Origin of the sequence: uncultured Chryseobacterium sp., from assembly GCF_936933875.1 — a bacterium.
Classification (GTDB): Bacteria; Bacteroidota; Bacteroidia; order Flavobacteriales; family Weeksellaceae; genus CAKZIK01.
The window spans coordinates 1-43,896 of sequence record NZ_CAKZIK010000079.1 but is presented as its reverse complement, the minus strand read 5'-3'; the positions used below and the strand labels follow the sequence as shown (position 1 = coordinate 43,896).

Annotated in this window: 48 protein-coding genes; 23 read left to right on the top strand and 25 right to left on the bottom strand. The window is 36.2% G+C overall.

All coding sequences use genetic code 11. The features are described 5' to 3' along the window. Window positions 1–597 (top strand): alpha/beta hydrolase-fold protein (locus Q0252_RS11250; protein WP_297986344.1); only part of this gene is annotated, 597 nt, incomplete at its 5' end. A gap of 49 nt (window positions 598–646) precedes the next feature. Further along, a complete protein-coding gene (locus Q0252_RS11245; protein WP_297986342.1) occupies window positions 647–1,786 on the top strand; it encodes an alpha/beta hydrolase-fold protein in 1,140 nt (379 codons plus the stop codon). Here the strand turns inward: Q0252_RS11245 and Q0252_RS11240 are convergent. Then, on the bottom strand, window positions 1,775–2,251 hold the full coding sequence (locus tag Q0252_RS11240) for a Dps family protein (protein WP_297986340.1): 477 nt from the start codon (window positions 2,249–2,251) through the stop codon (window positions 1,775–1,777). The genes Q0252_RS11245 and Q0252_RS11240 overlap by 12 nt on opposite strands. 89 nt (window positions 2,252–2,340) lie before the next feature. Then, window positions 2,341–2,844: a 5-(carboxyamino)imidazole ribonucleotide mutase gene (purE, locus tag Q0252_RS11235; RefSeq protein ID WP_297986338.1), complete on the bottom strand. Its 504-nt coding sequence runs from the start codon at window positions 2,842–2,844 to the stop codon at window positions 2,341–2,343. A 359-nt stretch (window positions 2,845–3,203) separates the two neighbouring features. Between purE and Q0252_RS11230 the strand changes: the two genes are divergently transcribed. Genes Q0252_RS11230 through Q0252_RS11220 form a run of 3 tightly spaced genes read left to right on the top strand, consistent with a single transcriptional unit; the run spans window position 3,204 to window position 4,484 of the window. Next, window positions 3,204–3,338 carry a hypothetical protein gene (locus Q0252_RS11230; protein ID WP_297986335.1) on the top strand — a complete coding sequence of 45 codons (135 nt, stop codon included), beginning with the start codon at window positions 3,204–3,206 and terminating at the stop codon, window positions 3,336–3,338. Further along, window positions 3,335–3,598, top strand: coding sequence for a hypothetical protein (locus Q0252_RS11225; RefSeq protein ID WP_297986332.1), 264 nt, complete (start codon window positions 3,335–3,337; stop codon window positions 3,596–3,598). The genes Q0252_RS11230 and Q0252_RS11225 overlap by 4 nt, the downstream gene beginning before the upstream one ends. Next, window positions 3,585–4,484, top strand: a complete 900-nt coding sequence (locus Q0252_RS11220) for an EamA family transporter (protein WP_297986331.1) — start codon at window positions 3,585–3,587, stop codon at window positions 4,482–4,484. The genes Q0252_RS11225 and Q0252_RS11220 overlap by 14 nt, the downstream gene beginning before the upstream one ends. Window positions 4,485–4,560: 76 nt before the next feature. Here the strand turns inward: Q0252_RS11220 and Q0252_RS11215 are convergent, their stop codons facing one another. Continuing rightward, the gene (locus Q0252_RS11215; RefSeq protein WP_297986328.1) at window positions 4,561–5,667 is read right to left on the bottom strand and encodes a 5-(carboxyamino)imidazole ribonucleotide synthase; all 1,107 of its coding nucleotides are present in this window, start codon (window positions 5,665–5,667) and stop codon (window positions 4,561–4,563) included. Between the two features lie 196 nt (window positions 5,668–5,863). Here Q0252_RS11215 and Q0252_RS11210 point away from each other — a divergent pair, with 196 nt between their 5' ends. Beyond that, complete coding sequence (locus tag Q0252_RS11210) at window positions 5,864–6,952, top strand: endonuclease/exonuclease/phosphatase family protein (RefSeq protein WP_297986326.1); 1,089 nt, start codon at window positions 5,864–5,866, stop codon at window positions 6,950–6,952. Here the strand turns inward: Q0252_RS11210 and Q0252_RS11205 are convergent. The 10 genes from Q0252_RS11205 to Q0252_RS11160 form a co-directional block, all read right to left on the bottom strand. Next, on the bottom strand, window positions 6,949–7,311 hold the full coding sequence (locus Q0252_RS11205) for a hypothetical protein (protein ID WP_367174840.1): 363 nt from the start codon (window positions 7,309–7,311) through the stop codon (window positions 6,949–6,951). The two genes, Q0252_RS11210 and Q0252_RS11205, sit on opposite strands and share 4 nt — an antisense overlap. Window positions 7,312–7,357: 46 nt before the next feature. After that, on the bottom strand, window positions 7,358–7,906 hold the full coding sequence (locus Q0252_RS11200) for a DUF1543 domain-containing protein (protein WP_297986323.1): 549 nt from the start codon (window positions 7,904–7,906) through the stop codon (window positions 7,358–7,360). A gap of 3 nt (window positions 7,907–7,909) precedes the next feature. Continuing rightward, window positions 7,910–8,287, bottom strand: a complete 378-nt coding sequence (locus tag Q0252_RS11195; protein WP_297986321.1) for a VOC family protein — start codon at window positions 8,285–8,287, stop codon at window positions 7,910–7,912. Window positions 8,288–8,418: 131 nt separating this feature from the next. Continuing rightward, on the bottom strand, window positions 8,419–8,739 hold the full coding sequence (locus Q0252_RS11190; RefSeq protein ID WP_297986319.1) for a GIY-YIG nuclease family protein: 321 nt from the start codon (window positions 8,737–8,739) through the stop codon (window positions 8,419–8,421). 97 nt (window positions 8,740–8,836) lie between these two features. Next, window positions 8,837–9,892, bottom strand: a complete 1,056-nt coding sequence (locus tag Q0252_RS11185) for a diphosphomevalonate decarboxylase (protein WP_297986318.1) — start codon at window positions 9,890–9,892, stop codon at window positions 8,837–8,839. Window positions 9,893–10,057: 165 nt separating this feature from the next. Beyond that, window positions 10,058–11,821 (bottom strand): long-chain fatty acid--CoA ligase, encoded by a 1,764-nt coding sequence (locus Q0252_RS11180; protein WP_297986316.1) that lies wholly within the window; start codon window positions 11,819–11,821, stop codon window positions 10,058–10,060. 3 nt (window positions 11,822–11,824) lie between these two features. Beyond that, window positions 11,825–12,829, bottom strand: a complete 1,005-nt coding sequence (locus Q0252_RS11175) for an NAD-dependent epimerase/dehydratase family protein (protein ID WP_297986314.1) — start codon at window positions 12,827–12,829, stop codon at window positions 11,825–11,827. A 9-nt stretch (window positions 12,830–12,838) separates the two neighbouring features. Then, a complete protein-coding gene (locus tag Q0252_RS11170) occupies window positions 12,839–13,627 on the bottom strand; it encodes an alpha/beta fold hydrolase (RefSeq protein WP_297986312.1) in 789 nt (262 codons plus the stop codon). 99 nt (window positions 13,628–13,726) lie between these two features. Then, window positions 13,727–14,446, bottom strand: a complete 720-nt coding sequence (locus Q0252_RS11165) for a pyridoxine 5'-phosphate synthase (RefSeq protein WP_297986310.1) — start codon at window positions 14,444–14,446, stop codon at window positions 13,727–13,729. 13 nt (window positions 14,447–14,459) lie between these two features. Continuing rightward, the gene (locus Q0252_RS11160; protein WP_297986308.1) at window positions 14,460–15,722 is read right to left on the bottom strand and encodes a mechanosensitive ion channel domain-containing protein; all 1,263 of its coding nucleotides are present in this window, start codon (window positions 15,720–15,722) and stop codon (window positions 14,460–14,462) included. Between the two features lie 69 nt (window positions 15,723–15,791). Here Q0252_RS11160 and Q0252_RS11155 point away from each other — a divergent pair, with 69 nt between their 5' ends. Together Q0252_RS11155 and Q0252_RS11150 are read left to right on the top strand one after the other, a co-directional pair. Next, complete coding sequence (locus Q0252_RS11155; RefSeq protein ID WP_297986306.1) at window positions 15,792–16,283, top strand: DUF456 domain-containing protein; 492 nt, start codon at window positions 15,792–15,794, stop codon at window positions 16,281–16,283. Between the two features lie 5 nt (window positions 16,284–16,288). Further along, window positions 16,289–16,957: a hypothetical protein gene (locus Q0252_RS11150; RefSeq protein ID WP_297986303.1), complete on the top strand. Its 669-nt coding sequence runs from the start codon at window positions 16,289–16,291 to the stop codon at window positions 16,955–16,957. Here Q0252_RS11150 and Q0252_RS11145 read toward each other — a convergent pair. Continuing rightward, a complete protein-coding gene (locus Q0252_RS11145) occupies window positions 16,944–17,585 on the bottom strand; it encodes a uracil-DNA glycosylase (protein ID WP_297986300.1) in 642 nt (213 codons plus the stop codon). The genes Q0252_RS11150 and Q0252_RS11145 overlap by 14 nt on opposite strands. Window positions 17,586–17,957: 372 nt before the next feature. Between Q0252_RS11145 and Q0252_RS11140 the strand changes: the two genes are divergently transcribed. The 8 genes from Q0252_RS11140 to Q0252_RS11105 all read left to right on the top strand — a co-directional run bounded on the left by Q0252_RS11140 (window position 17,958) and on the right by Q0252_RS11105 (window position 26,220). After that, entirely contained in the window at window positions 17,958–20,102 is a 2,145-nt protein-coding gene (locus Q0252_RS11140) for a DNA mismatch repair protein MutS (protein ID WP_297986297.1), read from the top strand. Window positions 20,103–20,442: 340 nt separating this feature from the next. Continuing rightward, window positions 20,443–21,099, top strand: coding sequence for an ATP-binding cassette domain-containing protein (locus Q0252_RS11135; RefSeq protein WP_297986295.1), 657 nt, complete (start codon window positions 20,443–20,445; stop codon window positions 21,097–21,099). Window positions 21,100–21,444: 345 nt separating this feature from the next. Next, on the top strand, window positions 21,445–21,723 hold the full coding sequence (locus tag Q0252_RS11130) for a PspC domain-containing protein (RefSeq protein WP_297986292.1): 279 nt from the start codon (window positions 21,445–21,447) through the stop codon (window positions 21,721–21,723). 72 nt (window positions 21,724–21,795) lie between these two features. Beyond that, a complete protein-coding gene (locus tag Q0252_RS11125) occupies window positions 21,796–22,125 on the top strand; it encodes a PadR family transcriptional regulator (protein ID WP_297986290.1) in 330 nt (109 codons plus the stop codon). 11 nt (window positions 22,126–22,136) lie between these two features. Further along, entirely contained in the window at window positions 22,137–23,858 is a 1,722-nt protein-coding gene (locus tag Q0252_RS11120) for a PspC domain-containing protein (RefSeq protein WP_297986287.1), read from the top strand. 346 nt (window positions 23,859–24,204) lie between these two features. Then, the gene (locus Q0252_RS11115; RefSeq protein ID WP_297986285.1) at window positions 24,205–24,771 is read left to right on the top strand and encodes a 1-acyl-sn-glycerol-3-phosphate acyltransferase; all 567 of its coding nucleotides are present in this window, start codon (window positions 24,205–24,207) and stop codon (window positions 24,769–24,771) included. Between the two features lie 34 nt (window positions 24,772–24,805). Next, complete coding sequence (locus tag Q0252_RS11110) at window positions 24,806–25,240, top strand: hotdog fold thioesterase (protein ID WP_297986282.1); 435 nt, start codon at window positions 24,806–24,808, stop codon at window positions 25,238–25,240. Continuing rightward, the gene (locus Q0252_RS11105) at window positions 25,240–26,220 is read left to right on the top strand and encodes a chorismate-binding protein (protein ID WP_297986281.1); all 981 of its coding nucleotides are present in this window, start codon (window positions 25,240–25,242) and stop codon (window positions 26,218–26,220) included. The genes Q0252_RS11110 and Q0252_RS11105 overlap by 1 nt, the downstream gene beginning before the upstream one ends. A gap of 1 nt (window position 26,221) precedes the next feature. On the opposite strand, the gene Q0252_RS11100 is transcribed toward Q0252_RS11105, so the two are convergent. From Q0252_RS11100 to Q0252_RS11060, 9 genes are all read right to left on the bottom strand, one after another. Continuing rightward, the gene (locus tag Q0252_RS11100) at window positions 26,222–26,416 is read right to left on the bottom strand and encodes a hypothetical protein (protein WP_297986279.1); all 195 of its coding nucleotides are present in this window, start codon (window positions 26,414–26,416) and stop codon (window positions 26,222–26,224) included. Window positions 26,417–26,427: 11 nt separating this feature from the next. Next, window positions 26,428–27,024: a MarC family protein gene (locus tag Q0252_RS11095; protein ID WP_297986277.1), complete on the bottom strand. Its 597-nt coding sequence runs from the start codon at window positions 27,022–27,024 to the stop codon at window positions 26,428–26,430. A gap of 44 nt (window positions 27,025–27,068) precedes the next feature. Next, window positions 27,069–28,814, bottom strand: coding sequence for a BatD family protein (locus tag Q0252_RS11090; RefSeq protein WP_297986274.1), 1,746 nt, complete (start codon window positions 28,812–28,814; stop codon window positions 27,069–27,071). Next, window positions 28,814–29,551, bottom strand: a complete 738-nt coding sequence (locus tag Q0252_RS11085; protein ID WP_297986271.1) for a tetratricopeptide repeat protein — start codon at window positions 29,549–29,551, stop codon at window positions 28,814–28,816. The genes Q0252_RS11090 and Q0252_RS11085 overlap by 1 nt, the downstream gene beginning before the upstream one ends. A gap of 95 nt (window positions 29,552–29,646) precedes the next feature. Further along, a complete protein-coding gene (locus Q0252_RS11080; protein ID WP_297986268.1) occupies window positions 29,647–30,654 on the bottom strand; it encodes a VWA domain-containing protein in 1,008 nt (335 codons plus the stop codon). 5 nt (window positions 30,655–30,659) lie between these two features. After that, on the bottom strand, window positions 30,660–31,658 hold the full coding sequence (locus tag Q0252_RS11075) for a VWA domain-containing protein (RefSeq protein ID WP_297986266.1): 999 nt from the start codon (window positions 31,656–31,658) through the stop codon (window positions 30,660–30,662). Beyond that, the gene (locus Q0252_RS11070) at window positions 31,651–32,547 is read right to left on the bottom strand and encodes a BatD family protein (RefSeq protein ID WP_297986264.1); all 897 of its coding nucleotides are present in this window, start codon (window positions 32,545–32,547) and stop codon (window positions 31,651–31,653) included. Before Q0252_RS11070 ends, Q0252_RS11075 begins: the two co-directional genes overlap by 8 nt. A 27-nt stretch (window positions 32,548–32,574) precedes the next feature. Next, window positions 32,575–33,438 carry a DUF58 domain-containing protein gene (locus Q0252_RS11065; protein WP_297986263.1) on the bottom strand — a complete coding sequence of 288 codons (864 nt, stop codon included), beginning with the start codon at window positions 33,436–33,438 and terminating at the stop codon, window positions 32,575–32,577. 85 nt (window positions 33,439–33,523) lie between these two features. Next, the gene (locus Q0252_RS11060; protein WP_297986261.1) at window positions 33,524–34,528 is read right to left on the bottom strand and encodes a MoxR family ATPase; all 1,005 of its coding nucleotides are present in this window, start codon (window positions 34,526–34,528) and stop codon (window positions 33,524–33,526) included. A 239-nt stretch (window positions 34,529–34,767) separates the two neighbouring features. Here Q0252_RS11060 and Q0252_RS11055 point away from each other — a divergent pair, with 239 nt between their 5' ends. The 7 genes from Q0252_RS11055 to Q0252_RS11025 all read left to right on the top strand — a co-directional run bounded on the left by Q0252_RS11055 (window position 34,768) and on the right by Q0252_RS11025 (window position 42,018). Then, window positions 34,768–35,238: a DinB family protein gene (locus Q0252_RS11055; protein WP_297986259.1), complete on the top strand. Its 471-nt coding sequence runs from the start codon at window positions 34,768–34,770 to the stop codon at window positions 35,236–35,238. A gap of 162 nt (window positions 35,239–35,400) precedes the next feature. After that, window positions 35,401–36,153, top strand: a complete 753-nt coding sequence (gene rlmB / locus Q0252_RS11050) for a 23S rRNA (guanosine(2251)-2'-O)-methyltransferase RlmB (RefSeq protein WP_297986256.1) — start codon at window positions 35,401–35,403, stop codon at window positions 36,151–36,153. Window positions 36,154–36,263: 110 nt separating this feature from the next. Then, the gene (locus tag Q0252_RS11045; RefSeq protein ID WP_297986254.1) at window positions 36,264–37,322 is read left to right on the top strand and encodes a DUF6263 family protein; all 1,059 of its coding nucleotides are present in this window, start codon (window positions 36,264–36,266) and stop codon (window positions 37,320–37,322) included. A 6-nt stretch (window positions 37,323–37,328) separates the two neighbouring features. Continuing rightward, the gene (locus Q0252_RS11040) at window positions 37,329–37,562 is read left to right on the top strand and encodes a hypothetical protein (protein ID WP_297986253.1); all 234 of its coding nucleotides are present in this window, start codon (window positions 37,329–37,331) and stop codon (window positions 37,560–37,562) included. A gap of 63 nt (window positions 37,563–37,625) precedes the next feature. Continuing rightward, the gene (locus Q0252_RS11035; RefSeq protein WP_297986252.1) at window positions 37,626–40,163 is read left to right on the top strand and encodes a YfhO family protein; all 2,538 of its coding nucleotides are present in this window, start codon (window positions 37,626–37,628) and stop codon (window positions 40,161–40,163) included. A 25-nt stretch (window positions 40,164–40,188) separates the two neighbouring features. Then, window positions 40,189–40,596: a GxxExxY protein gene (locus Q0252_RS11030; protein WP_297986250.1), complete on the top strand. Its 408-nt coding sequence runs from the start codon at window positions 40,189–40,191 to the stop codon at window positions 40,594–40,596. 108 nt (window positions 40,597–40,704) lie between these two features. Continuing rightward, on the top strand, window positions 40,705–42,018 hold the full coding sequence (locus tag Q0252_RS11025) for a glycosyl transferase family 1 (RefSeq protein ID WP_297986249.1): 1,314 nt from the start codon (window positions 40,705–40,707) through the stop codon (window positions 42,016–42,018). Between the two features lie 114 nt (window positions 42,019–42,132). Here the strand turns inward: Q0252_RS11025 and Q0252_RS11020 are convergent, their stop codons facing one another. Both Q0252_RS11020 and Q0252_RS11015 read right to left on the bottom strand, forming a co-directional pair. Next, window positions 42,133–43,113, bottom strand: a complete 981-nt coding sequence (locus Q0252_RS11020) for a PLP-dependent cysteine synthase family protein (RefSeq protein WP_297986247.1) — start codon at window positions 43,111–43,113, stop codon at window positions 42,133–42,135. A 62-nt stretch (window positions 43,114–43,175) separates the two neighbouring features. After that, on the bottom strand, window positions 43,176–43,896 hold a 721-nt coding region (locus Q0252_RS11015; RefSeq protein WP_297986245.1), incomplete at its 5' end, for an FtsX-like permease family protein.

The window sequence follows — 43,896 nt, the reverse complement described above, 5'->3', positions numbered from 1 at the left end:
ACACCGGAAACACCTATTCTTTTTATGCTTCACGGATACGGAAGTAATGAAGAAGATTTGTTTTCTTTCGTTCCTACTCTTCCTCACGACTGGATTGTGGTGAGTTTTAGAGCTCCACTTTCAACAGATTTCGAAGGATTTTCCTGGTACGACATTAATTTCAACAATCCTGAAGAATTTGTGGATGTAAAACAGGCAAAAGAATCAATGAATGCCATTTTAGAGCATATCGTCCATATCCGTGAACAATACGGATTGAAGGGCGACACACATCTCTGCGGATTTTCTCAGGGCGGAATTTTAAGCTATGCTTTGGCTTTAAAAAATCCACAGTTATTTTCGAAAGTGGCTTGTTTAAGCTGTTATCCTGAAGAAAAATTATTAACTGACATTTCCAAAGACCGTAAACAGTTACAGCACTTAAGATTTTTCATTTCTCATGGAACGGACGATGCGATTATCCCGATGGAATGGGGACGAAAAGCGGCAGATTTACTCTACGAATTGAGCTGTTATTTCACATTCCGTGAATATATGAGCGGACATGGCGTGAACCAAAAAAATTATATGGACTTAATGGATTTCTTCGCTAAATAATTTCTTCTTTATGAACTTTTCTAAATTTTTCATTTTTATCTTATTGATTATGAGTGAATTTGCTTTAAGTCAGGTAACTTTAAAAGTGGTTTCTTTACCCGCCAATACAGAAAAAAATACCCGAATTTTCATGGCTTCGTCCTTGAACAATTGGAATCCGGGAGATGAAAAATTCGAACTGAAACCTGATGAAAAGGGAATCTACTCTATCACATTACCTAAAATTTCGGAAAAAGTTGAATATAAATTAACGCGTGGAAGCTGGGAAACTGTTGAAGGCGACGGCAATGGAAATCAAATTTCTAACCGTATTTTATCTTCTGAAGGAAACAATCAAACTGAAAATATCAGAATTACTTCATGGCAAAATCCGGTGGTAAAGCAAAACACGGTTCAACAGAATGTAAAACTATTGAGCGACAGTTTTTTCATTCCGCAATTGAACAAAGAGCGCAGAATTTGGATATATTTGCCTCCTAACTATACTACAAGTACTAAAAAATTTCCTGTAATTTATATGCATGATGCGCAGAATTTATTCAATGATGCTACTTCTTTTTCGGGTGAATGGGGAATTGATGAAACGCTGAACAAATTATTTGAAGAAGGAAAACAGGATGTGATCGTAGTAGGTATTGAAAACGGTGGCGAAAGCAGACTCGATGAATATTCGCCTTGGAAAAATGCAAAATACGGCGGTGGCGAAGGCGACCAATACACCGAATTTTTGGTGAAAACTTTAAAACCTTATATCGACAAACATTACCGAACATTGAAGCAGCCAAAATATACCGGCTTAATCGGTAGTTCGATGGGCGGTTTGATTTCGCTTTACGCAGGAGTAAAATATCCAAATACCTTTGGAAAATTGGGAATTTTCAGTCCGGCTTTTTGGTTTGCTTCAAAGGATCTAAACTATTTCATCAGAAAAAATAACAAGAAACTCAGTAATTCCAAATTCTACTTTGTAGCAGGAAAAAATGAGATGGACACGATGTCTTCCGAAATTTCAAAAGCGGTAGAAAATCTTAAGAAGGAAGGTGTTCCTGCAAAAAATATCAAAGTAAAAATAGACGATTACGGAACGCATACCGAAGGTTATTGGCGCGGTGAATTTGACGATGCCTATCTTTGGTTGTTCTGTCAAAAAAAAAAAAATCGCCTATTGGCGATTCTCTTATTTTCCTAAGTAAGAACTGTACATCCAAACTTCTTTTTCCTGTTCTGTAATGTAGCCGCTCATTTGCGAGTTGGTTCCTTCGTCTCCGGCTTTGTCGGTAATATCCAAAAGTTCACGCTGCAAATCAAGAATCACTTTAAAAGAACTCAAAATATTTTCGACACATTTCGTCCCGTCAGAAAGTTCTATGCTTTCCTTAATGTGCGAAAGTTTCAGATAATCAGAATAATTGTGGTTAGGCGTTGCTCCCAAAGTAAGGATTCTTTCCGCGATTTCGTCAATTTTCAGAACCAAACTGTCGTACAGTTCTTCAAATTTCGGGTGAAGCGTAAAGAACTGGTCACCTTTAATATTCCAATGTGCACCTCTTGTATTTTGATAGAACACGGAATAATTCGCTAAAAGTGTATTGAGTTTCTCTGAGATGTTTTTACAGTCGGCTTCCTTTAAACCAATGATGTTAGCATTTTTCATATCAATAATTTTATACAAATTTAAAAGATACAATCAATTAAAATAAGTGAAAACAATTGATAGATGCTATTTTGAAATTACAAATTTAATTACGAGTCAAATCCATTCGGATGCTGTCTCTTAATTTCATGTACCGTTCCAAGGACTTTCTCCTTTAAAACACCCTGATAATGCTGCAATTTTTCGGCAACATTTTCGTCAGCAGTTCCAATAATTTTTGCGGCTAAAATTCCGGCATTGGCGGCGCCGTTCAAAGCAACTGTGGCAACAGGAATTCCGGAAGGCATCTGCAAAATCGAAAGAACAGAATCCCAACCATCAATAGAATTGGAAGACAAAATCGGAACACCAATCACAGGCAAAGTGGTGCAACTTGCCACCATTCCCGGCAAATGTGCAGCTCCTCCTGCTCCTGCGATAATCACTTTCAAACCGCGTTCTTTGGCAGATTTCGCATACTCGAACATTCTTTCTGGTGTTCTGTGCGCTGAAACGACAGTTAATTCATAAGGAATTTCCAAATTTTTTAGAAAATCTGCGGCTTGTTCCATAATTGCCAAATCGCTTTGGCTGCCCATAATAATTCCTACCATTTTACTTTTTATTATTCTTGTAAAGATAGGAAAATTATGACTGTTTGATGGAGACATCCCATGTGAAAAGTTAAACGCAAAGGCACAAACCGCTTTTTAATTGGGAAAATTCAAAATTACGGCGCAAAGACGCTTCGCTTTATTTTAATCAAAAAAATTATTTTTCAATTTGGACAAAGTCAAAAACCTTCCGCCTTAAAAACATGAAATTTTCAATTTCAAAAACTTTTTTGGGTCTTTGCTTTAAAAAAAATCAAAAATTATAGATGAATTAAATTTTAAGAATCGGTAAAGTTGCGCTTCCGCCTTTGTTTACGGTGATTTAATTGCTTAGATTCGTTCCATATTTCTGAGGATTTGTGAAGACTGATATCATCCTGAACAAAATCTTTAACACCTACAAAACCGCTTTCAGTGATTTGAACCGCAAAAACTGGCTCCTTTCATTTGTGATGCTCATCAACAGAATGGGAACAATGGCAGAGTTTTCATGAGTGTTTACGTCACGCAGTCATTACACAGAAGTCTTTCTGATGCAGGTTTGGTGATTGCACTTTTTAGAGCCGGAGCTGTTGTGGTTTCTTTAAGTGGCGGAATTCTGATTAAAAAAATTGGTTTTAGGGCGACACAGATTTCCACAAGTATAGCAACCGGAATTTTGTACATCATCTGTTTGATTTGTGCTTTTTTAGCCCGAAATTTATTCTCTGAAATGAATGCTGAAAAAAAATTGAAAACTGATGAAAGACGCTAAACTGATTTTTGCCATCCTCACCGTTGCCATTGTTTGGGGAACGACCTTTCTGGGCATTAGAATTGCGGTAGAAAGCATTCCGGCTTGGTTTGTTGCAGGAATTCGTCAGTTAATTGCAGCGGCTTTGCTTTTGATTATTTTGGCATTTTCCGGACAGTTGAAATGGATTGGCTGGAAAAATTTCAGAATTCAGATTATCTTTTCGATATTGATGCTGATTGTTGCGAACGGAATGACAACGGTTGCTGAAGAACATTTATCGAGCAGTTTGGCTTCGCTGATTAGTGCCACTTCCCCACTTTTGGTTTTCATCGGAAGTATTTTTGTAGGACTACAAAAATTCAGTTTTAGATCTCTTATTGGAATTCTTCTTGGATTTTCAGGTATAGTTTTGATTTTCAAAGATGGATTGCAGGATTTGCTGAACCCCGATTACAGAATGGGCGTAATTTTTATTTTCATCGCGATTTCGGGTTGGGCTGCAGGTTCGGTTTACACCAAAAAACTGAATCTTCAGCATCAAAATATTACGTTGAATTTATTTTATCAGTTCTCTTTTGCAGCGGTGATTCAAATTATTTTCGGATTTTTATTTTCGGAACACACTTCCGTTGAAAACTGGACATTAAGAAGTATTCTGGCAATGGTTTATCTAGCGGTTTTTGGTTCGATTGCGGCGTATTTTGCATTTCACTTTGCCTTGAAAAAGATTTCGCCTACACAGCTTTCCTACCTTTCTTATGTGAATACGATTATTGCAATTACTCTAGGTTGGCTGGTTTTGGATGAAAAAATTTCGGCGGCGTTTATTTTCGCTACCATTTTGATTATTACCGGTGTTTTTATCACGAACTACAAACCGGGAATGTTGAGGAGGAAGGCTTAATCTCTCGCAGATTCCGCAGATTTAGCAGATTAACTCACTCGTAGTGTCCTCTGTTTAAAACTCTGTGTCTCCGTGTTTAAGAAATAACTTTTACTAAAGATTTAATGTGAACCAATTTCTCCATTAATTCTTCTCTCGAATCTGCCAAAACATTGATGTGTCCCATTTTTCGGCCGGGTTTAGTTTCGGTTTTTCCGTAGAGATGGACGTAGGTTTTTGGTAATCTCAAAACCTCATCCAAACCTTCGTATTTTACTTTCCCAGAAAAATTTTCTTCACCTACCATATTCAGCATTCCTGAAAAGCCGAAATTGTCAGTGTCTCCCAACGGAAGATTTTTCAGAACTCGATACATCTGTTCAAACTGCGAATTGGCGTTTCCTTCCTGCGTTTGATGACCAGAATTATGCAACCTTGGCGCGGTTTCATTCACCCAAATTTTTCCTTTTTTATCGAGGAATAATTCAATTGCAAAAAGTCCGGGAGAATTGGCTGCTTCGATAAATTTTTGTGCAATTTCATCAATCTGATGCTGAATATCTTCTGAAATTTCAGCCGGACAGATATTGAAATCAAGTAAATTCAATTTCGGGTCTGCAACCATTTCAGTGACAGGAAAAGTTTTAATTTCTCCGTTTTCGTTTTTAGCAACGATGATGGAAAGTTCTTTATCAATATCAACTAAAGATTCCAAAACCGACGGAACATCCCATAAATTCGGCAAATCTTCTTCTGTTTTGATAACCTGAACGCCTTTTCCGTCGTAACCTCCTTTGTTCATTTTCTGCACGAAAGGCAAGGCGAACGTCGCCTCCGATTTTTTTTGAATGACTTGAAATTCAGGACTCGGAATGTCGTTTTTTTTGTAAAATTCTTTCTGCAGAATTTTTTGCTGAATGGTTTTGATAATTTCCGGACTTGGGATGACTTTAATTCCGTTTTCCTGAAGTTCGAAAAGCGCATCAACGTTCACATGTTCAATTTCTATAGAAACGACATCTTTCCCTTTTCCGAAATCGAAAACTGTATCAAAATCGTTGAAACTTCCATTGGAAAAATGAGAAATTCCGGAACAGGGCGCATCTTTCGCCGGGTCGAGTGTAAACCATTCGTCATCATATGATAATGCATTTTGAATGAGCATTCTTCCCAATTGTCCGCCTCCGAGAATTCCGATTTTCATTTGATTTTTTATTAGTCATTGCGATTGAAGCGAAGCCATCCGTTTCTAAAAACCGCAGATTTAAGATTTATTCCTCGCAAAAATACAAAAGCAAAACCGCAAATACAAAACCATTGTTCATCAATATCCTATAAAATATATTTTAAAAATTATAATGTGTTTCGCGATTTTTAAACGTCCTTTGCAATTATAAACTATGGAACTTTTTTTAAACATTTTCTCAATTTTACTGATTATTTTGAGTGTTTTGCCGTTTTATAAAAACCAACACTGGATTTTCCGTGTTCCGGAATTTATGAAGATGCAAATTCTTATACTTCAGGTTCTTGCATTAGTATTAAGTTTCATTTTTGTTGAGAAAAATTTTTGGTTTTGGCTGATTAATGCATCTCAGGTTTTACTGGCGATTTATCACGTTTACATTCTGATTCGTTACACGAAATTTTACAAGAAAAAACGTTCGCAACGCACGAAAAATTCTTCGGAAACCATCAAAGTGATTTCTGTGAATGTCTATCAATTCAATAAAGATTACAAAAGTTTTGAAAATTTAATCAAAAAATACAATCCCGACTGTTTCATCACCATTGAAAGCAATAAAGATTGGGAACATGCCAACCAAATCTTTGAAATCGATTATCCTTACACCGAAAAAGTGACTTTGGAAAACACCTACGGAATGCATTTCTACTCGAAAATTCCTTTTGAAAAAGTGCAGACGCATTATTTTGTTGCAGACGATTTACCCAGTATTGAAGCTATTTTCAAAACAAAAGCGGGAAAATTTTACCAAATTTTTGCAGTGCATCCGCCACCGCCAAGTCCGACGGAAGAAACCACTTCCAAAGAACGGGACGGCGATTTGCTGAGCATTGCGAAGAAAATTAACGAAACGAAAATTCCGAGTTTAGTCATTGGCGATTTCAATACGGTTGCTTGGAGCGATACGTCTATTCTGTTCCGGAAAACGAGTGAATTGATTGATGCAAGAGTTGGTCGTGGGATTTTGGCTACTTTTCACGCCAAGTACTGGTTTTTTCGTGTTCCGCTGGATTTATTGTTTCACAGTCCGGAAATTTTTATTGAAAAATTGGACACTTTAGAAAATATCGGTTCCGACCATTTCCCGATTTTATGCGAGTTTCATCTTGATTTTGAGGACGAAAAGCAGGAAGAAGAAGTAAAAACACTTTCCGAGGAAGAAGCCGAAGAAGTAGAAGAACTCATTGAAGAAGGCATACAAGAAGAAACTGACAATCGTGGGGAGTTTGTGAAGCAGGATTAGTTTTTACACTTTTTGCGTGTATCAATAATGTACTGAATTTTCCAAATACTGTTTTGTTTAACAAGCTGAAAACTGTTCACTCCACAATGCGACACTTTTCCTTTTAAAACAAATTGATAATCCATCCAAACGGAGGCTAATTGTCCATCGGTAAGGATTTTTATGATTGTAATCTGCTCATCCAAATCGCCTTTTGCATATTTTGATATTCCTTCAGCAAATTTTTGCGCATCTTCCGTTTTTACCGTTCCATCTTTCGCAATGGTTTGAAAAACAACAGTTTCTGAAAAAGTATTTTTCAAAGCATTGTCATCAGCATTTTTCATCGCTGTGAAAAAGTTTTCAACTGTTTTTTTAATTTGTTCTTTGTCATTTTGAGCGAAAGTAAAAGCGGATTTTTCATTTCTAAATTTTATCGATTTTTAAATAGCCAATTTCCATCGGGTTTTGTTGATTTTCCATTTTAGATTTCTCCAAAATAATAGAATATTTTTTCTTCATTTCTTCCGGCAAAATATCACTTATCGCAAAAATATCGTCAATATCAACACCGTGTTTATCATCGATATGGCTTACAGCGTTTTTGAAGCCCATTGTTTTGTAAAATTCGGTTTTTTTCACACGTTTTACCACGTCTCCCATTGATTTTCCCACCATCAAATGCTGCTCATGAAATTCTTCAAAAAATCCGGGTTTATAGCCTCCTAAATTGATGAAAAACAGTTGATTTTCGTTTGCTTCCGATTTCTTTTCAACAATCTTTACCTCGTAACCATCGGCAAATTTCACTTCCTGATAACAGTCGATATGAATTTTCCCTTCCGCTTCGGGCCAGAAGTTTTTCATCGCAGGAACCAAATCTTTCAGCGTTTCTGCAATACCGAAAAAAACGTCGTGCTGTTCGATGTTTCGGCCTTTTGGTGTGCAGCCGAGAATGATGTAAAATAATTTCATGGTTTAAAGTTCGTAAAATTCCAGTGGTAAATCATCCGGGTCGGAAGTGAAAAAGAATTTTTTATCCGTGAATTCGTCAATGCGAATTTCTTCGCAATCCAAGCCTTTTGAGATGAGTTCATTTCTTTTTTCTTCAACATTATCTATTGAGAAAGCCAAATGCCTCAAACCACAACTTTCCGGTCGTGATGGTCTTTCCGGAGGATTTGGAAAAGAAAATAATTCAATTATATAATGTTCGCCAATCGCCAAATCGAGTTTGTAAGATTGTCTTTCTTCACGATAAACTTCACGCAAAATATTCAGTCCCAAAACTTCAGTGTAGAATTTTTTGGAAACCTCATATTTGGAGCAGATAATGGCGATGTGGTGGATTTGCATTATTTCAAATATTAAAAATCAACAGAGACTTTGTCATTCCGTAGGAATCTAAATCAAAAGTTGCAATTGTTTTATCAAAAAATTCGTTGAGATTCCTTCGGAATGACAAACTGTATAGTTTTATTTCTATGTTAAACAGCATCTTCAAAAAGATTATTTAAAAATTCCATATTAGGATTAAAATCTCTAATCAAATTTAATTTCTTTATTCGAGAAAGATTTTTAATTTCTTTTTCCCGCTGAATTGCCTCCTGAATCCATCCAAATTTCTCGTAGTAAATCAAAAAATGGACATTATATTTTGAAGTAAAACTTTCCGGGTTAAACTTTTCAACATGCTGCTTTAACCTTTGTTGAAGATTATTTGTAACACCAGTATATAAAACTTTTTTACTCTTGTTGGTAAGAATATAAACGTAAAAACTATAGATTCCTTCTGTATATTCAATCATTCTATTTTACAAATGTTTAGATTCCTACGGAATGACAACCTAGGTGTTTATTATTTCGAAAAAAAATGGACCACTCTCTATTGACAAACTGACTATCCTAAAACCTCATCTCATCCTTCACCACTCCTCCATTTTGCGTATGCTGCAGCAATTCAGAAGTAATAAAATCTGTAATTTTTTCGGTGTCTTTATCGTTTGGAAATAACAGGTGAACATTTGCTCCCGCATCTAAAGTGAAGAACAAGGCCAAACCGGTTTCCTCACGGAATTTCCAGATTTTGTTGATGACTTCCATTGTTCCGGTTTTCATCAAAATAAAGGCAGGTTCGCTCATCATCATCATCGCGTGAAGCGTTAAGGCTTCGTGTTCCACCAATTTGATAAAACCTTTCATATCTCCAGATTTAAGGATGTCACGAAGCGTTTCAAAATTCTCGTGCGCTTCCTTGAAACGTCTTTCGGCGTAAGGATTTGTGTTCATCAAACCATGACCAACTGTAGAACTTACGGACTTTTGTCCTTCATGAATCAATAAAACCCAATCATTAAAATCTCTGAAAATCGGATGAATTTCTTCGTTAGAATAAGGTACTGCATACAAATCTGAGCTTTCCTGAACAACCTCGGTTTTTCCCCAAACAACCAAACCGTTGTACAGACTTCTGCACGCAGAACCACTTCCTAAACGCGAAAGGAAACTTGCTTTCTTCAATCTGAAATTTTCATCAGATTTCCCGGAAAACTGCTCATCCAGATTCATCAGACATTTTGCAATAGCACCAAAACCGGAAGCCGAACTTGCAATACCCGAACTGTGTGGAAAAGTATTTTCTGTTTTGATGATATATTTTCCTTTTAAAATCCAAGGAAGATACTGTTCGATATTTTTGAAATACTTTTCTATTTTTTCAGCGAATTTTACTTCTTCATTCCCGGCCAAAAAAGTTTGAACTGCAAATGGCTCATCTGCAAAAAATTCCATTGCAGTATTGGTTTTGCAGTGATTCAAAGTATAAGATATACTCGGATTTGCGGGAATTTGGTTTTCGTATTTTCCCCAGTATTTAATCAGCGCTATATTGCTTGGGCAACTTGCAGAAACGAGTTGGTTGGATATGCTGTATTCTTTATTTCCTAAAAATTGTTCTTCCATATTTTTTAAAACCACAAAAGGCACAAAAGATTTTCTAATTATTAAGTTGACAATAATGCTAATTTAAAGTTATCAAAAGTTGAAAATCTTGGATTTTCATTGGTTTTTGGTCCTTCTAACTTCGCACTCTAAAATTCGTAACACGCGATGAATCGCGTCTCTACATTAATGTTGATACATTTTCTCAATATGTTCTTCGTATTTCTTCAGAACAATATTTCGTTTGATTTTTAAAGTTGGTGTAATTTCTCCTGATGCAATTTCAAATTCTGCCGGAAGAAGCGTGAATTTTTTCACTTTTTCAAAACCGTTTAAATGATGCTGAAAAGTTTCGATTTTTTCTTTGTAGAAATCATGAACTTTAGGGTTATTTACCACTTCCTTCCAATTTGTAAACGAAACATTAATATTTTCAAGTTCTTCTTTTAAAACCTCGAAATTCGGCACTACTACAGCAGAAACAAAAGGTTTTCCTTCCGCCACCACCATAATTTGGTTAATGTAGTTGTTGTTGGACAAATGATTTTCTATCATCTGAGGAGCAATGTATTTTCCGTTGGAAGTCTTCATTAAATCCTTAATTCTGTCCGTAATCACCAAATTTCCGTTCTCATCAAATTTTCCTGCATCGCCTGTTTTAAACCAACCGTCTTCCGTGAAAACTTTGGCGGTTTCTTCGGCATTTTTGTAATAGCCGGTCATAATTCCGTTTCCTTTTGCCAAGATTTCATCGTTTTCGCCGATTTTAATTTCGGTTCCGGGCAAAGGAAGTCCTGCAGTTCCGTGCTGGTAATTGTAGAACGGAAAAGCCGTCAATGTCGCTGTAGTTTCAGTTAAACCATAACCACAAGTGATATGGATTCCCATCGCATCAAAAAACTTCGTCACTTCAGGCGAAATGGAAGCTCCACCACAAGGCATAAACCACAATTTTCCGCCCAATTTATTTTTTATTTTACTGAAAACCAATCCGTTAGCAATAGAATATTTTGCGTTTAGTCCAAAAGGAATGGGTTGATTTTTTCTTTTCAATTCAGCAATTTCTTCCCCGATTTTTATGGCCCAGTTGAAGATTTTCTGCTTTGATGAAGAACTGTTTTTCACATTATCTAAAACTCCGGCGTAAATCTTTTGCCAAAATCTCGGAACCGCGCACATCGTTGTGGGTTTTACCTGAGGTAAAGCTGCAGCGATTAATTTGGTATCATCCAGGAAAGACACTTTCGCACCTGCGTTAAGGCACAATAGAGTCCAGCTTCTTTCGAAAACATGACTCAATGGTAAAAACGCCAAAGAATGTTCGTTTTCAAAGTTTTTGAATTTGAAGAAATCGAAATGGGCATCAAAACACATTCTGAAATTTCCCTGTGTTAACATTACACCTTTTGGAATTCCGGTGGTTCCAGAAGTGTAAATGACTGTCGCCAAATCTTCATCATTTTTAGGGAAAATATCAAAACTCTCGCTTTGTTTTTCTATAAAATCTTCGAAGAAAACGCTTCTGTCTTTATTGATGAAAATTTTCTTTTTCGCTGCGATAATATGTTTCAGAAAAAGGTTTCTGTCCATAATTTCAACCACCGCATTGTATTGGTCTTGGTCTCCAACCAAAATTGCTTTTGATTCGGAATGATTGATGATGTATTCCGTTTGTTCCATATTATTGGTAGAATAAATCGGTACGGAAATCGCCCCTAAAGCCAAAATCGCCAAATCAAACGTAATCCATTCTGCAGAATTATCTGCGTAAACAGCGACTTTGTCATTCGGTTCAATTCCAATATTTTTCAGCGCATTGGCTGTTTTAAAAACAACAGTTCTGAAAGTTTTCCAGTTGATTTCCTTCCATTCATTATTTTTCCGGAAACCGATGGCAGGTTTCAAAGGATATTTTTCAGCATTTACATTTAGAAATTCAACAACGTTCATGGTTTAGTTTTTATCTTGAGTATAGTTTTTAAGATGAAAATCAATGCTCTCCAATACCGGAATAAAACTGAAATTCAATTCTTTTTTTATTTTTTCATTAGAATATGGAAATGCGTTACAAACCGCATCAATATTCACTCTATTAGCCATTTTCAGTATCGGTACAAAACTTCCGAAAATCATATTCAGTATTCTTGCAAAGTTTAAAACTCCTACAGAATGTACTTTTGGAGCAGGTTGTTTAAAACTGGCCCGAACTATTGTCGCGAGTTCCTGATATTTTTTATTTTCTGAAACCAACACAAACCGCTGTCCGAAAACATTTTTTTCCATTAAATCCACTGAAATCTTCGCAACATCCCGAACATCTACGTAACCAGTTCCGCCACAAAAAGTATAACTGGATTTTTCAAAATTTTTGAAAATGGTTCCGCTGCTTTCGTTCCAGTTGCCGCTTCCGATAATCATTCCGGGATTCACAATAACAGTATTTAATCCTTCAGCAGAAGCGCGCCAAACTTCCATTTCCGCAAAATGTTTTGATTTTGCATACGCAGAATGGTCGAGTTTTGAATTAAAATCCGAATCTTCATCCATCACTCCAGTTTCATTCAATCCATCCAAAACCGCGATGGAACTTACGAACAGAAACTTTTTTACTGAAGAATTTTCGCACGCGTACAACAAATTTTTAGTCCCATCAATATTCGTGTGGTACATTTCTCTTTTGTCTTTCGGATGAAAGCTGACTTTTGCAGCACAGTGATAGACTTCTTCAATACCAATCAACGCATTTTGTAGTGAATGAATGTCTTCGAAATCAACATCAACCCATTCAATCTTGCTGAACCATTTTTCAGGATTTTCTGTGTAAAATTTAAAGGAATGTTTTACCTCTTCAAGTTTGCTAGAATTTCGTTTCGTTGCACGAACATTTTTCCCGCGTTTCAGCAGTTCCAAAACGATAACTCTTCCGAGAATTCCTGTTGCGCCGGTTACTAAAATCATGCTGAAATATTAGTAGATTTCGATATTCAGGATAAAATCTTTTACCGCTTCGTTGAAATCTTTAGGATTTTCTGCCTGAACCCAATGTCCTGCATTTTTTATTTTGATGATGGAAGCGTGCGGAAACTGTTGCTTAATCTGAAACTCGTCCTGCGGTAAAATATAATTGGATTTTTCACCGGCGATAAACAAAGTTTCCCCACTGAAAACACCATATTTTATGGCATTGGAAACAAACTGTTCGTACTTTTCTGAAAGTGTTTTTAGATTAAATCTCCACGCTAGTTTTTTATCGTCTGTCCAGTAAAGATTTTTCGCCAAAAACTGAATCACAGAAGTTTCCGGAATATACTGTTTCAGGATTTCTTCCACTTCCTGCCTTGTAGAAATCTTCTCAAAATCAACAGATTCTAGCGCTTTTATAATTCCCTGATGATGTGGAGGATACGCTTTCGGAGCAATATCAACAACAATCAGTTTTTCCACTTTTGGAGGATATTTAATAGCGAATTGCATTACCGCTTTTCCACCCAAAGAATGTCCGAGAAGATTGGATTTTTCGATGCCGTGATGTTCCATATAATGTGAAATATCGTGCGCTAAATCGTCGTGCGTCATTTCCTCGGAATGAAAACTTTTACCGTGATTTCTCAAATCGATAAGGTGCGTCGGAAAATATTCGCCGAATTCTTTCCCAAAACTTGCCCAATTATCAAGCATTCCGAAAAGGCCATGAAACACCAAAAGCGGCGTTCCGGATTTCTCTTCTCCGTAAATTTTTGAATGTAAAATCTGCATCTAAAAATTAATTTCTCAAAAATATTAAATTTTGGCTAAAGCCACCTATAAATCCGTTAAAAAAACAAACGGGCTAAAGCCCGTTTCCTATTCATTTCTTTACCATTTTGCTAATCTCTTCAAATAAGCTTGAACCGTATTTTCGAGACCAAGATACAAAGCCTCTGAAATTAGGGCGTGACCAATGGAAACTTCCAATAAATTAGGAATATGGTCTGCAAAATATTTCAGATTATCCAAACTCAAATCGTGTCCTGCATTGATTCCCAAATTGTATTTTGTGGCTTCAAGAGCGGTTTCGTAATACTGTTTTATCGCTGCTTCTTTGTCCTGTTCGTAATTTTTTGCGTAGGCTTCCGTGTACAGTTCAATTCTGTCGGTTCCCGTTTCTGCGGCGTATTTTACCATTTCCGGATTGGGGTCCAAAAAAATCGACGTTCTGATTCCTGCACTTTTAAATTCAGCAATAATATTTTTCAGAAATCCCAAATGCGTTTTGCAGTCCCAACCTGCGTTTGAAGTAATTGCATTATCTGCATCCGGAACCAAAGTTACCTGTTCCGGTTTTACTTCCAGAACCATATCCACAAAAGGACGGTGCGGATTTCCTTCAATATTAAATTCGGTATGAACCAATGGTTTCAAATCGTACACATCTTTACGCGTGATGTGTCTTTGGTCCGGTCTTGGATGAATGGTAATTCCCTGCGCTCCGAATTCCTGCAACTTTATAGCAGCTTCTGTTACACTTGGCAATTCACCACCTCTTGCGTTTCGGATGGTTGCAATTTTATTGATATTGACGCTAAGTTTTGTCATTTTTTCTTACAATTTAAAGTTTAAAATTGGTCTGCATAATTTCAAGTTCAAATTCCCTTGAAGCCACCAATAAATGGTCGAAAATATCGGCCTGGATATCTTCGTAGTTCGCCCAAACTGAGTCGTTGGTAAAACAATAGATTTCCAAAGGCATTCCTTGCGGTGTATTTTCGAGCTGACGAACCAATAAAGTTCCATCTTTTTCGATGTGTTCGTTGTTTTGAAGGTAATTTAAAACGTATTCTCTAAAAACACCGATGTTGGTTAACTGTCTTCCGTTAATTAACAATTCAGGATTGTCGATTGTTGCACGTTCATTCGTAATTTCCTGTTTTTTTTCTTCTATATAATCTTTAATCAGATTGATTTTCGCCAGTTTGTCCATCATTTCCATGTTTAGGAATTTAAAGGAATTAATATTGAAAATAATCGAACGCTTGATCCTTCTCGTATTACTTTCGGACATTACCTGAATATTTTTGATTTCCGTCGTCAATAAATCATAAGTTGGAATCGTGGAAATTGTTTTGTCGAAATTCTGAATTTTAGTGGTTAACAGATTGATATCCATGATCGTACCTTCAATATTATACTTCGGAATTCCAATCCAGTCTCCTACTTTCAAATTTTTTGAAGTCGCTACGTGAAGTCCTGTAACAAATCCTAAAATAGTATCCCTGAAAACGAGAACCAAAACCGCTGTAATCGCTCCTAAACTTCCTACCACAGCACTTCCGCTGATTCCAAAAATCACGCAAATGGCAATAACCGAAGACACGAAAATTCCAAAAATTTTCACAGTTTGCGAAACGGCATTCAGCGCCAAAATTTTGTAGAAATCCTGTTTGATGATGAAATAATTTCTGAAGGCATTTAATGCTCTGTACAACATTCCGGCAACAACAAGAACTATGGCTAAACCAACCATTCTTTCTAAAAAAGCAAAACTTTGTTTGTGACGATAAAAAATAGAAGTTAGTGCAAAACTGCCGAACAGCAATGCTAATAAATGGGAGAGTGAATTTGTAATTCTTGATTTATAAATTGATTTAAGAACGGGATATCTGTCTTTATTAAAAAAAACTCGAAAAATACCATTAATAAAAATCTTTACAACAAAATCCACTAAATAAATAAGCCCTGCTAAAAACAAAAATTTCAAAGCAATTTGTCCAAACAGAATCCATCCGTCGGGAAAATTTTCTTTAACAAAATAGTGGATGGAATCACTAGTATTTTGTAGAAAATCTGTTGTATCGTTCAGCTCATCTTTCATTCTAGCAAAAATAAGAAATCTGTTTGTTTTATAAGGATTAATGCTTATTTTTAACAAAAATTATTAAGTATGGATTACGGTTTAATCGAGCTTTTAAGCATCATTTTACTCATTTTAGGACTTGTGGGAACTTTTCTGCCCGTTCTTCCGGGATTAATATTAAGTTTAGCTGGAGTTCTTATCTATAAATTCGGGACAGATGCACCAATGTCGATGATTTATGTTTGGATTTTTGTGATTTTAACCATCGTTTCGGTTGTTTTAAATTATGTAATTCCAGCCAAAACCAACAGAAAATATGGGGGAACTCGTTGGGGAAGTATTGGTTCCATAATCGGAACAATTGCCGGAATGCTCTTTATTCCTGTTCCTTTCGGGTTCTTAATTGGGATGTTTGCAGGCGTTTTTATTGGTGAACTATTGCACGACAGAGAAGACAAAAAGAAAGCCTGGAACTCTACAAAAGGTGCATTAATAGGATTTCTCTACGGAACAGGATTCAACTTTATGGTAGGTTTGGCAATGATTTTGGTGGTGTTGATTGATATATTTAAAAGATAATCAAAATGTTACACAGGATTATTATTTTGTCATTAGGATTAATGACTTTGGCGATGTGCAATAGCCAACAGAAAAAAGACGAAGACACTTTATCAAAAGAAGTGGTTACTTCCACTAAAACTGAAAATAATTCAGCAACCGCCAATTCATCATCAAACAGCAATGTAACAGCTTCTACAACAAGTTCAGTCGGTACAAAAACTGCATCTACTACTGCTTCATCACCAAAAGCTACAGCTTCCGGTAATCAAACAAAAACTGAGACAAGTTCTCCAAAAACGACATCCGGAACAATCTATTTAAAGGAAGGACAAAATATTTTCTTGAAAGAACAAAAAATGAATGTCACTTTCAAAAAAATTACAGAAGACAGCAGATGTCCGAAAGATGTCAACTGTATCTGGGAAGGCGTTGCTTCAGCTGAAATTGAATTGATGGGAGTTGCCACAAGGCCTAGAACTTTTACTATATCTACCCAGGAAAATGCTTCAAGAGGGTTCCATAAAACCATAGTTTTCGACGGAGTTGCTGTAATATTAGCTGAAGTTTCTCCTTACCCAACTCAAAGTCAGAACCAGAAAACGATGCAGGGAAATTATAAAATTGGTCTTATTTTCAAAAAAGCCACAGAAGAGGATAACAAAACCTTTAACAGTGGTACTACCACGAAATAGCTTCTTTATTTTTTGATTTCAGAAAGTCATTAATTTTCGAAAACGGTTTGCTTCCATAAAATCCACGATATACCGAAAAAGGTGATGGATGAGCAGACTGAATAATATAATGCTTCGTTGAATCTATCAATGAAGCTTTTTTTTGCGCGAAAGCACCCCACAAAACGAAAACGACATTTTCTCTTTTGTCCGAAATTTCTTTGATGATGAAATCCGTAAACTTTTCCCAACCCAAATCTTTGTGAGAATTCGGAGCATGAGCACGAACAGTTAATGTCGCATTGAGCAACAGAACTCCCTGTTGCGCCCAATCATCCAACTCTTTTGAAGTTCTTTCAATTCCCACATCATCTTTCAATTCATTAAAAATATTTTTGAGAGAAGGCGGCGCTGTAACACTTTCCGAAACTGAAAAACACAATCCATTTGCCTGAAAATCATTATGATATGGATCCTGGCCAATTATTACGACTTTAATGTCATCAAAAGGCGTTAGTTCTAGCGCACGAAATATCTGATTTTTTGGTGGAAAAATTTTAGTTGTAGTATACTCTAGCTTTAATTTTTCCCAAAGGTTGGTAAAATAATCTGAATTTTTAATCGGTGCAAGAACTTCTGTCCAGGTCATATTAAAGCAAATTTTAAATTCAAAAATAGTATAAAATTTAATTTTTTGTGATGAGAAATAAACACTAAAAAGGTCATGCAAGAGTTTTTGAAATTTTAAAACAGGTATTAAAACAACAAAATGAAGCAAATAATGAAAGTTTAAAAAAGCCAAAGCGCTTGGATTTACATCAATTTATTTGCTTGGATATAAAAAATATTATCCAACAATTTGGTTTTTGAGCCTGCGAAAAGTGGAATACCACAGTATCTCTTGAAGTTCCCGAGGAAAACAGCAGGTATTTCGAACTTTCGCCAAACTACTTGCTATATTCTGTAAAATCATTTCCAAATTTTAAAATCAAAACATTTTCAAAATCCTTATTTTTGCACAGTGCACATACAACAAGAAGATTTAGACGAGCTAGAATTCCCGATTTTGCTTTCGGAAATTGCTCCTTACGCATACTCGCCAAAGACAGCAGAAAAATTGATGAACCTTCGTCCAATGGAAATTGACGAAGCAGAACTTTCATTGAAAAAAACATCGGAATTTTTAACGAGTTTCGAGAGTTCAAACGCCATTCCTTTTGATGAATATGAAGATATTGAAAGTGAGCTGAAACTGATGCTGATTGAAAATTTCAGGCTCGAAAACAAAGGCTTCATCAAAATAAAAACCATTACGGAACAGATCGGAAGATTGCAAAAGTTCTTTCCTACCCTTTCGGAAACGTTTCCAATGCTTTTGGATGAAGTAAAAGATTTGGAATTCCGCAAAGAAATTACCGAGAAAATCGACAAAGTTTTCAACCGCTTTGCAGAAGTAAAAAGCGAAGCTTCACCAATTTTAAAAACGTTAAGAACTGAAATTCAACACGCTAAAAAAGCGATTGACGAAAATTTTAACCGTTCTTTGAATACTTACGCAGATTTGCTGGAGGATATCCGCGAAACAATTATAGAAGACCAACGTGTTTTGGCTGTAAAATCGGGCTTCAAAAAAAGAGTTCCGGGAAGAACTTTAGGAATATCCAAAACCGGTTCTATTACGTACATTCAGCCGGAATCTGTCGTGAAACATTACTTCAAACTGAAAGAAAATCAGGAAGAAGAAAAAAAGGAAATTGATAAAATCTTAAGAAAACTTACGGCGGAAATTGCAGAATTTCAGCCGCAACTCACCGATTATCAGGAATATATTTTCAGTTTAGATTTAACGAGAGCCAAAGCCAAATTTGCAGAAAAAATCAATGGTATTTTACCCAAAATCAACCGTCATAAAACTTTGAGGCTGAAAGATGCATATCATCCTTTGCTGTGGCTTCAAAATCAGGCGGAAAACAAGAAAATTTTTCCACAAACTTTAACCTTGACGGAACATAACAGAATTATCTGTATTTCCGGACCAAATGCAGGAGGAAAATCGATAACTTTGAAAACCGTTGGATTGCTTCAACTGATGATCCAGAGCGGGATTTTAGTTCCTGTTCATCCGAAATCCGAAATGTTTTTCTTTGAAAAAATAATGACCGATATCGGCGATAATCAGTCCATTGAAAATCATCTTTCCACTTATTCTTCCCGACTCAAAAAAATGTCCGGAATTATTCGTGAAGCCGATGGCGAAACGCTTTTGCTCATTGACGAATTCGGAACCGGTTCTGACCCGGAATTGGGTGGTGCTTTAGCAGAAAGCTTCCTAGAATTTTTCTACGGAAAGAAATCTTTTGCGATTATTACAACGCATTACACAAACATCAAACTAGTTGTAGAACAGCTTCCAAATGCTGAAAATGCAGCAATGTTGTTTGATGAAAATTCGTTGGAGCCATTGTACAAACTGGAAGTTGGACAAGCCGGAAGTTCGTTTACTTTCGAAGTTGCCGAGAAAAATAAAATCCCAAGATTTATCATTAAAAATGCAAGGGAAAAAGTCGAAAAGGATGTTGTAAATCTGGACAAAACCATTGTAAAGCTTCAGCAGGAAAAATTTGAGGTTGAAAAGCTGAAATCCAATCTTGCCGAAACCAAAGAATCCGTTGAAGACAAGCGTGACAATCTCCAAAAACTGAATGAACAGCTGGAACAAAAGCTTTTCAACTTTCAGAAATTATACGAAGAAGAACACCGCAAACTGCAGTTCGGAAATAAGATTGAAACCTTCATCGATTCTTACATCAAGGGAAAATCCCGTAAAGATGTCGTGAAAGATTTCGTGAAAATTTTGGAGCAGGAAAAATACAGAAAAATCGGCGCTGATAAAGACGAAAGCAAACGTTTACAAGTGGTGAAACGCAAAATTACGCAGCAACTGAAAAAAGTTGAAGTAAAAGAAAAAATTGCCGAAACCAACGAAAAACTGGAAGAGAAAAAGCAGAAAGACCGCGCTTTGTGGATGAAAGTCGGACAGCGCGTAAGAATTTCGGGTTCAACATCAGTCGGAACCATTGAAAGTTTGCATAAAAGCGGAAAAGTAACGGTGAATTATGGATTGTTCAAGACGCAGATTGATGGGAATGAGTTAGAGAGGATTTAAATGTTTTTTTTGTCTTGAAATCAGCGATTCGGCGAAGCTCAACACAATAACCGAAAACTCAAGTGATAAAACAACTAAAAATACTCTGGATTTTCTACCGAAAACTGGTTATTCCAACATTGCTATTTTCTGTAATGCTGGCGTTTGCTTTGGGTGTTTTCAATCCTTCAGTTTTTGGGTTTTCCGTTCTCTTTATTCTGCCTTTGATGCAGTATTTCATTTATGAAGTCAGGTTTCCCGATGAATATGTATTTTACGGAAACTTTGGATTTTCAAGAAAATTTCTTTGGATTTTTACAGTAATAATTGCGGTTTTTTTCAAAATTTTAAGCGGTTTTTTATGAGTAAACTTCAGATTGACAGCATCAGGAAATCGTTCGGTTCCGAAACCATTCTGCAGGATGTTTATCTTTCATGCGAAAAAGGAGAAATCGTAGGTTTGTTGGGGAGAAACGGCACCGGTAAATCCACAATTTTCAAAATCGCGTTCGGTTTGATAAAGGCGGAAAGCAGTTTTGTCCGAATTGGAAATAAAGTAATGCAGAACCAGTTTGACCGAAAAAGACGGTTGGGTTATCTCCCGCAAAATTCTTTTCTTCCTCGGAATATTAAAATTAAAATTCTGATTTCTCTTTTTTGTAATACGGAAAACAGTTTTGTTCTTGAAAATCATCCTTTCGTAAAACCGTTTCTCAACTCGAAACCCCTTGAACTTTCGGGCGGTGAACAAAGAATCATTGAAATTCTGCTCCTGATTTTTTCTGAAAATGAATTTGTGATGCTCGATGAACCTTTCCATAGCCTGTCGCCAAAGGTTGTTGAGGAAATCAAAAAACTGCTCAAAGAAAAAACTTTGGAAAAGGGATTCATCATTTCTGATCATCTTTATAACGATGTAATGGAAATAAGCGACAGGATTTACCTTTTGTCTGAAACTTCAATTAAACCAATTTCTAATCCAGAAGAACTTAAGTTTTATAAATATTTGAGATCATAGGTTTTGGCTAAAGTCTTCGGATAGGGTAATTACGAAGATAGGCCAACTGTTTTCTGCGGTGTTTTCGCGGCGTGAATCGTCGTCATTAAAATTCCTGCGGTAACATTTTTCAGAGTGTCTAATGTCAGGATAAAATGAATTTATTATTCTAAAATCAACACACAAAATTCGTATTTATTTGCTCAATTTAAGGATATCTAAAAAAAATCACTTTTTACAATTAAAATTTATAATGCTGATTATCAAAACTTTAAACATAAAATCAAAATTATTTCACTACTTTGTATTGCATATTACCAAACTTTATACATATCTTTGCAATAGAAATCACAAAAACATCACGAAATGAAAACTTACCAACAACAAAAAAATCAGTATTATGCCAACATGAAGGCAAAATTGTCGCGCGACATTGCTAATAAAAGAATCTCAGGAGTTTGTGCAGGAATAGGGAAATACTTCAACATCAAAGTTTCGCTGATCAGAACCATTTGGTTTTTGCTCGCTTTCTTTGGAATATTTTCCGCAGGAATTTCTACTTTATTTGTCGTGAGCGTTTATTTTGCTTTATGGCTCATCTTACCGAAGAGCAGCAGTGTTTTTGAATGCGAACTGGAACGCTAGCTCTTGGCAGATGGGAGACCGAATAAATAAAGAATTGAACAAATTTGTTAATCAACTAATAACTCGATATTAATGAACACAGAAAACACAAAAGCGCAAATGCGCAAAGGAATTCTGGAATTCTGTATTTTGAGCCTCATCAGCGAACGGGAAATGTACGTCTCTGACCTGATGGACGAGCTGAAAAAAGGAAAACTGGATGTGGTGGAAGGCACGCTTTATCCACTTTTGACAAGACTGAAAAATGGTGAATTTCTCTCCTACCGTTGGGAAGAATCTACAGGAGGACCACCACGAAAGTATTATCAGATTACCGAAAAAGGAAAAATTTTCCTCGGAGAACTGCAAAACACCTGGAATGAACTCACAGATTCTGTAAACCAAATCACAAAAAAACTATAAAAACCCAAACTATGAACAAGACACTCTCAATAGGACTCGCAGGTTTCTCTTTCACGATTGAGGAGCACGCATATATAAAACTCAGCGACTATCTTGCAGCGCTTAGAAATTCGCTGGACAGCGCGGAAGCTGATGAAGTAATGCACGACATCGAAATCCGTATGGTTGAAATTTTCAAGGATTCTTTAGGAAAACGTGAGGTAATTAACGATAGCGACGTAGAACGCGTTATCTCTCAAATCGGAAAACCTGAAGTTATTGAAGAACAGGAAGAAGCTTATTTCTCTGAAAAAACAGCAAAAAAACAGCAAAAAACTTCAAAAGGATTTTCAGGACAAAAACAACTGTTCCGTGACCCTTCAAGAGCAAAAATTGCCGGAGTTTGTGCAGGTTTGTCTCACTACACAGGTTTGGATGTTACTTTAATCAGAGGAATTTTGGTAGCGGTTATCGTTTTGGATATCTTCTTTACGTTCGCAATTTCAACCTCGTTCCTTATATTGCTTTACATCATCCTTTGGATTGTATTGCCAAAAGCTGAAACTGCTTCAGATTTTTTGAAAATGGAGGGAAAGCCCGCCAATTTTGACAATCTGAAAGAACAAAGCAACAAAATCGTACAGTTTGCCAACGACTCAACACAAAGAGTTGGAGAAATTTACACAGAAAATAAACCTTATATTAACAAAGCCGGAAACGGATTATGGAATGTGGTAAGATATGTTTTTGGGGCATTGTTTGCTTTCATGTCGGTAATGTCAATTGTAGGATTATTCGCAGTTTTTGGAATGGTTGGAAACCCACATTTTTCAGGAATTAATGAAATTGATTTCCTTTTCGACGGTGAAATGAGCTGGGTTTTGAAGGCGTTAATTACCCTTGGAACTTTAATTCCTGCGTTGCTTTTCGGTTTATTGGCGATTAAACTGCTTTCTCCAAAAACGCAAATCAGAAATCTTGGATATGTTTTAGGTGGAATTTTTTTAGCAATCATCGCATTGGGAACGTATTTCGGAATTAGCATGGCGCAAAAAGAAATGATTTACAAAGGTCATAAAGAAGATGTGGAAAATATCGCCATCAATACAGAATCGGACAGTATTTTCCTTGATGTAAAAGATGTGGTGATTCCTCAGAATTTCACAGCGTATGACAATGATATTTTCTCTGATAAAAAATCAGTATTCGAAGACGATTATCCTTTCGTGGAAGTAACAAGAAAAGCTGATGCAAAAACTCCTTATCTTATTGTAAAGAAAGAAGCTGAAGGTTATAATGTTCCGATTGATTTGAAAGTTCCTGTGGAAATTGTAGGCAACAAAGTATTATTCCCGAATTTCGTACAGTATCCTTACAATCACCGTTTCAGAGATTACAATGTAAATTATGAACTGGTAATTCCTCAAAACACAAAAGTTTTTGAAGTAAGAAAAGACAAAATGACTTTAAGAGGTGATTTAAACGGAAACGGAATTGCAGATGAAGACGAAGATGAAAACAGTAGTGATACAGCTGCAATTAAAGTAGAGAAAAATAAAATAACCATCAATGGATCAACAATTACTTACGATTCCAATGACAAAGACAGCGTGATAATCAATAACAAGAAATATCCGAAAGAAGTTGCCGAAAAAATGATGGATTCGATGAAACTGAACTTGGGTAACCTGAAAGATGTCAATATCAGCATCAAAAACGGAAAAAAAGAGATTTCAATAAAATCTAATAAATAATCGAGAGTGGTCGAGCAAAGCGGAAGGAATTTATTAAAATGAAAAACGCTTTTTGCTTCCTCTCTTCAAGATTGAAATTTTAAATAAAAATTAACACTGATTTCGTTTTGAAAGATTAAAATTTTTCATAAATTCGTTCAGTTAAATTTTAAAAACTAAACTTAACACTAAAAACACAAAATCATGGTACAGTTCATTTTAGAAATCGCAATGAAAATCATTGATTTCATTAGCAGTTTATTTTAAGAGCAATAATATTTCAATATATTTGTAAAGTATAACCACGCGTGTTGGTTATACTTTTTTTATGGTATTAAAGCCGTATTATTTTTGCAAAATTAAATAAATGAAAAAACTGATAGGAAAATTCATGCTGTGGATTATGGGCTGGAAAGTGGTCTTACAAGGCGACGTTGATAATCTGGATCGCTGCATTCTTGTAGTAGCTCCACACACTGCAAACGACGAATATCTTTTGGGCAATTTTGCATATTGGTCTTTGGGTAAAAAACTAAAAATTATTATTAAAGACCAACATACCAAAGCTTGGTATGGCTTTGTTGTAAAGGCTTTAGGCGGAATTGGAATTGACCGTTCTCAGAAAAACGATTTGGTTAATTTCGTGGCAGAAGAATTCAAAAAAGATGATTTCAGTTTGGTGATTACGCCGGAAGGAACAAGAAGTTGGGTTCCGAAATGGAGAAAAGGTTTTTATCACATGGCTTTAACCGCAAAAGTTCCTATCGTCATTGCTGCTGGAGATTTTAAAAAGAAAATTATTTATCTTGGTAAACAGATTTCTGTTCACGATTTGGAAACGCGTTCTTTTGAAAGCATTATGGATGAGCTGGAAGAATATTACCAAGACATCACACCAAAAGTTCCCGCAAACTGGAATCCTAAAATTTACTAACCCCAACTTTTGAACATTAAACTTTGAACTGAACATGGAAGAAAGCAGAAAAAAAGAAATTCTCGACCATCTGAATAATTGGGGAACCGAAACTTTGGGGCACACCATCGATATTATTTTTACTGACGTTGATGATGAAATGTTGCAGGCAACAATGCCGGTTACGCCAAAAGTTCATCAACCTTTCGGGATTCTTCACGGCGGTGCAAGTGTAGCTTTGGCGGAAACTTTGGGTTCCTGCCTTTCTGTTCTTCATGTTGATACGACGAAATTTGCGCCGGTTGGAACCAATATCAATTCCAATCATTTACGAGCGAAAAGCAGCGGAATCGTTACCGGAACTGCCACTTTTATCCGTAAAGGAAATACGATGCACGTTTCTCAGATTGAAATTCGTGACGAAAGAGGAAAACTCATCAATCACACCACAATGACGAACAACATCGTTCCGCTTTCCAAAATTTCATAATGCTTTTTTTCAGATTTCCTTTTGGTGAAAACATCATGACGGTGGATGAAAATCCTGACCGGAATTTTGTTTCGTTTGTTTCATTTGACCAATCCGAAACATTGAATTTTAAAGGAAATTTAAATGTAATTTCAAAGGAAGAATTTCTGAACAATCAACATTTTACTTCGGAAATCCCAAATATTCTAAAAGAATTCAATACAGAAAACCAAGAAAATTATCTGGAAAAACTTGAAAAAGTGATTGATTTCATCAAGGAAAATCAACTTTCAAAATTGGTTTATTCAAGGATTAAACTGTTGGATTATCAAGATTTAAATGAATCTGAAAACATCAATCTTTCACAATCTTTTTTAAAACTCTGCGAAAATTACCCAAACGCTTTTGCTTATCTTTTTATAGAAAACGGAATCTGTTGGATGGGTGCTTTTTCTGAGATTTTAGGAAAATTCAACAAGGAAACCAATGAATTTGAGACGATGAGTCTTGCTGGAACTTTGCCTATCAACGAAGACTGGACTTCAAAAGAAATAGAGGAACAGAAGCCGGTTTCAGATTATATTTTCAATATTTTATCCGAATATTCCGACAATGTTCATCAAAGTGAAACCTACGACCACATTTCCGGAAACATCAAACATTTAAGGACAAATTTCAAAGCAAAAATAAATCCTGAAGAACTTGAAAAACTCATTTCAGTTTTACATCCAACACCTGCAGTTTGCGGTATTCCGAAAGATTTCTGCAAAAAAGCCATTGAACGTTTCGAACAACATCCACGGAGTTTTTATGCGGGTTATATAAAAGTGGAAACTGCAAAAGAAATTCTCTATTTTGTTAATCTCCGTTGTGCAGAATTTCTGAAAAATGTTGCTTTAATCCACGTTGGAGGCGGAATTACTTCACAAAGTAATCCGGAAAAGGAATGGCGTGAAACTGAATTGAAATCCCAGGCGATTTTGAACAGCCTTGTTTTTTAAATTATTTCTTTTGCGAAAGTTTAGACCAAGTGCTAAAAACCAACACCAAAATAATTCCTAAAACCGCTGCAGCAATAGAGAAAATAAATTTGGAGTTTTCTTCATGCATAAAGCCAAGTTCCCAATCGATTCCGTAAAGGGTTACGCCGATGAAGATGATGAACAGGACGAAAAATATTTTATAAAATTTCTGCATTTTTTTTAGATTTAAAAGTCAACATAGTTTTGGAACAACTGCGCAAAGTTCGCTGTAAACAGCTTTATTGAAATTGCCAACAAAATAATTCCGAAAACCTTCTGTAAAACCTGCAAGGTTCCATCGCCCATTTTGCGTTCGAGCCAGTTCGCAGATTTCAGCACCAAATATACGAAAATTGTGTTGATGATAATCCCCACAATAATGTTGATATCATGATATTCCGCACGTAAAGAAAGCGTGGTCGTCAATGTTCCGGCTCCTGCAATTAATGGAAATGCAATTGGAACAATAGATGCGGATTTGGCTTCTGTATTTTTATGAATTTCGATGCCCAAAATCATTTCCACAGCGATAACAAAAATCACGAAAGCACCAGCAATCGCAAAAGAATTTACATCAACTCCAATAAATTTCAGGATTTTATCTCCGATAAAAAGAAAGGCAATCATCAATAAACATGCAACAATAGTTGCACGTTCGGCTTCAATTTTTCCGAATTTTTGCTTCAAACTTACAATAATAGGGATGGAACCTACAATATCGATTACTGCAAATAAAACCATCGATGTGGTGAGCGTTTCTTTCCAGGAAAATAAATCGAACATAATGAAATTGTTAATTTCTCAAAAATATAACTTTTTTCTGAGAATTACACAAGGTCTTTCCAAATGGTTTGGAAACCGTCCAAAATTTCAGAAAGCTGCTCTTTAGAATGAACAGGAGCATATTTCTCCATATTCATTTGCTGTAGCAATCTGCGGTAGTTTTCTGACGCGGAAGTGCCTTTGGAATTAGCAATATAATTGGTAACAGAAGTACCAAATTTTTGTTTGATATTGTTTTCTACAGCTTTATTTACCGTTTCGAATTCATCAAAAAATGCGGAATATTTTTCGTTATCAAGAAGTGAATTTAACTGACTGAAATCCATTTGCTGTTCAGCAATCATCTTCTCACGAATTTTTGCTTCCGTTTCTGATACAGAACCCAATTGTTTAAGAGCCGGCTGCAATTTCTTCTCTTTAGTTTTGCTGTAGAAGGTATAACCTATCGCCAAAAGTCCCATAAACGCAAGAATAACAGAATAATTGGAAACTAAAGTTTTCCAGCTTATTTTGTGGGTTGCAGGCTCTACTTTAAGGTTTTCGGTTTGAAGAATTGGAGTGTTTACCGTTTCTAAAACATTGTTGGTGTATTCGTTCACTTTTTCCAAAGCGGTTTTTGCTTCAGAAATCTGCTCCGGAGTCATCACATTCAAAGCTAAAGTTTGAGTACCCAAATTGATGTATTTCTGCTTCGCAGGGTCGAAATAAGCAAAAGGTTCCGTACGGATTAAAACATCTCCAGGTTTTTTCGGAACGATGATGTAATGTGCATCTACAACACCCTTCAAACCTTTGCTGCCGTTTTTAACATGTTCTGAAAAATTAGGTTTATACAAAGTATAGCTTGCAGATTCCAAAATTTTCGGCAATAAAGCTTCAGTAAGGTTCCCTTCACCAGTGACTTTTACCAAAACATCAATAGGTTTATTTACTTCCAATCTTGCGTTTTTAATTGGCGCTTCAATTGTAAGATGATAATTTCCCACGGCGTTTTTGAAATTCACCGGAGAACCTGATGGTAAATTTTTAACATGAAGACTCGTTTTATTCGAAGAAATTTTTTCGATTTTCGTTCCGGAATCTTTGTAAGAAACAGAAGCTGGTTTTATCGCAATCTTACCTGATTCTTTCGGAAAAATCATCACTACCGCAATCACCTGCGATGAAACTTTGGATTTTCCGTTCTGTTCTATTTCTGATTTTTCAAGACTTACCGGACGAATTTTTACATTGTCCTGTTTCGGAAATTCTACATTTCCTACTTTTCTCAGATTATTAAAATCCTTGCTGTAAGCACGAAGAACCGCAATCGTTGGCTGATTTTTATAAACTTCAGTGTCCTGAAGTTCCATGTTCAGATAAACGTCTTCGTAAGTTTTCCCAACGTTTTTGTCGGCGATAATCGCGTCATTCACAAAAACATCAAAAGGTTCGGATTTGTACATTTTTCCGTTCACCTGCACCAATGCAGAACCGATTTTAATTTTACCGCTCTGTTTCGGTTCCAAAACAATTTCATATACCAACTGATTAATGGCAACATTGGTTTTTGGGTCGAGCAAAGTATTTCTTTCGGAAGCACTTCCAACAATATTGAATTTGGAAAGGTCAGGAAGTTTAAGCGAACTCTCCTGAATCAGTTCCGGTCCGTTAATTTCAAGAATTACCGTAAGATTAATTAAATCTTTTCCATTCACTTCTTTTTTATCAGTATCTGCAGCGAGATTTACCTGTCCGTAAGTAATTACAGAGATTAAAAAGAATAATATGGAAGTTATTTTGTACTGCATCACCAATCCTTCTCATTGCTTTGCGGCATCGAGTAAGAATTTTTATTTAAAATCTTGCGGGCGGTTTCGCGCTCCTTGTTTTCTACACGGTTTAAAATTGCGTTCTGTTGGTCTTTAGGAATATTGCTTCCGTTGTTTTCGTTTTTATTTTGGTCCGGATTGTTGCCGTTTTCGCCACCTTCACCTTTTTCATTTCCGCCTTGTCCTCCATTTTGCTTTTCACCTTTTCCGTCTTTGGATTCCTGCTTATCTTTTCCGCCGCCACCGCCACCGTTATTTTTCTGATTCTGCTGATTTTGCTGTTCTTTTTCTTTCAGCTTGGCAATTTCATAATTTTTGCGGATGGTTTCGTTGTAAGGGTCCTGCTTCAAAGCCTGCTTGTAGAATTCTGCAGCCTTTTCGTGATTATTGGTCTGCATGTAAGTATTTCCCAAATTATAAAGGGCAGCAGATTTATCCGGTAAAGTTTGAGCAAGAGCCTGAGCTTTTTGATATTCAGCCTGAGCTTCTTCGTATTTTTCTCTTTTGTAAAGGGAATTGGCTAAATTATAATGTGCTGTAAAATCTTTGTCATTCAGTTTTACTGCAGCCATATATTTTGAAGACGACGCTTCATAGTTTTTCTTTTCGAACTGACGGTTGCCTTCGTAAACGAGGGTATTGTAATTTTCCTGAGCAGAAATAAAATTCAACCCAAGAAATATGGCAAACATCAGTATGTAAAGCTTTTTCATCATGTCAGTGCAAAAATATCCTATTTAATGTTAACATCTAGATATAAAACTGTTAAATTTCGGTTAAAAATTTTTCTTTAAAATATTGATTTATAGGCTTAAATATTGAAATCCCGTTTCGGATTCAGCAGATAAATCAGTATAAACATAAGCAAAGAAACTGCCAAAAAATATTGATAGTAATGGACGGAATTCTGCGATTCTACCATCATTGAAGATGAACCTTTATTTTTTGATAAACTACTGATTATCTGACTTGTAGCTGCATCCAAATTGTTTCCATCCACATAATTTCCACCGGTTGAAGAAGCCATATTTTGTAAGGCATTTACCTGTCTTTTGGTAATTACCGTTTGTCCGGTTAAGTCGGTTTTATAGCCCATTAACTGTCCATAAATGTATTCCGGAACCGGCGCTCCTTCTTCCGAACCGATTCCTACGGAAGTAATAGCAATTCCTTCTTTATTGGCTAAATTAATGGCAGATTTTTCATTTCCTTCATTATCTTCTCCATCACTGATTAAAACAACCTGTCTTGAACCTTTCGGTACGTTTTTAAATTTCTGAACCGCCACTTCCATCGCCTTCAAAAAATCCGTTCCCTGAATTTTTACCACAGAACTTTCAACGCCACTGATATAAGTTTCCGCAGCAGTGTAATCCGTTGTTAAAGGCATAATACTCGCAGCTTCACCTGCAAAAACTACAACACCTACTCTGTCGCTTTTCATTTTTCCTAAAGTTCCAACGATAACGTTTTTGGCTTCAGTTAAACGGCTTGGAGCGATGTCTTCTGCATTCATCGAATTGGAAACGTCCATCAAAAAAATAACATTATTGAGTTTCTGCTCCGTTTTCACTTCTTCTTTTCCTCCTAAAAAATTGAGCATTGCCAACACAAGAAACAGAAAACCAATAAGATATAGCAACGGAAAAATTTTAGAAAACTTTCCTGATTTCTCGAAAAGTTGTTCCTGAAATCTGCTTTCCGCAAAAATATTTCTTCGGCTATTTCTCCATTTAATGAAATTCATCAATAGAAAACCAATCACCGGAATAACAAGCAACAGCAACAAATACCAATAATTTCCTATGTAAAAATTCATTTTTCTTAACTCAAAAATTTATAAAATAACCAACGAAGCAATGCATCCAAAAGCAACGTTCCAAAAGCAATCCAAAGGAAAATTCTGAAATATTCCGAATAATTGTACATTTTGGATGATTTTGTATCTGATTTCTCGAGTTGGTTAATCTCATTGTACACTTCCTCTAAACTTTGATTGGAGGTGGCCCTAAAATATTTTCCGCCCGTTGTTTGCGCAATTTCCCGCAAAACAGGTTCATCAATTTTCACCTCGACTTCATTAAAAACCAAGTCGCCAAAAATATCAATTTGTGTCGGCATTAAAGCATAACCATTGGTTCCAATTCCGATTGTATAAACTTTGATACCATTGCCTTTCGCCAATTCGGCAGCGGTTTGTGTAGGCATTGCGTTTTCGATGGTATTTACACCGTCGGTCATCAAAATGATAATTTTACTTTTCGCTTTGCTGTCTTTCAAATGGTTTACTGCAACAGAAAGTCCTTCTCCAATTGCAGTTCCGGGTTGAAGTTCAAGCGGATTGAGAACATTGAGTTCGTCTTCCATAACCTGATGATCCATCGTTACAGGAACTTTCGTTAACGCTTCTCCGGAATACGTTACCAAACCAATTCTGTCATTCGGACGTTGTTGCACGAAATTTTTCGCGATTTCTTTCAGTGCTGTTAAACGGTCGGGTTCCAAATCTTTTGCGAGCATACTCAAAGAAACATCAACTGCCATCATAATATCTACACCTTTAGTATCATCTCGGTCATCAGAGATCGTGAACGTTCTTGGTCTTGCCATTGCGATAATTAGCGCGGAAAGAATGATATATTTTGATATTTTCAGCAGGAACAGCACGAAAAGAATTCCACCGGAATCTTTCATGTTTTGCGTGGTAGGAACTTTTACGCCTTCTCTTTTCTTTTTGCTCAAATCCCTTAATATCAAAGGAATAAACAGCGCGAAAAGAAGTAAAAACCACGGACTGTAAAATTCGAAATTAAGGTCAAACATCTTTTCTCAGTTTTTCAAACTCCAAATCCTTAGAAGAGCGTTTAACAAAATTGCGAATGTCCTCGAAATCCTTCTCCATCATCGGTTGGTCCGGAAAAGTTTTGGCAAATTTCACCATATCGCCGCGCAGGAAAATATCTTCCACCACTTTTTCATTTTCCTGAGAAATCGTGTTGTTGTGCTTCATGATCGCAATTAAATCATCAGTGAGCAAAACATCGGCAGGAATATGATATTGTTTCGTGAGAAAACCTCTTGTAATATCGATTAATTCAACATAAAAAGAACGGAAATCGCCACCTTCAATGAACTTTTTCTTGCGAAGCTTATCCAATTCCTTCAAAGTTTGATTGGTGGCAACTACAGGTTCACTTTTGCGTTTTCTTCCATATTTGATAATTTGCCAAATAATGAAAATCAAAGCCAAAAGAATCAAAAGTCCGAGAATATACCATTTATAGAGCTCCCAATAATCTTTTACATCAAGCTTCACCTGTTTGTTCTGCATGATATCATTGATTTTATCTGCCTTTTGTGCAGTATTAACGACCTGTAATTCGTAAGGAACGGTTTTCAGAATTTGGTCTCCAACTTTAATTTCGAAAGCGGGAACGGTATATTTTCCTTCTTCAAAAACAGCAAATTCGATAACGCGTTCGTAAACGTCCATTTCTTTGCTGATGCTGTCTTTTATTTCTTCAAAATGAAAAGGGAGAAGTTCGTTTTTGGGAGCAGCCTGAACATCTTTTCCACCCAAATTATCAATGCGGATTTTGTAAACACCGGGTTCACCAAGTGCCAAAGTCTTTTTGTTCAGATTAGAATAAAGGGTTTGAGCTTGTAAAGCGACTCCAAAAACTAAAGTAAATATGTAAATAAATTTCTTCACTGGTCTAAAATTAAAAATCCTCTTCATTTATCTTTTCTGAAAGTACTGATACAGCGATTTCGAATAATCTTCGCCTGTATTGATATTTAAAAATCCGGCAGAAGAACCGTCGAAATCTTCCTGCAATTGTTGTACTTTTTTCTTTTGAGCTTCCGCAAAATTATATCTCCAACGAGCGTTTGATGTATTTGCCCAAACTTGTTTTCCGGTTTCAGCATCTCGCAAAAGCGTGTAACCAACATCGGGAATTTCGTTGTCTTTTTCGTCAAAAATTCTCATACCCAAAACCTGATGTTTTTTGGAAGCAATTTTCAAAATTTTCACGTCATAGCTGTCTTCAAAATCAGAAAACATAAAAACGAAAGATTTCTTTTTGAAAACGCTCATCATATATTCCAAAGCTGCATCCACTTTACTTTGAGCCGGAACATAATCTGCCGTTAAAATATGACTAATTATCGCCAAAATATGTTTTCTTCCTTTTGCAGGAGGAATGACTTTATACACTTTGTCGGCAAATAAAATTAAACCCACTTTATCGTTATTTCCCGCCGCTGAAAAGCCTAAACTTGCCGCGATTTCTGCTACAAATTCACGCTTCAACTGCGTTTTTGTTCCGTAATCCATTGAAGCTGAAATATCAACGAGCAACATCATTGTGAGTTCGCGTTCTTCTTCCATCACCTTTACGAAAGGTTCACGGAAACGGGCCGTCTTATTCCAATCTATTCTTCGGATTTCGTCGCCAAACTGATAAGGACGAACTTCCGAAAAAGTCATCCCCTGTCCTTTGAAAGCACTGTGATACTGCCCCATTAAAGTAGCCTCCGTCTTCTTGCGAGTACGGATCTCTATCTGCTTTACTTTTTTGACGATGTCTTTTATTTGCATAGTCGGTTCAGGGTTTATTTTGGATTTGACACGCGATAAATCGCGTCTCTACAAAACTCAATAACTCAATAACTCTCCAACTCATTTATGGTGCTTGAATTTTCGCTAAAATTCTGTTCACAATTTCGTCGGCAGTAATTTCTTCGGCTTCTGCTTCGAAACTTAAACCAATTCTGTGGCGAAGAACGTCTTTAGCAATTTCTTTCACATCTTCCGGAATAACAAATGCTCTGTTTTTTAGGAATGCTAAAGCTCTGGAAGCAATTGCAAGGTTAATGGAAGCTCTAGGAGAAGCTCCGAAACTGATGTAATTTTTCAGTTCATTTAAGCCATATTTTTCTGGGAATCTTGTTGCAAAAACCATATCGAGAATATATTTCTCAATTTTTTCATCCACATAAATTTGGTTGATGAGTTTTTTGGCTTCGGTAACGTTATCTAAAGTAATCACAGGTTTGATTTCTGGTTGATGTTGCGTTGCCACCATTTTCATGATTTTCCTTTCATCCTCCAATTCAGGATACGAAATTGTGCATTTCAGCATGAAACGGTCGCTTTGTGCTTCCGGTAAAAGGTAAGTTCCTTCCTGATCAATTGGGTTTTGGGTTGCCAAAACAAGGAAAGGTTTCGGAAGAGGCATGGTTTCATCACCAATCGTTACCTGTTTTTCCTGCATCGCTTCAAGCAAGGCCGACTGCACTTTCGATGGTGCACGGTTAATCTCATCCGCCAAAACAAAATTCGCAAAAATTGGTCCGCGTTTGATGGAGAAATCATTCTCTTTAATATTGTAAATCTGTGTTCCTACAACATCTGCAGGAAGCAAATCCGGGGTAAACTGGATTCTCGAAAATTCTCCATGTACAGCATCTGCCAACGTTTTGATGGCCAAAGTTTTTGCCAATCCGGGTACACCTTCCAAAAGAATATGTCCGTTTCCTAAAAGACCGATTAACAAACGGTCCACCATATATTCCTGCCCAATAATCGCCTTGTTAATCTCCTGCTTTAAAAGCGAAAAAAAGTAATTCTGTTCCTTTACTTTTTCTGTTAATTGTCTGATATCTTCGGCTTGATGTAGTTCTGACATAGGTTTGCTTAAATTTAATCTGTAAATTTCTAATAAATACGCTTGCCAATCAACACAATTAATGCCAATAATGCGTTAAAGTTTGTTAAAACGCGAAATGATGGATGATGGATGCTGGATGTTGAGCAACTATGAATAAATAGAACACCCTTCATCTTAAATCAAACACCCAACCTCTACACGCCAATATTCTTGTCATTCTCACTTAATTACCCTATTTTTGAAGCAAATTTTTGATAATGAACTATCATTTTCAGGCACACAGACAGGTGAGAAAAAATTTGCTGGAAATCCTGCAAAACACATCACATCAGGACTTGGTAACCATTCCGGACGGTTTCAACAATAATATCTACTGGAATATCGCGCACACCGTTGCTACACAGCAGTTGCTTTGCTATTATTTAAGCGGAAATCCTTTCAGAATTGACAAATACTGGATTGATACTTATAAAAAAGGAACATTACCTAATTTAAATGTTCAGCAAAGTGAAGTGGACGATTTGGCTTTTTTGCTGACTGAAACTTCTAAAATTTTGATGAAAGATTACGATGCAGATTTCTTTTCGGATTATACGCCTTACACAACGAGTTTTGGTTTGGATTTGAAAAGCATTCAGGATGCTATTATTTTCAACAACATGCACGAGAGTTTGCATTATGGTTATGCAATGGCGCAGAAAAGAGCTCTTTTGGGCGAAAAATATTAATTCAAAACCACAAAAGACACAAAAGAGTTAGGTTTTCGTTTCTTGGAAAAAGTCCGCCAAATAAAAAATCTGTAGATTTTTATTTTGTTCACTTTAAAAATCTAAATATTTTACTTCAATAAATCAGAACTTTTCTGCCTTTTGCTGTCAAAATAAAAAACAATGTTAGATAAAAAAGATGATTTCATTTTCGGTTTACGTCCGGTAATGGAAGCGATAGAAGCCGATAAAACCATTGACAAAATATTTCTGCAGAATGGTTTGCAGGGCGAAATTTATGCGGAGCTGAAAAAATTGTTGAGCAAACACGGCATTCGTCCTAACTACGTTCCTGTAGAGAAACTGAACCGTTTTACAAGAAAAAATCATCAGGGTGTTGTTGCCTTTATTTCCGATGTGCCTTTCCACAAAATTGAAGATGTTTTGCCACAGATTTTTGAACAGGGTAAAACGCCTTTCCTTTTGATTTTGGACCGATTAACTGATGTAAGAAATTTCGGAGCGATTTGCAGAACTGCAGAATGTGTGGGAATTGATGCCGTAATTATTCCTGAAAAAGGTGCATCTCCTATTAATTCGGATGCGATTAAAACTTCTGCGGGCGCGATTTACAATATTAAAATCTGCAAAGAAAAAAACTTAGCGCATGTTGTTGATTTTCTGCAACAAAGCGGTGTTCAGGTGTTTGCGGCGACTGAGAAGGCGCAGAAATTGATATACGATGTCGATTTTAAAGAACCCTGCGCGATTGTGATGGGGAATGAAGAAACCGGAATTTCTAAGGAAGTTATGCATCACGCAGACGAAAAAATAAAACTTCCCATAGAAGGAAAAACACAGAGTTTAAATGTTTCTGTTGCATGTGGAGCGATTTTATACGAAGCGATGAGACAAAAAATTCTTGTGAGCGAATGAGGTCAATTGTGAATGGTGATTGGTGAATTGTCAATTTTTAAAAGTTTAAAAATTTTGTAATATTTTGACAATTTTCGCGACTCAACTAAAATAAATTCAAAAAATAATTAATGAAAAAAATTACAGCGCTTGCGCTTTTATCAATAGCTCTTGTTTCATGTAAAAAAGAAACTCAAACCGTAACTAAAGTAGACCCAAAAACCGGAAAAACGATTACCGTTGAAGTTCCTGTAGAAGATTCTGCAAAAACTGCTGCAAAAGTGGCTGCAAATCCTGCAATCAAAGATTCTTTGGGCGTTTACAGACAAAGTTTCAAGCTTGAAAAAGGTAAAACGTATCCTTTGGTGACGTATCAAAGAGATGTTCAGAGCATAACAGCTCCAAACGGTCAATCTCAGAGCGGAACAAGTGAATCTACAGATGAAATGAGCTTCACTGTGAATAATTTTGATAAAGGAATTTATGATATTACGATTAATCTTTTAGGCAAAAGAAATTCACAGACTGCAAACGGTAAAACCATTACGATTGATACCAAACAGGCAGCTCCTGCAGACCAAAACCTGAAAATGATGTGGACGGTAAACAAGGCTTTAACCGGAAACAAACTTCAGATGAAAATGCAGGAAAACGGAAAAGTGCTTTCTATTACTGGTTTTGAACCAATTTATACAAAAGTTGCTTCTTCTGCCGGAAGTTTAATTAAAGATGCAACGCAGAAAAACGCTTTCCTGAAAAGTTTTAAAAGCAGTTTCAGCGAAGCAACAATCAAAGAGCAGTTCAGCAAAAACCTGATGGTTCTTCCTGCAACGGGTGCAAAAATTGGTCAGAAATGGACCGAATCTGAAAACGCAACTCCGGACGGAAAAGTAAAAATCACAACAACTTACGTTCTGAAAAGCGTTGCAAATGGCATCGCAAATGTTTCCGTAACCGGCGGAATTCCTTACAAATCTGAAAAAAGAAGTAAGGAAGGTGTTACCCACAGTTTAAGTTCTGAACTTTCTCAAAGCGGAAACGTTCAGCTTGACCAAAATACGGGATGGATTAAACATCAAAATATTTCGGTAAAAACTACCCAAACCGAAAGTATTTCGGACGGAAAACAAACGCAAAGCATGAAGAGCTCATCAACTTCTACTGTAATGGTAAATCCATCAGGAAAATAATTTAAGATGAAATATGTTTTAGAACTCATCCTTATTACTATCATCATATTCTTTGTCTGGAATATGATGAAAAGGATTTTCTTCACATCATTTTATAAATTTCCAAAGCAGGAAAATCCAAAGCCCGGTGAAAATTTTCAGCAAAAGAAAACTTCAGACGGTAGAAGGTCGGGATTAAATTGGGAAGCTGAAGACGCCGAGTTTGAAGAAGTAAAGGAAGAAGAAAAGATTAAGAAATAAATCATTGCCACGAATGCACGAAAATCATAATTTCGTGCATTCTTGTTAAAATTTTAGAAAAACATGTTGAAAAACAACAAAAATTTAGTGTACATCGTCGGAAGCATTATTTTGTTTGCCGTAATTGCTTTGCTGTATGTTAATCCTGTGATTTCCGGAAAAGCTTTAATTCAACCCGATATTGTACATTACAAAGGCGGCGCGAAAGAACTTTTGGATTTTCGCGCACAAAACGGAAAGGAAACGTATTGGAGTGATGCCATGTTCGGTGGAATGCCAACTTATCAGTCCGGAGCACAGTTTCGTGGCGATATCATCAAAAAAGTTGATGATGTGCTGAATTTCCTTCCAAAGCCGGCCAATTATTTATTTCTGTTGTTTTCAGGATTTTTCCTTTTGGGAATGGTGGCTGTTCGCAACTGGAAGTATGCACTTTTGGGTGCAACATTTTTTGGACTTTCGACCTATTTCTACATTATTATTTCCGCAGGACATAACGGAAAAGTTCATACGCTGGCTTATTTTGCGCCACTTTTAGCGGGAATTTTATTGGTTTATATGCGTAAAAAATACATTCTGGGGTTCATTGTCACTGCCCTTTTCATGGGACTTCAGATTGCAGCCAACCATCCACAAATGACGTATTACCTTTTTATCGCGTTAGGATTTTTATTCATTTCTGAATTAATTCGTACGATACAGGGAAAAACGGATTGGAAACATTTCCTAATTTCTTCAGGAATTTTGGCGTTGGCTTTCGGAATTGGTGTTGGAATGAATTCACAGAGAATTATGGCGAATGCCGAATTCGTGAAAGAAACAACCCGTGGAAAACAGATTTTGAACAACGAAAAACACACTGCCGAAAACTCGGGACTCGACAAAGAAAGCATTACCGCATGGAGCTACGGGAAACTGGAAACATTAAACCTTTTCATCCCAAGATTAATGGGAGGTGGTTCTCAGGAAGAAGGTTCTGATAAAATGATGGCGAGAGTGCAGGAATTGGTGCAGGAAAATGTTTCTTCGCAACAGGAAATGGATATGATTTCGAAAGGTTTTGGTTCTCTTTCGTACTGGGGAGACCAACCCGGAACTTCCGGTCCAGCTTACCAAGGAGCGATTGTTTGTTTCCTGGCATTACTAGGATTTTTCTTTGCCTGGAAAAAATACAGATACTGGATTTTAGGCGCTACTATTTTAACCATCATGTTAGCTTGGGGAAGCAATTTCGCGCCATTGACAGATTTCTTTATTGATTTTGTTCCGTTGTATAATAAATTCAGAGCGCCGTCTTCTATTTTGGTGGTTGCAGAATTACTGTTGCCTTTCATCGCCATTCTTGGCTTGTATCGTTTTTACAATGATGAAAAGTTGGAAGAAGAATACAAGCAAAAAATGATCACTTACGTTTCAGCAGGCGTTTTAGGGTTTTTATTGATTCTGATTGTTTTTGGAAAAGCAATTTTAGGATTTACTACAGCAACAGAAAGACAATATTTACCTCCATATTTATTGGATTATTTGGTCGGAGAAAGAAACTCGATGTTCAGAATTGATGCCATCAAAGCGTTCTTTTATGTTTTGATTACAGCAACGGTTTTATATTTGAGTCTGAAGAAAAAACTCTCTCAAAATATTGCTTTGATTATTATTGGAGTGGTAAGTCTTTTCGATTTGTGGAGTGTGAACAAACGATATCTAAACGATGGAAATTTCGTTGATAAAACTTTTGCCAACAATCCTTTCATCACCGAAAATTCGGAATTCCTTTCCGGAAAAGCTGCTGAAAATCCATACATTCAGGGATTGCTTTCTCAGGCAAATGTGAACAAAGTTTTGGAGCAGATTTCCGAAAAAGACAAAACACACTACCGAATTTACAACCAACCTTTGGGAACGTTCAGCGAGACCAATACATCTTATTTTAAATCTTCGATTGGAGGTTATTCTGCAGCGAAACTTAGAAGATACGATGATGTTATCAACGAATATTTCATGAAAATGGATACTGTAAAAGTTCCAAGAATTCTGAATTTACTGAACACGAAATACATGATTTTCGGTAATACTGAAAGTCCACAAGCTGTTGCAAATCCGGATTCTAACGGAAATGCATGGTTTGTCTCTGATGTAAAATTTGTGAACACCCCAAATGAAGAAATCAAACAAATCGGTGAAATTGATTCCAAGAAAACCGCCGTTGTCTTAGCCGAAGACAAAAAATATTTCGACGGAAAACAAATAGCTGCGGATTCTACAGCGACCATTAATTTAACAAAATATCAGGCCAACGAACTGGAATTTAAAACACAAAGCAAAACACCACAGTTAGCTGTTTTCTCGGAAATTTATTATCCAAAAGGCTGGAAAATGTTTGTTGATGGCAAAGAAGTTCCGTACATCAAAGCTGATTACTTGCTTCGTGCAGTACATGTTCCTGCCGGAAATTATAACGTGAAAATGGTTTTCGAACCGGAGGTGATTACAAAAGGAAAAATATTTTCTTTAACTGCTTTTGGACTGTTTTTGTTGCTTTCGGCAGCAGGGATATTTTTCTTAAACCGCAAAAGAAACAAAAGAGTTAATGCTGAAATTTAGTGCTTCAAAAGTTTGAAAAAGCGATATGGTTACACAAAAATATATTACTGACCTTACTTATAGAATTAATGGCGCTTGCATTGAAGTACACAAAATTCTTGGCGCAGGATTAGCTGAATCAGTGTATCACAAAGCTTTGGAAAAAGAATTTCAAATTCGTGAAATACCTTTTAAATCTGAATTTCAAATTCCTGTTTTTTATAAAGACCTGTCTTTGGATTGCGATTTCAAATGTGATTTCTTTATTGAAGACCTAATTGTTCTGGAAATAAAATCTGTTTCGCAAATTTCAGATATTCATAAAGCTCAAGTTTTGAATTATATGAATTTATTGCAAGTTCCAAAAGGAATTCTTGTGAACTTTAATGTTAATAATTTGTATAATGATGGACATCAAACATTCATTAATAAATATTTTAGTCAGTTTCCCTAAATAAAAAATTAGCAACTTTCGAACTGAACTTTTGCAAACTAAAAAACACAATAAGCAGGTCACAAAGTCTTTTGCAACTTTTGTGGTTTTAAAAATTTTGCAGCTTAAATGAAACAACCAAAAAAAATACTCATCATTTCTTATTACTGGCCTCCTGCAGGAGGACCAGGAGTTCAGCGTTGGTTAAAATTTGTAAAATATTTGCCGGAATTTGGCTGGCAACCAACTATTTTTATACCCGAAAATCCCAGTTATCCGATTGTGGATGAAACATTGGAGAAGGATGTTTCTAAAGATTTGGACATTATACGAACCAAAATTTGGGAACCCTACCAAATTGCAGAAAAATTTGGGAAAGACAATAAAAAATTCAAAGCAGGACAGTTTGATGTTGGTAAAAATCAATCCTGGAAAGCGAAGCTCTCGATTTGGGTTCGTGGTAATTTTTTCATTCCGGATGCGCGGGTTTTTTGGGTAAAACCTTCGATAAAATTCCTTACAAAATACTTAAAGGAAAATCATTTTGATGCTTTTATAACAACAGGGCCACCTCATTCTTTACATTTGATTGGACTGGGCTTGAAAAAGGAATTCTCCAATTTGAAATGGATTGCCGATTTCCGTGACCCCTGGACTGAAATTTCTTACTACCAGCATCTGAAACTTACAAAAAATTCCGATAAAAAACACCGCGACCTTGAAGAACAGGTTTTCAAAACTGCGGATATTACTTTGGCGACAAGTTTTACTGATGCCGAAAATTTCAGAAAAAAAGGAGCGAATGCTTTTTGCATAACCAATGGGTTTGATGAAGATGCTTCGACTTCGCTTGGCATGGCAAATAAAGATAGTTCGAATCCCTTCAACTCCACAACTAAATTTACGCTAAGTTATATCGGTGTTTTGGAACAACTGAGAAATCCAGAAATTTTGTGGAATGTTTTGAATGAACTATTGGAAGAAAATCCAGATTTTAAAAATGAGTTTGAACTGAAATTTGTCGGTAGAACTGATGATAAAATCAACAACGACTTTAAAAACATGGAGCTGAGAAATTCGGTTATTAACTTAGGTTACCTGAGTCACTCCGAAGCCAATAAAGCAATGCAAAATTCTGATTTATTGTTGATTACGAATTTTCCTAATGAATCTTCAAAAGGAATTATTCCTGGGAAAATTTTTGAATATCTACAAACCGGAAATCAGATTCTTTCATTTGGTCCAAAAGATAGCGATGTTCAGAAAATTTTGGATGACACGAAAGCCGGAAAACATTTTTCTTATGATGAATCTACTGCCGTTAAAGATTATATTTTAGAAAAATATTTGGATTGGAAATCGGGAAAATCGTCTATAAATATCCAAAATATTGAGCAGTTTTCGCGCAGAAATCTAACGAAGAAATTAGCAGAGATTTTGTAAAAGTTCTCACAGATCTGTACAGATTAAAAGTATTCACAAAAAATATCGGGCAAAAACCCGATTTCAATATTTTATATGATTGAAAATTGACAATTCACCATTGACAATTGACCATTAAAGCCAACCTTGTTCCCGCATCCAATCGTCGTTGTACACTTTTGCAACGTAACGCGAACCATGATCGTGCAAAAGAACGACAATCACATCGTCTTTTGTGAACTGGTCTTTCATCTGAACCAAAGCCGAAATAGCGCTTCCTGCAGAATAACCACAGAAAATCCCCTCTTCTTTCGCCAGTTTTCTTGCGTAAATCGCACCGTCTTTATCCGTTACTTTTTCGAAATGATCGATAACAGACATATCGTAATTTTCCGGTAGAATATCTTCACCAATACCTTCTGTGATATAGGTGTAAGCATTTTCCATATGGATTTCACCGGTTTCGTGAATTTCTTTCAAAATAGAACCGTAAGTATCAACACCGATAATTTTTACATCCGGATTTTTTTCTTTGAAAAATGTTCCGCAGCCTGTAATTGTTCCGCCTGTTCCGGCTCCAACAACGAAATGCGTTAATTTTCCTTCCGTTTGTTCCCAAATTTCCGGTGCTGTAGATTCGTAATGCGCAGTTCTGTTGGATAAATTGTCATATTGGTTAACATACCATCCGTTTTCAGTTTCTTTCGCCAATCTTTTGGATACTGAATAATAAGAACGTGGATCTGTTGGTTTCACATCTGTAGGACAAACAATAACTTCCGCACCTACTGCACGCAAAATATCGCATTTTTCTTTAGACTGTTTGGAGTTGGTAACGAAAATACATTTATATCCTTTTACGATTGCTGCTAATGCGAGTCCCATTCCTGTATTTCCGGAAGTTCCTTCGATGATGGTTCCACCCGGCTTTAAACGGCCATCTTTTTCAGCATCTTCAATCATTTTCAAAGCCATTCTGTCTTTTACAGAATTTCCGGGGTTGAAGGTTTCTACCTTCGCCAAAACCAGCGCAGGAAAGTCTTCTCCCAAAACTTTATTGAGTTTTACCAAAGGAGTATTTCCGATGGTTTCGAGGATATTTTCAGCGTATTTCATATTTACAGAATTCGTAAAATAAATTTAAAAATTTATGAATCCGCAAATATACACTTTAAATTTTAGTCGTACTTAATGGCTTTTACCGGAGAAATCTTACTGATGAGAAGGCTTGGAAGCAATAATGAAAGTGCTGCAACCAAAAGAATTCCCAAAGATATCATCAAAATATAAACCGGGTTTAAATCGACCGGAACTTCGCTTACGTAATAATTTTCCGGATTCAGTTTAATAATTCCAAAAAACTTTTGAAGCAACAGAAAACCAAGACCAATAACGTTTCCAATAATCAATCCCGGAATCATAATCATCAAAGTATAATTGATGAAAATGGTTCGGATTTGTCCGTTGGAAGCGCCTAAAGTTTTGAGCATTCCGATAGAATTGGTTCTTTCGATAATGAGAATCAGAAGAACCATTACAATGTTGATGATGACTACCACCAACATAATCGTAATAATTAAGGCAATATTGGTATCGAAAATATTAATCCAATCCACAATTTGCGGAAACTGGTCAGTTACCTTTTCACCGTAATTTTTGTAGCCAATCAGTTTTTCAATTTTAGGAAAAGCGGTATTAATATCATCTGTATCTTTTAAGAAAACTTCTAAACCACCAATTTGATCGCGTTCAATTCCCAAAATTTTTCGGGCATGATTAATACCTCCAATAATGTACAAATCGTCGATCATTTTGATGTCGGTTTTGTAAATTCCAACAATTTTAAATTTTCTGTAAAGCGGTTGCTGTCCTTCTTTTGAGAAAATCGCCACAACGCTG

Excerpts from the sequence above, each read along its gene's own strand:
- Q0252_RS11245 (WP_297986342.1), top strand. The coding sequence starts at position 647 with ATGAGTGAATTTGCTTTAAGTCAGGTAACTTTAAAAGTGGTTTCTTTA.
- Q0252_RS11240 (WP_297986340.1), bottom strand. The coding sequence starts at position 2,251 with ATGAAAAATGCTAACATCATTGGTTTAAAGGAAGCCGACTGTAAAAAC.
- purE (WP_297986338.1), bottom strand. The coding sequence starts at position 2,844 with ATGGTAGGAATTATTATGGGCAGCCAAAGCGATTTGGCAATTATGGAA.
- Q0252_RS11225 (WP_297986332.1), top strand. The coding sequence starts at position 3,335 with ATGAGTGTTTACGTCACGCAGTCATTACACAGAAGTCTTTCTGATGCA.
- Q0252_RS11220 (WP_297986331.1), top strand. The coding sequence starts at position 3,585 with ATGAAAGACGCTAAACTGATTTTTGCCATCCTCACCGTTGCCATTGTT.
- Q0252_RS11215 (WP_297986328.1), bottom strand. The coding sequence starts at position 5,667 with ATGAAAATCGGAATTCTCGGAGGCGGACAATTGGGAAGAATGCTCATT.
- Q0252_RS11210 (WP_297986326.1), top strand. The coding sequence starts at position 5,864 with ATGGAACTTTTTTTAAACATTTTCTCAATTTTACTGATTATTTTGAGT.
- Q0252_RS11200 (WP_297986323.1), bottom strand. The coding sequence starts at position 7,906 with ATGAAATTATTTTACATCATTCTCGGCTGCACACCAAAAGGCCGAAAC.
- Q0252_RS11195 (WP_297986321.1), bottom strand. The coding sequence starts at position 8,287 with ATGCAAATCCACCACATCGCCATTATCTGCTCCAAATATGAGGTTTCC.
- Q0252_RS11190 (WP_297986319.1), bottom strand. The coding sequence starts at position 8,739 with ATGATTGAATATACAGAAGGAATCTATAGTTTTTACGTTTATATTCTT.
- Q0252_RS11185 (WP_297986318.1), bottom strand. The coding sequence starts at position 9,892 with ATGGAAGAACAATTTTTAGGAAATAAAGAATACAGCATATCCAACCAA.
- Q0252_RS11180 (WP_297986316.1), bottom strand. The coding sequence starts at position 11,821 with ATGAACGTTGTTGAATTTCTAAATGTAAATGCTGAAAAATATCCTTTG.
- Q0252_RS11175 (WP_297986314.1), bottom strand. The coding sequence starts at position 12,829 with ATGATTTTAGTAACCGGCGCAACAGGAATTCTCGGAAGAGTTATCGTT.
- Q0252_RS11170 (WP_297986312.1), bottom strand. The coding sequence starts at position 13,627 with ATGCAGATTTTACATTCAAAAATTTACGGAGAAGAGAAATCCGGAACG.
- Q0252_RS11165 (WP_297986310.1), bottom strand. The coding sequence starts at position 14,446 with ATGACAAAACTTAGCGTCAATATCAATAAAATTGCAACCATCCGAAAC.
- Q0252_RS11160 (WP_297986308.1), bottom strand. The coding sequence starts at position 15,722 with ATGAAAGATGAGCTGAACGATACAACAGATTTTCTACAAAATACTAGT.
- Q0252_RS11155 (WP_297986306.1), top strand. The coding sequence starts at position 15,792 with ATGGATTACGGTTTAATCGAGCTTTTAAGCATCATTTTACTCATTTTA.
- Q0252_RS11150 (WP_297986303.1), top strand. The coding sequence starts at position 16,289 with ATGTTACACAGGATTATTATTTTGTCATTAGGATTAATGACTTTGGCG.
- Q0252_RS11145 (WP_297986300.1), bottom strand. The coding sequence starts at position 17,585 with ATGACCTGGACAGAAGTTCTTGCACCGATTAAAAATTCAGATTATTTT.
- Q0252_RS11135 (WP_297986295.1), top strand. The coding sequence starts at position 20,443 with ATGAGTAAACTTCAGATTGACAGCATCAGGAAATCGTTCGGTTCCGAA.
- Q0252_RS11130 (WP_297986292.1), top strand. The coding sequence starts at position 21,445 with ATGAAAACTTACCAACAACAAAAAAATCAGTATTATGCCAACATGAAG.
- Q0252_RS11125 (WP_297986290.1), top strand. The coding sequence starts at position 21,796 with ATGAACACAGAAAACACAAAAGCGCAAATGCGCAAAGGAATTCTGGAA.
- Q0252_RS11120 (WP_297986287.1), top strand. The coding sequence starts at position 22,137 with ATGAACAAGACACTCTCAATAGGACTCGCAGGTTTCTCTTTCACGATT.
- Q0252_RS11115 (WP_297986285.1), top strand. The coding sequence starts at position 24,205 with ATGAAAAAACTGATAGGAAAATTCATGCTGTGGATTATGGGCTGGAAA.
- Q0252_RS11110 (WP_297986282.1), top strand. The coding sequence starts at position 24,806 with ATGGAAGAAAGCAGAAAAAAAGAAATTCTCGACCATCTGAATAATTGG.
- Q0252_RS11105 (WP_297986281.1), top strand. The coding sequence starts at position 25,240 with ATGCTTTTTTTCAGATTTCCTTTTGGTGAAAACATCATGACGGTGGAT.
- Q0252_RS11100 (WP_297986279.1), bottom strand. The coding sequence starts at position 26,416 with ATGCAGAAATTTTATAAAATATTTTTCGTCCTGTTCATCATCTTCATC.
- Q0252_RS11095 (WP_297986277.1), bottom strand. The coding sequence starts at position 27,024 with ATGTTCGATTTATTTTCCTGGAAAGAAACGCTCACCACATCGATGGTT.
- Q0252_RS11090 (WP_297986274.1), bottom strand. The coding sequence starts at position 28,814 with ATGCAGTACAAAATAACTTCCATATTATTCTTTTTAATCTCTGTAATT.
- Q0252_RS11085 (WP_297986271.1), bottom strand. The coding sequence starts at position 29,551 with ATGATGAAAAAGCTTTACATACTGATGTTTGCCATATTTCTTGGGTTG.
- Q0252_RS11080 (WP_297986268.1), bottom strand. The coding sequence starts at position 30,654 with ATGAATTTTTACATAGGAAATTATTGGTATTTGTTGCTGTTGCTTGTT.
- Q0252_RS11075 (WP_297986266.1), bottom strand. The coding sequence starts at position 31,658 with ATGTTTGACCTTAATTTCGAATTTTACAGTCCGTGGTTTTTACTTCTT.
- Q0252_RS11065 (WP_297986263.1), bottom strand. The coding sequence starts at position 33,438 with ATGCAAATAAAAGACATCGTCAAAAAAGTAAAGCAGATAGAGATCCGT.
- Q0252_RS11060 (WP_297986261.1), bottom strand. The coding sequence starts at position 34,528 with ATGTCAGAACTACATCAAGCCGAAGATATCAGACAATTAACAGAAAAA.
- Q0252_RS11055 (WP_297986259.1), top strand. The coding sequence starts at position 34,768 with ATGAACTATCATTTTCAGGCACACAGACAGGTGAGAAAAAATTTGCTG.
- rlmB (WP_297986256.1), top strand. The coding sequence starts at position 35,401 with ATGTTAGATAAAAAAGATGATTTCATTTTCGGTTTACGTCCGGTAATG.
- Q0252_RS11045 (WP_297986254.1), top strand. The coding sequence starts at position 36,264 with ATGAAAAAAATTACAGCGCTTGCGCTTTTATCAATAGCTCTTGTTTCA.
- Q0252_RS11040 (WP_297986253.1), top strand. The coding sequence starts at position 37,329 with ATGAAATATGTTTTAGAACTCATCCTTATTACTATCATCATATTCTTT.
- Q0252_RS11035 (WP_297986252.1), top strand. The coding sequence starts at position 37,626 with ATGTTGAAAAACAACAAAAATTTAGTGTACATCGTCGGAAGCATTATT.
- Q0252_RS11030 (WP_297986250.1), top strand. The coding sequence starts at position 40,189 with ATGGTTACACAAAAATATATTACTGACCTTACTTATAGAATTAATGGC.
- Q0252_RS11025 (WP_297986249.1), top strand. The coding sequence starts at position 40,705 with ATGAAACAACCAAAAAAAATACTCATCATTTCTTATTACTGGCCTCCT.
- Q0252_RS11020 (WP_297986247.1), bottom strand. The coding sequence starts at position 43,113 with ATGAAATACGCTGAAAATATCCTCGAAACCATCGGAAATACTCCTTTG.